Origin of the sequence: Ureibacillus manganicus DSM 26584, from assembly GCF_000772945.1 — a bacterium.
Taxonomy (GTDB): domain Bacteria; phylum Bacillota; class Bacilli; order Bacillales_A; family Planococcaceae; genus Ureibacillus; species Ureibacillus manganicus.
Map to the genome: position 1 here is coordinate 1 of NZ_JPVN01000001.1, position 57,671 is coordinate 57,671.

A 57,671-nucleotide genomic window follows, 5' to 3' on the forward strand; every position below is an offset into this window, starting at 1 on the left:
CAAGGACAGTTCTTCGATTTTTTTCGGTTTTTTGTCCTCGAGACTGCTTCTCAAGGATAGTTTTTCGATATTTTTCGGTTTTTTGTCCTCGAGACTGCTTCTCGAGGACAGTTCTTCGATTTTTTCTGAATTTTTGTACTCGAGAAACTACCCAAGCACAATTCATCAACGCTTTTCCCCAAACAAAAAGCCCGCCTGCATACAAATGATGCAGTAGCAGGCTTTTATTGGATATCGCTCGCTTTTTCGCAAATTAGAGCAATAACTTAATCTTTATTAATCGAGCGAAGAAGTTCTTCGATTTTATTTCCGTATTCGACGGATGCGTCAAATTCAAATGTGATTTCAGGAGTTCGGCGTAAGCGAATGCGTTGGCCAATTTCAGAACGAATGAAGCCAGTCGCCTTTACTAACGCATTTAAAGTTTCCTGACGTTCTTTTTCGTTACCTAAAGATGTAATATAAACAGTCGCTTGTTGTAGGTCGCCCGTTACACGAACATCTGTTACTGTTACAAAACCAACACGTGGATCTTTAATTTTACGAGTAATGATTTCCCCAAGTTCTTTTTGAATTTGCTCTCCAATACGATTGGAACGTAATGACATGAATTGTCACCCCTAAACTAAAACTTATTAATGATATTTATCCCCTAAACGATTATAAATATTCTCGCCAAACATCGAGTTGGTCCCATGCGGGATTTGATTGTAAAAAATGCAATGCATGATTAATTTCACGTTCTGCGCTTTCCTTTGAAGATGAGACAGCGACAAGAGCTATTCTTGTTCGCTGCCACACATTTTGATGATCAATTTCAGCAATTGATACATTAAATTTCTGCTTAGTACGCGTAATCATTCTTTGCAAAACCGCACGTTTTTCTTTTAACGAATGGGCAGTTTGAATCATAAACTCAACTTCAGCGTAGACGATCATGCTCGTTTAATTTCTTCCATGATGAAGGCTTCTAAAATATCGCCTTCTTTAACGTCATTGAAGTTTTTAACAGTAATACCACATTCGTATCCTTTTGCAACTTCTTTTGCATCGTCTTTGAATCGTTTTAATGAATCAATTTCACCTTCAAAGATAACGATACCTTCTCGAATTACACGTAAACCTGAATCGCGTGTAATTTTACCTTCAGTTATATATGAACCAGCAATTGTACCAACTTTGGATACTTTAATTGTTTGACGAACTTCTGCTTGACCGATAATTTTTTCTTCAAATTCTGGGTCTAACATACCTTTCATCGCTGCTTCGATTTCTTCAATTACTTTATAGATTACGCGGTGTAAGCGAATTTCTACACCTTCTGCTTCAGCAGCACGTTTTGCATTTACATCGGGACGTACGTTGAACCCAATGACGATTGCGTTTGATGCAGCAGCTAATGAAATATCAGATTCTGTAATTGCGCCGGCACCTGTATGAATGATTTTCACGTTAACGCCTTCAACTTCAATTTTCATTAAAGATGCAGCCATCGCTTCCACTGTACCTTGTACGTCAGCTTTCACGATAACGTTTAATTCTTTCACTTCGCCTTGGCTCATTTGTTCAAAAAGATTATCAAGCGTGATACGTTGTTTTTCAGAGCGGCTAGCTTGAATAGCAGTCATCGCACGAGATTCACCAACTTGACGAGCTGATTTCTCATCTTCAAATACTACGAAACGGTCGCCCGCTTGAGGTACGTCATTTAGACCAGTAATTTCAACCGGTGTTGAAGGTCCAGCTTCTTTCACACGACGTCCAATATCATTTACCATTGCACGTACACGTCCGTAAGCATGACCAACTACGATTGGATCTCCAACTCGTAAAGTACCATCTTGCACTAATAGTGTTGCTACAGATCCGCGCCCTTTATCTAATTGCGCTTCAATAACAGTACCTAATGCAGTACGTTTCGGATTTGCTTTTAACTCCCCAACTTCAGCTACTAATAAAATCATTTCTAATAGCGTGTCAATTCCTTCGCCTTTTAATGCAGAAATTGGAACAAAGATTGTATCGCCGCCCCAATCTTCTGGAACTAATCCGTGTTCAGTTAGTTCTTGCATTACGCGGTCTGGATTTGCAGTAGGTTTATCCATTTTATTCACTGCTACGATGATTGGTACTTCTGCAGCTTTCGCGTGATTAATCGCTTCAACAGTTTGAGGCATTACACCATCATCTGCTGCTACAACGATAATTGCTAAGTCCGTAATTTTCGCACCACGAGCACGCATTGTTGTAAAGGCCGCGTGACCAGGTGTATCTAAAAACGTAATTTTCTTGCCGTTTTCAACTACTTGGTATGCACCAATGTGTTGTGTAATACCACCAGCTTCTCCAGCAGTAACTTTTGTATTACGAATTGAGTCTAATAAAGTTGTTTTACCATGGTCAACGTGCCCCATAATTGTAACAACAGGTGGACGTTCGCCTAGTTCTTCTTCAACCACTTCTGTTTGGTCAAAATAAACTTCTAAATCTGTTTTATCAATACGGATTTCTTCTTCAACTTCTACACCGTAATCAGTACAGATTAGCTCGATTGCATCTTTATCAAGGTCTTGGTTAATTGTTGCCATAACACCAAGCATGAATAATTTTTTAATAATTTCAGATGGTTCACGGTGTAATTTTTTTGCTAATTCTGCTACAGACAGTGATTCATAGAAAGTGATTTTTTCTGGTAATTCTTTTGGTACAACCGGAATTGTTGGTTGGTGTGTTTTTGGATGGCGACGTTTTCCACCGTGGATTCCCGGTTTCTTACGTTGGTTAAAGCCACCTCCACCTTTATTATTGTTATTATTTCTATTTCCACCGCTGTTTGAATTACCACCAAAGCGATCGTTGCTGTCGTTATTGCGGTTTTGATTGCCTTGATTGTTATTACGTTGGTTTGTTTTAGGCTTATCGTTATTTGATGCAGTTCTTGGTTTGTTTTGTGATGCATTATTATTTGATGCAGGTTTTGGTCTGTTTTGTGATGCATTGTTATTTGATGCATTGTTTGGTCTGTTTTGTGATGCATTGTTATTTGATGCATTGTTTGGTCTGTTTTGTGGTGCGTTATTTGAGCGCGTAGTTTTATTTTGTTCTGTCATTCTATCTTCTTTTCGTTTTTCGACTTTTTGTGTTTGACCTGTAGAAGCAGGTTTTGCTTGTTGATCTTGCTTCGGTGCAGATGTGTTTTGGTTACTTGCTCCACCTTTTTGGTTATATACTGTATCTAATTTAGACAAAGCATCACCTGTTAATGTGGACATATGATTTGACACAGTAATATTTAATTTATTTAGCTCTTCAATGACTTCTTTACTTGATTTATTCACTTTTTTTGCATATTCATGAACTCGAATTTTGGTCATCAGCTCACCCCCGATTATTTTTCGTTGAGTAGACTAGACATTTTTTTCGCAAAACCGCTATCGGTTATAGCAAGTGCGACACGGGCTTCTTTACCAGTAGCATGTCCTAGTTGGTAGCGATCACCTATCACATGATACTCAACATTGTAAAACGTACATTTGTCTTGAATTTTTTTGGAAGAATTCGGTGAAGCGTCGGAAGCTAAGAAGATAATCTTAGCATTGCCGCTTTGTATCGTTTTCACCACTTGTTCTTCACCTGAAATTACTTTACGAGCTCTCGCTGCTAATCCAAGTAATTGGAATAGCTTTTCGTTTGTCATAGAATCGACTCCCTGCGAATCAGCCTCAATAATTCTTCATAAACTTCTTCAGGAATTTTTACTTCTAACTGGCGTTCTAACTTATTTGTCTTACGGGCAGTCTCAACTGCTTCTTCGGTTTTCGAAATATAAGCACCTCGACCATTTTTCTTGCCAGTTGGGTCAACGGATACTTCACCCTCTTTTGAGCGAACGATCCGTATCATTGATTTTTTTGGAAGCATTTCACCCGTTACGACACATTTTCGTAAAGGCACTTTTCTCCCTGTCGACATGAGAATTCACCTACCTACTAGTTCCTTACAAATTATGAGTGAAACTTTACATAAGATTTCTAAGATGATTATTCTTCGTCGTCTTTATATAAATCGTATTCTACATTAGTATATGTTTCATTTTCATCTTCATCTTCGTTAATTTCGTTTAAATACGAACTAGATTCTGAAGGATAAATTCCTAACTCACGTGCATCAGTTTCACTTTTAATATCAATTTTCCAACCTGTTAATTTAGCAGCTAAACGAGCATTTTGGCCACGTTTACCAATTGCTAAAGATAATTGATAATCAGGTACGACTACTGTTGTAGATTTTTCTTCTTCATCCACCTGAACATCTAAAACTTTTGATGGACTTAATGCGTTTGCTACGAAAACAACAGGATCTTCAGACCATTCGACGATATCAATCTTTTCACCATTTAGTTCGTTAACGATTGTTTGAACACGTTGACCTTTTGCACCTACACAAGAACCAACTGGATCTACATCTTTGTCATGTGCGAAAACAGAGATTTTTGAGCGATCTCCTGCTTCACGGGCAATAGATTTAATTTCTACGATACCTTCATAAATTTCTGGAACTTCCATTTCGAATAGGCGACGTAAAAGACCTGGATGTGTTCTAGATACAATGACTTGTGGGCCTCTTGTTGTACGTTCTACTTTCGTGATATACACTTTGATACGACTTTGAGGTTTGTAGACTTCCCCTTGAATTTGCTCATTTACTGGTAAGGCTGCTTCGACTTTACCTAAGCTAACATAAATGTTGCGAGAATCCATTCTTTCAATCGTACCATTTACGATATCATCAGTTCGGTCAATAAATTCTTCATAGATGATGCCGCGTTCAGCTTCACGAACTCGTTGTGTTACAACTTGTTTTGCAGTTTGAGCAGCGATTCGACCGAAGTTTTTTGGAGTTACTTCTTGTTCTAAAATGTCACCAATTTCATAAGCGGGATTAATATCTTTGGCTTCATCTAAAGAGATTTGTAGTCGATCATCTTCCACTTCTTCTACAACATCTTTACGGGAATAGACTTTCATAGAACCATTCTCTAAATTTAAATCAACACGTACATTTTGTGCTTGATTAAAATTACGTTTATATGCAGTTACTAGAGCTGCCTCGATTGCTTCAACTAGTACATCTCTAGAAATCCCTTTTTGTTGCTCCAGAGCAGTTAAAGCATCTAGTAAATCACTACTCATTTCATTTTCACTCCTAATATTCTGTTGTTATGACGAAAAGTCAATTGCAAGCCTTGCTTTTGCAATTTTGTCTTTCTCAATAATAATCGTTAATTTACGTGTTTTAATACGAACTTCCATTTCTAGACTATCGGGAGTCAATGCTTTTAAATAGCCTTGGAATTCTTTCATATCTTTTATTGGTTCATATGTTTTCACATAAATAAATTTACCAACCGCTTTTTCAAAGTCTGATTCCTTTTTTAATGGACGCTCAGCACCTGGAGAAGAAACTTCTAAGTAATAGTTCTGTTCGATTGGATCCTTTTCATCGAGTTGTTCGCTTAGTCGTTCACTCACTAAAGCGCATTGTTCAATATCGATCCCCCCACTCGGTGTATCGATATAAACTCGAAGAAACCAATTACGTCCTTCTTTGATGAATTCGATATCAACAAGTTCAAGGTTTAGCTCTTCTAAAATTGGTGTGACAAGCTCTTCAATGACTGTTGTTACTTTGCTCATAAGGTCCTCCCAACGTACTCGTTCTTGTTCTTTAAGCTTATATTTCCAAGTTGTAGTAGATATATACAAAGAACATACGGAAAAAGAAATGTTGCGTTTCTTTTAACAACATTTAGCTAAAATAAGAAAATCCACCAACTGACTGGTGAAATTTTTGTAAAGGTCGTCTACGAAATTTGAGGTAACCATAACAACAGAAAAGAGCGGGAGAAAAACCCACTCTTTTGCTGCAAGACTATCAACAAATTATTACTACTACAATAGCATAAAACATAATTGAATGCAAATTTACGCAAATCTGACACATGTTTCTTGTTGATTTTTTTAGAATTTGATTACTCAATCAATTAAAACAACGACAACTGATTCGCATCCGGCATGCCTTCTAGGCAACCCATTTGATCCATATACTCTATCAGCGTTTTTGAAACGCGACCGCGCATCTGTAAATCCTCTTTCGATAAGAATTCCCCGTCTTCACGGCTAGCTACAATTGCCTTTGCAACGTTTGTTCCTAAGCCTGGAATTGCATCAAACGGAGGAATTAATGAATTCCCCTCAATGATCCATTGGCTTGCCTGAGATTTATATAGATCCACTTTTTTAATATTCATCCCACGCTCTGCCATTTCAAGGGAAATTTCTAATACCGTCAATAAATCTTTTTCTTTCTTTGAAGCATCTAAGCCCTTTGCATTTATTTCTTCAATTTTCGAACGAATCATTGAAGCACCTTGTGACATGGCAATTAAGTCAAAATCACTCGCACGAACCGTAAAGTAAGTTGCGTAATAAATGATTGGGTGATGCACTTTAAACCAAGCAATACGTACCGCATTTAATACATATGCAGTTGCGTGCGCTTTAGGGAACATGTACTTTATTTTCTTACATGAGTCGATATACCAGTTTGGTACATTTTGCGCTCTCATTGCCGCTTCCATATCATCAGATAACCCTTTACCTTTACGAACTGATTCCATTATTTTAAAGGCTAATCCTGGCTCTAAACCTCGGTAGATTAAATACACCATAATATCATCACGACAACCTATTACTTCAGCAAGTACACAAGTTCCGTTTTGAATAAGCTCTTGTGCATTCCCTAGCCAAACATCCGTACCGTGAGACAGCCCTGAAATTTGTAATAGCTCACTAAAGGTAGATGGTTTTGTCTCCTCTAACATTTGACGAACAAATCGTGTACCAAATTCAGGAATCCCTAACGTACCTGTTTTACACATAATTTGTTCTTCAGTGACACCTAAAGATTCTGGCCCTGAAAAGATTTTCATTACTTCTGGATCATCCGTTGGAATTGACTTTGGATCGATGCCCGTTAAATCTTGAAGCATACGGAGCACCGTCGGATCATCGTGTCCAAGAATATCGAGTTTCAAAATATTATCATGGATAGAATGGAAGTCGAAATGCGTTGTTTTCCATTCAGAATCTTGTGCATCGGCTGGGAATTGAACAGGTGTAAAATCGTAAATATCCATATAATCAGGTACTACTAGAATACCCCCTGGATGCTGTCCTGTTGTCCTTTTAACTCCAGTACAGCCTTGAACAAGTCGGTCAACCTCCGCGCCGCGGAATGATTTCCCATGATCCGTTGAGTACCCTTTTACGTAACCATAAGCTGTCTTCTCAGCAACAGTACCTATTGTTCCAGCACGAAAAACATAATCCTCACCGAACAACACCTTCGTATAGTCATGTGCCTTCGCCTGATATTCACCCGAGAAGTTTAAATCGATATCGGGTACTTTATCTCCGTTAAATCCAAGGAACGTTTCGAACGGAATATCATGTCCATCTTTCTTCAAGTTTGTACCACATTCAGGACATTCCTTATTCGGTAAGTCAAACCCTGAACCTACTGATCCATCTGTAAAGAATTCACTATAATGACATTTTGGACAAATATAATGAGGTGCTAATGGATTTACTTCCGTAATTTCCATCATTGTCGCTACAAAGGACGAACCAACCGATCCACGGGAACCTACTAAATAACCATCCGAAAGAGATTTTTTAACTAGTTGCGCTGAAATTAAATAAACTACTCCGAAACCATGTCCTAAAATAGAGTCCAATTCCTTTTCGATTCGCTTTTCAACGATTTCCGGCAGTTTTTCCCCATATATCTGATGTGCCATTTCATAGGTCATATTCGTAATTTGTTCGTTTGAGCCTTCAATATTCGGTGTATACAGCTTGTCCTTAATCGGCACAACTTCACCAATCATATCCGCAATTTTTTGCGAGTTTGTCACTACAACTTCTTTCGCTAAATCTGGCCCAAGGAAATCAAATTCCTTAAGCATTTCATTCGTTGTACGGAAATGAACTTTTGGTAATGGATAACGGTTTAAAGGATTTGCACCACCTTGAGAACTTACTAATATTTCTCTAAAAATACCGTCGTTTTCATGTAAATAATGCACATTCCCCGTTGCAACTACAGGCTTGTCCATTTTCTTACCGAGTTTTACAAGCTTTCGAAGGATGTCTTCTAAGTTCCACTCATCATGAACAATTCCACCATCAATTAACTGAGAATATACTGGCTTTGGATGAACTTCAATATAATCATAAAATCGCGCTACTTTTTCAGCTTCTTCAGGAGATTTGTTCATCATTGTTTCAAATAATTCACCGTTGTTACAACCAGAACCAATCAACAAGCCTTTGCGAAGTTTTATTAAATCAGAGCGTCTAATCCTAGGAACCCGGTGGTAGGTCTGAGTATGAGCAATGGTAATGAGTTTAAACATATTTTTCAAACCATCATTATCAACGGCTAAAATCGTACAATGATACGGTCTTCCTTGTTTAAAACTTTCATCACCATTTATATGTTTATTGAAATCATCATGGAAATTAATGCCCTTTTCCTTTGCTTCTTTTAGCAAATGCAACATCAATTCACCTGTTGCTTCTGTATCGTAAATGGCACGGTGATGTTGTGTTAACTCGATTCCATATCTTTTACTTAATGTGTTCAAACGGTGACTTTTCAAAGTCGGATTCAACATTCTTGAAAGTTCCAACGTATCAATGACAGGATGGGTTACACCTTGGATGCCCGCTTTCTCATATGCAGTATATAAGAATCCCATATCAAAGGATGCATTATGAGCAACGACAATTGCATCACCAATAAATTCGCGGAATTCTGTTACAACCCCATCTACTTCTGGTGCATTAACAAGCATGTCATCTGTAATATGAGTTAATTCAATAATTTTCGCTGTTAATGGTTTATGTGGATTGGCAAATCGCTCAAACTTATCAATTACTTTTCCTTCTTGAATTTTTACAGCAGCTAATTCAATAATCGTGTCATAAGCAGTTGATAACCCTGTTGTTTCCACGTCAAATACTACATATGTCGCTTTATCTAAATCAATATGCTGTTCATCATAAGCAATTGGTGAACCATCATCGACTAAATTAGCCTCAATACCAAAGATCATTTTAATACCATGTTTTTTCCCTGCAGCATAAGCATCAGGGAAACCTTGTGCAACGGCATGATCTGTTATTGCAATGGCTGTATGTCCCCATTTAGCCGCTTGACCAACAAGCTGGTCAATTGGTGTCACAGCGTCCATTGTACTCATTGGTGTATGTAAATGAAGCTCGACCCGTTTTTCCCCCGCAGGTGCAGTATCTTTTCGTGATTCTTTAAAAATTTCTTGGATACCTTGAGCCATAATGACTAAATCACGAACAAAGGTATCGTTTTGAACAGATCCACGTACCTTAACCCACATACCTTTTTTCAATTGGGACATTTTTTCTGCTTCTTCATCGTTACGTGAAAACATTTTAACTAAAATAGAATCTGTATAATCCGTCATTTTCAACTCTAGTAATGAACGTCCACTTTTCAATACTTTTACATCAACAGCAAACACAAAACCTTCAATGACAACACTACGTTCTTCATCTTGAATACTTCTAATGTCTACCATCTCTTGTTCTTTAATTTGAGTTCCTAATTGGAATGGTCCACTAGATTCAGCAACAGCAGAAGAACTATCACTTTTCTTCGTTTCACTGCTTTGGAAATCTATCATTGCCTGTCTAGCTAGTTCCGCTTCTTCCAATTGACGTCGTTCAATATACTCCTCTTGGGCAAGACGAGCTTCCTCCGTCAATTCTGCTAATTTAAAGTCAATCACTATATTTTGAAACCCGAGATTACTATATGCTTTTGAAATTTTATCGGCATATTTTGACTTTAATGTCAGCTGCTCCACTTCGACAACACAATCTATGACAAGTTTATTACCCGAACATTTTGGTATTTGAGAAATTAAAATATTTCTTAAAGGTGGCGCCATTTGATCGATTTGATTGACCGCTGTTAACCAGTAATCTGTAATCAGTTGATCATTTAACTCAGGAGAATCAACTTCAATTGAAATATTCGTTTGGGCAATTTCTGAAAATTCTTCTGCCATTCTAGTCGTTAATAATTGGTACAAAGGAAATGGTAAGATATTTTTTAGTTTAATAGAGAAATTCCAAACACGATCCTTTTTATGAACCGTTACACGAGTGAGTTCACCTTGTTCAAAAAATGACATATAGACATCTTCAGTTAGTTTTAACTGCTGTAAAAGTGTTAAAAATAATTGACGCTCTTTTTGTTTGTCCGACAAAAGACTCACCTACTTTCTTAAGCTTTCAAATGAGGCCAGCACATAAGTAAAAAAGTAAAATTCACTATTCTATTCGGTTTGTACCTTTTTGATTTACGTTCGTTCGTTTCCGATGCAGGCCTCGCTTTCCGCGGGGAAGCCTTGAGCCTCCTCGAGCTAAAGCTCTGCGGGGTCTCAAGACTGCTTCTACATCCCGCAGGAGTCTCAACCTGCCTCTCCAACGAACGACTTTCTAATCGAGAATAAGCAAATATTTATTGATACAATGACAATCTTTTTGCTTAAAACTAGTTTATGTCCCAGCCTCACTTAAATAAATTCATCTTGCACAATTGCAATAATCGTACGTCTCTAAATGAAATTAATAAACTCTGAAAAATTCATTCAGACGGTCGATTAATTCTTCTTTTGCACATTCATAAGATTGACCTGTACGTCGATCTACTACTGTTACAATTCCTTCACTTGCTTTCTTTCCTACAATAACTTGGACTGGTAATCCAATTAAATTCGCATCTTTATATTTTACATCAATTGAAAGTTGTCGGTCATCAAACAACACCTCAAATTGATATGTTAATAAAATGTTATAAAGCTGTTCTGATAGTAACCATCCTTCTTCATGATCAACACACTCAGTTATTAAATGCACATCAAACGGAGCTAGTGAATTCGGCCATATAAAGCCTTTTTCATCCTGATACATTTCTGCAGCAACCGCGAACAATCGAGAGACCCCAAAACCATAAGTACCCATAAGGATCGGTTTAGAAACCCCTTGTTCATCGAGAAAAGATGCATTCCATTGCTCTGAATAAGCAGCACCTAATTTGAAAATGTGCGCCACTTCATGCCCTTTTGCAAATTGAATAATACCATTTCCATCAGGCGAAGGTTCTCCTTCTTGAATATATCTTAAATCTGCATATTCATTAATAGCAAAATCTCGTTCAGGATTGACATTTACATAATAAGAACCTTCCTCATTACCAAAAGAAATCCCATTGCAAATGGATTTTATTCCAAAATCAGCAATTACTTTTACATGAACAGGTAACTTTATAGGACCTACATATTTTGTAGTACATCCAAACAGTTCGCTAACCAATTTTTCATCTGCTAGTTTTAAACTCTGCACATTCAAAACGTTTTTTAATTTAACCTCATTTAATATGTGGTCACCTCTATATAGGACGACAATGAGTTCTCCATTAAGTTGATAGACATTTGTTTTGATGATTCTATCAGCTGGAATGTCGATGTGAGTTTGAAAATCATCAGCAGAAACACCTGTATCGCTAATTTTTTCCTTTATTAATTCTTTCATTTCACAATGAGGTATTGTAGTTTGTAACGTTACTTTTGCTACATCAAAGTTTACTGCAAAATCCGATTGGTTCGATTGGGCTATAGTCACTTCACCGTTTTCTGATAAAACTACATATTCATGTGACAATTCACCACAGTAACTCCCTAAGTCTGCTAAAACCTTTTTATAAGGCAAGCCTAATCTTCGAAATATTGCGGAATAGACTTGATCGATTTTTTCATAAAACTCTTCAAGATTTTCCGTCGTATGGTGAAAAGAATAAACATCCAGTGTTAAAAATTCTCGGTTTTTGAACATTCCATTGATGTTTAGTTCATCACGATATTTCGTTTGTATTTGATAGAGTACAAAAGGTAATTGTTTGTAAGATGTTATTTTTTCTTTCACAATTAATGAGAGGATTTCTAAATGGGAAGGTGTTAGGTAAAGTTCATCCTTGTTCCGATTGTTTAATTGAAAGAGTTCTGCACTGTATGCTTGCCTTTCATTTGAATCCAACGATTGTAATGAATTCAAAGTTGGTAAGGATACTTCATTTGCTGTAAGTACATTCATTTCTTCCCGAATTATTTTTTCTATCTTTTGTAATACACGTTTACCTAAAGGTAATAGGGAAATAAACTTGTCATTTTGTGAGTGTATATAACCAGCGCGTATTAATCGTTCGTTTGGATCCAAAGGTTTAATAGAAGGCATTTCATGGTTTGTTCTTATAAATGCTAAACTTTGTTTCACCTTGCGCGCTCCTTTATGAAAAATTAGTCCTCTCATTAGCATAGCACAAGAAATAATAGTTAAGAAGTTACAATCCGAATTCAAATGTTACATGTAATGTTAAATTCGCCCAATAACAAATTAACCTTACCCAGTTTTTAAATACTGAATAAGGCTAATGTATAAGACATTTTAAGTTGTATCACAGTTATTTATTAAAAGAAGAATCGTTGGATGTCGTTCCAAGTTACGACGACCATTAAAACCATTAATAGTACGATTCCAACAAAATGTACCATACCTTCTTTTTGGCGGTCGACTGGTTTTCCACGCAATGCTTCTAAACCAAAGAACAGTAAACGTCCTCCATCTAACGCTGGTAGTGGTAGTAGGTTCATAATTCCAAGGTTAATACTTAACAGAGCAGCCCAGTTCATTAAATTAAAAATTCCATGCTGAGCAACTGTTTCTGTCGCTTTATAAATTCCAACAGGTCCAGAGAGAGCATCTATAGAGAATTGACCAGTTACAAGCTTTCCTAATAGTTCAATGATGAGGACCGTATAATCCCAAGTTTGGGTTGCACCAAATACAACTGCTTTGATTGGGTTTTGTTCAAGAGGTCTTAAAATACCTATTTGACCATACTCCCCTGCCTCATCTTTAACAGTAGCCGGTGTAATCATTAAAACAACATTTTGGCCATCTCTATCTACTATGAAAGATAAATCTTCCCCTGGATTTTGCTGAACCGTACCTGATAGTTCGTTCCAACTATCTATAGGTTGTCCATTTATGGATGTCACAATGTCTCCAGGTATCATTCCTGCTTGTGCTGCTGGAGAATTTGGCATGACATCGTCAATGATAGGTTCCGCTACAGGAACACCTCTCATTAATCCTAATGCCGCTAAAACTATAAAAGCTAAAATAAAGTTAAATAGAGGACCTGCAAAAATCGCCATTGCACGTTGTCCAACCGTTTTCGAATTAAATTGACGATCGACTGGTGCAATCATTAATTCATTACCATTTTCAACGAGTATGGCATTTCTAGATACTTTGTAGCGAACTAATCGTTCTTCTTCATCGTACCCTTCAATAAATAAGTCCTTTTCTAAATCAGCACGTTCTACTTCTAAAAAAACGATATTTGGATGTGTCACACTTTGATTCAGATAGATTTTTACAGCTTCTTCATTTTCGTTTAGGATAATTCCTACACGATAACCTGCTTGAAGCTCTACTGCATCCATGTCATCTCCAGCCATTCGAACATATCCACCAAGTGGTAATAATCGAATAGTATAGAGTGTTTCACCTTTCGTCATGCCAAAGATTTTTGGACCCATACCAATTGCAAATTCACGAACCATTATACCCGCACGTTTTGCGAATAGAAAATGTCCTAGTTCGTGAAAGAACACGAGAGAACCAAATATGATAATAAACGCGATTACCGTTTGCATTCTTTCCCCACCTTTGAAACGCAAATTTTCTCGTCTTTGCTCAAACAAAACGCTTTTTTATCCGTAAGACTATTCGTTTGAACCAAATATGAATAGTTTCTATTTTACCATGCCAAGAACAGTTTTTCTCGTTTGACTATCTACGTGTAAAATTGTTTCTAAATCTGGCATTAAAATATTGTTATGATCGTTCATAATTTGCTCTATTATTTCATCGATTTGCAAGAATGAAATTTTCTCTTGTAAGAATAGAGAGACTGCTGCTTCGTTTGCTGCATTCATTGCTGTTAAGATTGTCCCACCAGTTCTTCCAGCTTCATAAGCTAGTTTAACTGCACGGTAACGGTCAAAATCTACTTCTGTAAAGTGAAGTTGTCCAATTTGTGCTAAGTTAAGTCGAGCACTATCTTTCACTGGATATCGATCTGGGAAACTAAGTGCATATTGTATTGGAACTCTCATATCAGGTGTACCTAGTTGAGCAATGACACTAGTATCATCATACTCTACGAGAGAGTGAATAATACTTTCTTTATGCAATAAAACATCAATTTGATCATATGGAAGATCAAACAACACATGAGCTTCTATTACTTCTAAACCTTTATTCATCATTGTGGCAGAATCTATTGTAATTTTTGCTCCCATTGACCAGTTCGGATGATTTAAGGCTTCCTTTACTGTCACATGTTTTAATTCTTCACGAGTTTTATCTCGGAACGAGCCACCTGAAGCAGTAATAATAATCCGGTTTACCTGTTTTCTATTTTCTCCATTCATTGATTGGAAGATTGCTGAATGTTCGCTATCTACTGGTAATATTGTGGCATTATATTTTTTCGCTTCCGCCATCACTATATGTCCTGCAGTTACTAATGTCTCTTTGTTTGCAATAGCAATCGTTTTTCCCATACGAATAGCTGCTAATGTAGATTCCAATCCTACACTACCTAATACCGCATTAAGTAAAACGCTAGAATCTGGGTGTGTTGCTACTTCAACTAAACCTTTATTTCCATAGGTAAAGTGAATGTTAGGGAACTGTTGTTGCAAATCGATTGCTGCTTGTTCTTCTTGAACCGAAACAAGTTCAGGTTGTAGCTGGTTAATAATTTCTATTGTTTTTTCTATATTTTTCCCTGATGAAAAAGCTACAAGTTTAAACTTTTCTGGATACGCAAGTAGTATGTCGATTGTTTGCATTCCGATTGAACCAGTTGCACCTAAAAGACTTATTTTTTTCAAAACGACAACTTCCTTTCACTAATTCACAAAGTACAGTAAATTTAATAACGGTAAAACAAAAAGTAAACTATCGAAACGATCTAATATTCCACCATGTCCTGGTAAAATCCAACCCGAATCTTTCACATCATAGTGACGTTTAATAGCAGATTCCACTAGGTCACCTAATTGTCCAAAGATTGAACTAAAAATAGTAACGATTATAAAGTATGTCCATGACATATTAAAAGGTGTAATTAAATTCATAATCGACGCAAGAATTACAGCAATAACAATCCCACCTACAAATCCTTCGACTGTCTTATTCGGTGATATTTCTGGCCAAAGTTTATGTTTGCCAAATTTTCTTCCAGTAAAATAAGCTCCAGAGTCCGTAGACCAAACAACTAGTAAAGCATAAATAATATATGTAAGTCCTGCTTCACGCGTTGTAATTAAATAGTAAAATCCAATACCAATGTATAATGTACTTAGTAAGATAAATCCAATTTCATCAAATGTGAAATGGTTTTTTACTAAAACCGAATATGCTAGTAGCAAAATCGTTGCAATAATTAGCAACTCATACTTTGTATAGGTTGTAAATTCTTGTACATGTACTGCCCAATGGTCAGGCATTAGTAATGAGAATAAAATCAAAACTCCTATGATCCCTGGAATAGAATAGATTTTTATCCCCTTCATACGAAGTAGTTCATATAACGCAACAAGTGCTAAACCATATACTCCTAATGTAAAGGGTAATTTTCCATATACAACAAACGGGATGAAAATTGCTGCTGCAATTAGCCCCGTTATAATTCGTTGCTTCAAGCTTTTCCTTCTCCTTTCAACCCTCCGTACCTTCGATTTCTGTTTTGATATTCATGAATTGCTTCTAAAAATGTTTGTTCATCAAAATCAGGCCAAAGAGTTTCCGTAAACCAAAATTCTGTATACGCAAGTTGCCATAACATAAAATTACTTAATCGTACTTCACCACTTGTACGAATTAATAAATCAGGTTCTGGTAATTCTTTTGTCATTAAATAATCATTTACTATTGACTCATCTATATCATCAACTTTTAGTTGACCACTTTCAACTTTACTTAGTATTGCCTTCATAGCATTTACTATTTCATTCCTACTACCGTAGTTCATAGCAAAATTTAAAATAAGTCCTGTATTATTTTTTGTCTTTTCCATCGCATCATTTAATACTTTTTGTGTATGTTTTGGTAGTTCTTCTTTATTTCCCATCATTGTTACTTTAATATTACGTTCCATTAACTCAGGAAGAAAGGAGCTTAGAAACTTTTCTGGTAAACTCATTAGATATTCTACTTCTGATTTAGGACGTTTCCAGTTTTCAGTGGAGAATGCATAGAGGGTTAAAACTTTTATACCGCCTAAATCATCAGCTATTCGTGCAACCTTGCGTACAATTTTCATTCCTTCATGATGCCCAGCAATACGTGGTAAAGCTCGTTTTTTTGCCCAACGTCCGTTTCCGTCCATAATAATTGCAATGTGCTTTGGAAGTAATTCTTTGTTTGATAAAATCGTATCTTGATTTTTTAAAGATTTCTGTTTGTTATGCTTTTTTCCAAATATTTTAGAAATCATTTTTATTCCCCCATTTGACATTAAATCGGACGTTATTCTTACTTACATAATCATATCAAAAAACAAAATTTGTGTCCTTTTTAAAGAAAAACATTAATTATTTGTACCGTCGTTTATTACTAGGATATGTAAAAGTTCTCAATTTGTATGCAATATGAAAAAGACGTCCTTTATGGCAGGACGTCTCATTTGGCATAAAGTGAAACTTCCATCAGTGGGGGTGTACCTTCATCCCCCAATGATGGTTAGTTGAACCAATCGGACCTTTACGGGCAGTTGGATCTCCCACCGAATTTTATTACATTTTCATTGCTATTGTTATGTGGGAGTCCTAGTGCCCGTTAAGGCGGGATAAAGTTCATTTACTATTTTAAACTGCTAGAATTTCTTTTTCTTTTTCTTTTGCAAGATCATCGATTTTTACAATCGATTGGTCTGTTAATTTTTGAATATCATCGTTATAACTACGTAATTCATCTTCTGTAATTTCACCGTTTTTCTCTAGCTTTTTAAGATCATCATTTGCATCACGGCGAACATTACGAACAGCAATTTTAGCTTCTTCGGCTTCTTTTTTCACGACTTTCACTAATTCTTTACGGCGATCTTCAGTAAGTTGAGGGATCATTAAACGAATTACATTTCCGTCATTTGTTGGTGTAATCCCGATATCTGATTTCATAATCGCTTTTTCGATGTCACCTAGAATAGATTTGTCGTAAGGAGTGATTACTAAAAGACGAGCTTCAGGAACAGAAACACCACCAAGTTGATTTACTGGAGTTGGTGCACCATAGTAGTCAACAGTGATACGATCAAGTAATGAAGCACTCGCACGACCAGCGCGAATCGATGCTAATTCTCTTGAATAAGCAGAAATTGATTTTTCCATTTTTTCTTTTGCTTGAGCTAATACTTGTTTAGCCATTATAGATTCCTCCTAACGATTGTGCCAATTTTTTCACCTTGAACGGCGCGTTTAATATTTCCTTTATCCATAATAGAGAATACTATTAATGGGATATCGTTGTCCATACATAATGTGGAAGCAGTAGAATCCATTACTTGAAGTCCTTTTTGAATAACGTCTAAATATGTAAGTTCGTCATATTTAACCGCTGTAGCGTCTGTTTTAGGATCTGCTGTATAAACACCATCTACATTATTTTTCGCCATTAAAATAGCTTCTGCTTCGATTTCTGCAGCGCGTAATGCCGCTGTAGTATCTGTTGAGAAGAAAGGATTTCCTGTACCAGCTGCAAATATTACGACACGTTTTTTCTCTAAATGACGAACAGCTTTACGGCGAATGTATGGTTCTGCCACTTGCGTCATAACAATAGAAGATTGAACACGAGTTTCGATTTCTAGTTTTTCTAAAGCGTCTTGTAGGGCTAGTGAATTCATGACAGTTGCTAGCATCCCCATGTAATCGGCTGAAGCACGGTCCATTCCCATTTCACTTCCAACTTTCCCACGCCAAATATTTCCTCCACCAACAACTACTGCTACTTCAACTCCAAGAGCAACAACTTCTTTAATTTCCTCAGCAACAGATTTTATAATTTTTGGTGATAATCCGAAGCCCGCTTCACCTGCTAATGCTTCACCGCTTAATTTTATAACAACACGTTTATAATGTGGCACACTCATAGTAAACCTCCGTAACTCTAGATTTAAGGATGCATCAAGTTGATTTCATACGCTTGTTTTGTATTAATCAATGAATGCGTATGTATTGTTGTAATCTGTAAAAAAGGGAACACGGTAATGTGCTCCCTATTTTTTCAATGTGCATATTACACAATTATTTAACTTTATTTAGTAAAGTTAGCCTCCGGCAGAAGCTGCCGCGTTTTGAGCAAGCTCGAAACAAACTGGGCTTAAGTATATCTAATTTAAATTAGTTATTACCTTTAACTTGGTTCATAACTTCTTCAGCAAAGTTATCTTCGCGTTTTTCGATACCTTCACCAACAGCATAACGAACGAATGAAGTTACGTTACCACCTGTTGTTTTTACGAAGTCACGTACTTTTTGATCTGAGTTTTTAACGAATGTTTGGTCAAGTAAGCAAATATCTTCGAAGAATTTACCAAGACGACCTTCAACCATTTTCGCAACGATGTTTTCTGGTTTACCTTCGTTTAATGCTTGTTCAGTTAATACTTTACGCTCACGCTCGATTTCATCTTGAGAAACTTGGTCACGAGATACATATTGAGGGTTAATTGCTGCGATGTGCATAGCTACGTCTTTAGCAGCTTCTTCACTAGTAGAACCTTCAAGTACTACTAATACACCAATTCTTCCGCCCATGTGTAAGTAAGAGCCAAATGCATCAGCATCTGTTTTTGTTTTAATTTCGAAACGACGTAAAGTGATTTTTTCACCAATTGTTGCAACAGCTGTTGAAATTTGGTCAGCAACTTTAACGCCCTCAGCATTTACTAACTCTAGAGCAGCTTCTACAGATTCAGGTTTAACAGTTAATAATGTTTGTGCAAGGCTTGACACTAGTACTTGGAATTTGTCATTTTTCGCTACGAAGTCAGTTTCTGCGTTCACTTCAAGGATTACAGCTTCGTTTCCTTCAGCTAAAATGTAAGTTGTACCTTCCGCAGCGATACGGTCAGCTTTTTTAGCAGCTGAAGATAAACCTTTTTCGCGTAAGAAATCGATTGCTGCGTCAATGTCTCCGTTTGTTTCTACTAGTGCTTTTTTGCAGTCCATCATTCCTGCGCCTGTTTTTTCACGTAGTTCTTTTACTAATTGTGCAGTAATTGCCATAGGGGTGTTTCCTCCTTAAGATTATCAATAGGTTTAACTATTTATATATTGTTCAATTTAGACTTAGGATTCGTACATTAGACAATTTCAGTAGAAAAAGTCAAATATACTAAATATAAGTCTAAAATGTTCTTAAAAAAAGGTGATAAGGGGAACATCCACTTATCACCTTAATAGTGAATTACTCAGCTACTACTGCTTCTTCAGCTACTGGAGCTTCAGATTCACCTTGTTTTGACTCGATTAGAGCGTCAGCCATTTTAGCAGTTAATAATTTAACAGCGCGGATAGCATCATCGTTAGCAGGGATTACATAGTCGATTTCATCTGGATCACAGTTTGTATCAACAATCCCTACGATAGGAATATTTAATTTACGAGCTTCTGCAACAGCAATACGCTCTTTACGTGGGTCAACAACAAACATTACGTCCGGAATTGCTTTCATATCGCGAATTCCGCCTAAGAATTTAACAAGACGTTCGTGTTCTTTTTTAAGTTGAACAACTTCTTTTTTAGGAAGTACGTCAAATGTACCGTCTTCTTCCATTTTTTCAATCGCTTTTAAACGCGCAACACGTTTTTGGATTGTACCGAAGTTTGTTAAAGTACCACCTAACCAACGTTGGTTGATGAAGTAGTTACCAGAACGAATTGCTTCTTCTTCAATAGCTTCTTGAGCTTGTTTTTTCGTACCAACGAAAAGAACTTTACCGCCATCTTGACCTACTTGGCGCATGAAGTCGTAAGCTTCTTCTAATTTTTTAACTGTTTTTTGTAAATCGATAATATAAATACCGTTACGTTCTACAAAAATGTATTTTTTCATTTTTGGGTTCCAACGGCGAGTTTGGTGACCGAAATGTACACCAGCTTCAAGTAATTGTTTCATTGAAATTACTGACATGATTTTTTCCTCCTAATGGTTTGGTTTTTTCCCTCCGCATTTTTCATTTGTAACAAGCAACTTTTAGGTCTAAAAGCACCACTTACTACATCAAAATGCGTGTGTTTTATTAAAATAATTTAACACCAATTGATAATATATCATATTCTATTTTTCACTGCAACATTTTTAAGCTTGAAATTTAAGTAATAATTCGATTTCTGTCTTACCTTTATTCGTTAATTTCGCAATCTCTTCAATGTTTTTTCCTTCATTATTTAATTTAATGACTTGTTGTTCAAAAGAAAGCTGTTCATGTTTATCTTCAGATTTTGAAGTATTTTCATGATCTTCACTTGCGGCTTTAGTTGTTTGGTTTTTATATTGGTTATAGGCATTGCGGGCAATGACTTTCGGAACAAAGACTTTTTGTTCAATAGCTGGCTCGTTAGCATCTGTGCTTTCTTTTTTAACAATAATTTTTTGTTCTTCTACATCATTTATAGCCAAACTTTCATTTTTTCTTACATGATTACTTGTTTTATTTTCAGAAAGTTCTTTGATTAAACGGTCATTTTCTTCACGAATTTCAACTAAATATAGACTAATCGATTCTTCCATTTCCCGCATTAATTGTTCTTGGTGAATTTCTAAATCTTTAAATTTAGCAACCTTTGCATTCAATAAGGCTATTATATAAAAACAAAGTAATTGTGAAAGAATTAGTAAGATAATAAATATGGTGGTTAACATGGTTTTCTCCTATCCACTAAAATCGATAAAATTGCCTTTAAATGGATGCGTTGCTTCTTTTGCTTTATTTTCCTTTTTGGATTGTTTATTTTTTGAATGTTGATCGTTCCCGCTACTGTTGTTTTCGTCTTTAACGGTTTTCTCTGTCGGTTCAGTATCATTAACAGTCATTTGCTTTTTCTCCAACTCTTTTTTTAATGCTTCGTTCGCATTATGTTGGTGTTGAAGTACATTGTGCTGATGTTGCTCAGCCAATTTCCCAGCATCGAAAGTTTTAGGTATGGCAATTTGTAATTCCACGCCCTTTAAACTCATGAGTGAACCTCCAATCTCTTTTACACAAATAATACTACTCATTCAATTACCTTAAACTTCTGTCACACCAAACATATTAAACATTTAACACTTCAGAAGACAAAAGTTTACGTAATTTAAATAGTGCTCTTGAGTGAATTTGTGATATACGTGATGTCGAAAGATTGAGCATTTCACCTATTTCAGTGAGCGTCATTTCCTCAGTATAGAAAAGACTCAAAACTAATTGTTCTTTTTCATTTAAGTTTTGGATATTTTTCACTAAATCGTCAATTAGCTCCGAGTGGATGGCGGTTTGTTCAGGCGTCATCGTACGGTCGTCACGAATAACGAATTCTTTTCCATCGGTTTCATCTTGATCTTGTTGCTCATTGATTGAAAGTAAGTTTGAAAAGAAATGTTCTTGAACTGTTTGATATACATCATCAACAGATACTTTCATGTAGTCTGCCAATTCTTCAGGCGTTGCATGTCTCATTAACTTTTGTTCAAGTTTTTCAACTTGAGATTCCATTTTTTTTGCTTTTTCCCTTGCTGAACGTGGAAGCCAATCCTCTTTCCTTAGCCCATCTAGTATAGCTCCCCTAATTCGGAACGAAGCATATGTATCAAATTTCAAATCTCTATTAATGTCAAATTTATTTAGCGCGTCAAATAATCCAATCATACCTAAACTAATGATTTCGTCTTTTGAGACATTTTTAGGTAATCCCGCACTGATTCTCTGTGCATGGTAATTCACTAATGATTTATATTTTTTAATGAGTAAATCACCAGCTTCGGGATCTCGATTTTCTATCCAGCTAGTCCAAATTTTTTGTTCATCTAAAGTTGGTTGTACCATCGAATCACCTTTCTTTAGGCTGTGCACAAATTCTATTGTTATTATATCAAATACAGACAAAAAAACACATTGTTCGATAAATAACTTAATTGGTTGAATGTACTAGTTCTTTTAAACTTTCAAAAACGTAAATGTTATCAACTTTGATTAAAATCAATTTTTAAAAGTACCCTCGGATATTCGGTCGCGGAATGTCTATCATTATCTGCATGAAGACAATTTTGTAATAATTTTCCATATCAAAAGGGCTTTATTCAAACCATAAATACCTTTTCTGCACAGATTTCCGTATCAAATGATCTTCGTTTGATCTATGAGACAAAATGTTAAAAAATTCAAGAGGAACTGTCTCATTGAGGCGTTCTACTAGACAAAACGGTATTGAATTCAGGTGGAATTGTCCCATTGAAGCGTTCTATTAGACAAATCGGTAATGAATTCAGGCAGAATTGTCCCATTGAGGCGTTCTATTAGACAAATCGGTATTGAATTCAGGCGGAACTGTCCCATAGAGGCGTTCTATTTGACAAAACGGTAAAATATTCAGGCAGAACTGTCTCATAGAGGCGTTCTATTTGACAAATCGATAATGAATTCAGGCGGAATTGTCCCATAGATGCGTTCTACTAGACAAATCGATAAGATATTCATGCAGAATTGTCCCATAGAGGCGTTCTATTAGACAATACGATAGAATATTCAGGCGGAACTGTCCCATTGAGGCGTTCTACTAGACAAAACGATAAAATATTCATGCGGAACTGTCCCATTGAGGCGTTCTATTAGACAAATCGGTATTGAATTCAGGCGGAACTGTCCCATTGAGGCGTTCTACTAGACAAATCTGTAATGAATTCAGGCGGAATTGTCCCATAGAGGCGTTCTACTAGACAAATCGGTATTGAATTCAGGCGGAACTGTCCCATAGAGGCGTTCTACTAGACAAAACGATAATGGACTCAGGCGGAATTGTCCCATAGAGGTGTTCTATTAGACAAAATGGTAACGAATCCAGCTGCAATTGTCCCATTGAGGCGTTCTACTAGACAAAACGGTAATGGATTAAGGCGGAACTGTCCCATTGAGGCGTTCTATTAGACATAACCGTCTCTTGATGAACTTTTCTGCACCGAAATTTCTTCTTAAATGACTTTCATAATCTCCCCTATGAACGTCATTTCCTGGGGATTTCACTCCCCATAGTTCTTCCTGAAGATGATGTCATTAAAGAAAAAAGAGCCGCTATTTCACGACTCTTAAAATATAGTTAACTATTCATCATTGTTTTTACTACTTTAGCAATTTCCTCTGGATCTTCAATCGCCTTAGTGGAAGATGACTTCTGTTGAACAGTAGGTTGAAGTTCGTCATGCGGATGAGGCTTATCATTTTCTTCTGAATCAGCCTCTAATGCAATTTCTTCAGGTGTATATAGTATGTATCCGATTAAGTATCTTAGTAAGAACGTGATGACGAACCCGAAGATAGCAGAAATAAATGAACCTAATAGAATGTTGAAAGGGGTTTCTGGTTTTTGGAACATTATAAGAAAGTAAATCGTAAAAGTACCTAATGCTACCCAAAAATTCGATATAATGCTTCCGATCATCATATATCACACACCCCTTGATTGACTGTGCGAATATTTAACTTACTTGTATCAGGGTTAAATTCAATCGTTCGACCACTATTTCCACCTGTATCTTCTGCAACAAGTGGGATTCCATATTTTTTCAGCTCTAATTTGACTGCTTCTACATTCCGTGGCCCTATACGCATCGTGTCTTTGTCTGTTGTGAATTGAAACATTTGTGCGCCACCAGCAATTTTCGCTTTTAAACGAAAAGGTTGGACGCCTTCTGATTTTAGTTTATTAATCAATGCTTCTATGCCAGTATCTGCAAATTTTGCGACGTTTAATGTGCTTGTTTTTCCTAGGCTTGAATCTGGTAGCATGACATGGACTAATCCAGCAATTCTTTTCGTTTCGTCATATAAGACTACTCCGACACATGATCCAAGGCCAGAAGTACGAATAGTGTCAGGTGATTTTACTATATCCAATTGGGCGATTCCTACTTTTACTACTTGTTTAGAAGAAATCATTTTAAACAACACCTAGTGCTTTAAAAATTGTTTCAAAAGATTCTGGATCAGGAAGTAGAAAAAAATGCCCTTGAACTTCTTCAGAATCACCATAATCGTCTTCAAATATGGAAGTATTAATCACTATGACATGGTCACTAACTTGTGATATTTCAACTAAACCACTACTAATGATCGCTCCAAACATATCTACCGCAAGCCCAGGAACGGTCGGATATAGTTTTAATCTTGTAAAATCAGATAAAGCTGATAAATAGGAACCCGATAAAATGTTGCCTAGTTCTTGTGTTGCTGATAAACCTAGTTCAGAAACAGGATTATTGGAAAAATCAAACGTCTCATCATGGATTAATCGTTTAATGAATCGGTTTGCTTGTCCAATTGGTAATATGAAGAACATACTACCTTCCACATCACCTTCGATTCGCAAATAGATACCAACTACTACTGTTTCTGAACCTCCAGCTAATTCCATCATTTCAGTAAAGCTAACCATATTTACATTTGGTACTCTCATATCTATTTTTCTTCCAAGTAAATTCGATAAAGATGTTGCAGCATGAGCAGCACCAATATTACCAATCTCTTTTAGAATATCTAAATGTAATGAAGTAATTTTCATGCTAATCCCTACTTTTCTTTAACAAGCATTGTTATCAATTATTTTCTGAAACTAATACCTTATCTAAATGTAAAAGGATTAATAGTCGATTTTCAATTTTTGCAACACCTGAAATAAAATCAACTTCCGCTGATCCTACAACGTTTGGTTGGTTTTCAATAGAAATTACAGGTATGTCAATCACATCATTAGCGGAATCTACAACAAATCCAACTTCCATATTATTAAGTGTACAAATAATAATTCTTGTAGAATCGATATATTCCGCTTTAGGTAATCCAAATCTTTCTCTTAGGTCAATAATTGGTGTGACAACACCTCTAAGATTTATTACGCCTTTTACATAGTTAAGCGTCTTTGGTACACGTGTAATATGCATTAGCTTTTCAATTCCTTGTACGTTTGACACAGGAATTGCGTATTCCTTATCTGCTAATTGAAAAACGATCATTTTAATATAATCTTGATCAACTAAACTAGTCATATTTTCCACCTCTTCCATACGTTATTTCACTAAAGCGTTACAATCTACGATTAATGCGACTTTACCATTTCCTAATATTGTTGCACCTGAGATAGCAAAAATGTTTGTTAAGTAATTTCCTAATGATTTTAAAACGATTTCCTGTTGTCCAATGAATGAATCTACTACAAGACCTGCTAGTTTTTCACCTTTTCGAACAATAACAACAGACTGGTACTCGTCATCAATTTCATTATCGCGAGGAACTTCAAAAATTTCTTCTAAGTAGATTAACGGTACTACTTTGCCTCTAAAATCAATCACTTTTTGATTATGAGCATTTAATACATCTGTCTTTTTAATAATTGCTGTCTCAATAATAGAAGACAATGGAATTGCATAAATTTCTTGTTCAATTTCAACTAACATAACCGAAATGATTGATAACGTTAATGGAAGTTGAATAGAGAAAGTAGATCCAACATCCTCAGTCGATTCAATTGAAATATTTCCACCTAAAGATTCAATTGTAGTTTTTACTACATCTAATCCTACTCCACGCCCTGATATATCTGAAATTACTTCTGCAGTTGAAAAACCAGATGCAAGAATTAATTCATTAATTTGTTTATCAGTTAAAGTAAGTGCGCTTTCTTTAGTTACGATTCCTCTAGATATCGCTTTTTTCAATACTCGGTCTTTGTTAATTCCTGCACCATCATCTTCAATTTCGATGAACACATAGTTCCCACTGTGATATGCACGTAGAACAACCGTACCTTCTTCTGGTTTTCCTTTTGCTTTACGTATTTCTGGGCTTTCAATACCATGGTCAAGGGAGTTACGGATTAAGTGAACGAGTGGATCACCGATTTCATCGATCACCGTACGATCAAGTTCTGTTTCAGCACCAATAATTTCAAGATTAATCTTTTTATTAAGATCGCGAGATAAAGTACGTACCATTTTAGGGAAACGGTTAAATACTGTATCTACAGGAACCATTCGCATAGTTAACACGATATTCTGTAAATCACCCATAGTACGGCTCATTCGTTCTACCGTTTCATTTAATTCCGAGTGGTTAACCTCTGTCGAAATGGATTGTAGTCGTCCTCTATCAATCACTAATTCTTCAAATAGATTCATCAAGATATCTAAACGCTCAATACTAACGCGAATTGTCTTACTCGACGAAGTATGAGTTGTTGATTTGGTTGAAGTTGATGACTTTTGTTTCGTTTCAATTTCTTTCGTATCATTTGTATTATTTTCAATCGTTTCAATAACTACAGGTGTATCAACTTGTGTAACTTCCGTAGCTGAAGTTGTGAATAGTTCTTGGGTTAATGGTGTGACGATCACTTTATCAACCTCTGAAACTTTCATTATTTTTTTCTGAATTACATCAGCTGCGTCTTTAGTTATAAATGCTACTTGGAATTGTTGGTCGAATTTTTCTTCTTCTAATTGGTCCGCAGATGGGACTGATTTAATGACATCCCCATTTTTCTCCAAGATATCAAATACCATGAAAACGCGTGCTGCTTTTAATAAGCAATCTTCCCGAAGAACTACAGTGATTTCATATGCATTGTAATCCTGTTCAGATGATTGTTGTAATACCGTTTTTTCATAGTCATCATATTGTAAATGAGGTGTTGCAGTACTCTCTTCGATCAGTACTTCTATAGCTGTAGCCGCCACTTCGTCTATAGCTTGCGCTTGGCTAGCAATAGGTTGTCCCGATTCAATTGCTTTTAGTTTTTCAACCGTCTCTTTTACATCACGTTTTCCATCTCCACCATCAGCAATATCCATAATCATTTCTTCTAGATGATCTACAGACTCAAATACAACGTCTAATATTTCCGAATCGACGTTAATTTTATGGTTTCGAATAGCATCTAATACATTTTCCATTTTATGAGTTAAGTCCGCCAAATCCTCATATCCCATAGTGGCAGACATCCCTTTTAATGTGTGGGCAGAGCGGAAAATTTCATTTACTATACTAATATCTTCTGGATTTTTTTCTAACTCTAGTAAATTATCACTGCAAGATTGTAGATGTTCTTTACTTTCTTCTATGAACATTTCTAAATATTGGTTCATATCCATCCAAAGCCACTCTCCTTAAATTCAAATTCACCACTATATCTATATTTACGTGACATTTATACCTATGTAGTTATAAATATCTCACGATTCTTTCTGCAATATCTTCAACAACGACTACATCATCAACAAGGTTAGTCTCAACTGCAGCTTTTGGCATTCCATAAACAATACAAGATTGCTGTGATTCAGCTATTGCAACGGTATTTCCAAATTCTTTTAATGCAGATAAGCCCTTGGATCCATCAGATCCCATACCAGTCATAATTACTGCAATTTTGTCAAAATCGTTAAAACGACTAACGGATTCGAACAAGACATCTACTGAAGGTCTATGTCCTGAACGTGGTGGTTCTATTTGATCTAATACAATCTCAAAATTGCTTCCGGTTTTCTGTAATTTTAAGTGCAATCCACCCGGTGCGATGTACGCTACTCCATTTTTTAAAACATCACCATTTTCTGCTTCTTTAACAGTGATTTTACTCAAATGATTTAACCGCTCTGCTAGTGATTTTGTGAATCCTTTAGGCATATGTTGCACAATTAATATAGGCGCAGGAATTTCTTGTGGTAATTTCGTAATCACTTCTTGTAGAGCACGAGGTCCACCGGTAGAAGTACCGATTAATACAACTTTTTTAGAAACCTTGCTCCAGTCATTATGTTTATTCATTGAAAAAGAAATGGAAGTATTTTGTTCTTTCTGATTCAATGTTTGGTTTACTGAGTTTGTTTGAGTTAGGTTTTGTTTAGCAGGTGGATTGATTTTAGGTTGAACACTTAATGGTTTCTTCAGTTTCAACACTGAAACACCTGCAGCCGATTGAACCTTATGAATCAATTCTTCCTTAACTTTATGTAAATCAAGGGAAATCGGTCCACTCGGTTTTGCTATGAAGTCTACAGCGCCATATTCCATTGCTGTTAATGTTGTATCTGCCCCATTTCTTGTTTCGCTCGACAACATAATGACTGGAACAGGGCAAAGTTCCATAATTTCTTTTAATGCATCTAAGCCATTCAGTTCAGGCATTTCAACATCCATCGTTACAACATCTGGTTGTAACTGCTGAATTTTCTTGATGGCATCTTTTCCATTACGAGCAGTTCCAATTACTTCTATACTAGGATGGTCATGAAAAAAATCTGATATCAGTTTTCTCATAAAGGCAGAATCATCGACGATTAATAATTTGCTTTTTGTTAAAAAGCTCATTATTAAACACGTCCTTTCGAAAAAATATTCTTAAGCTTTTTCAAGAAGGTAGTAGTTTGATCTTGTGCGTATACGGCTTCCCCTTCATAATTCATAAACTTGTTTACCATCGCATCTAAGGTTTTTGAAATAGGCGAATCTGGATATGAAATAGAAAATGGAATCTGGTCAATTACAGCTTTTCTTACAGTTGGATCTTCGGGTAAAGACCCTAATATGTTGATCTCTTTCTGTAAGAATTTCAACATTGTATTTTTTAACCGGATACAAGTTTCCCTACCTTCCTCATTGGAATAAGCTCTATTAACAACTAAATAAAATTTCTTATTTTGATCTCTAAAGTGAATATATTTCATCATTGAATATGCATCTGTCACTGATGTTGGCTCTGTTGTTGAAATAACAATGATTTCTTCAATCGACGTTAATATATCTAGTGACCAATTTGTTGCACCTGCACCCATATCAAACAAAATATAGTCAAAATTTCTTTGTAAAGTTTCAAAAGCATTCACTAGTGAGTTAAACATAGGTGGAGACCATTGAATTACAGAAGACAAACCGGAACCTCCCGATATATACTTCAGATTATTCGGACCATCTAAAATCACTTGTGATAATGTAGCTTCTCCAACTAAGTAGTCTTTTAAATTATATTGGGCATTTCTCCCTATCAAAATATTGACATTTCCCATACCAATATCCATATCTAGGACAACCACTTTTTTCCCAAGTTTTGCGAGCATGAGAGCAAAGTTTGTTGTGAAATTACTTTTCCCAACGCCACCTTTTCCGCTTACTACAGCTATTGATCTTCCTAAGACGCCAAGATTTCCAGACATTTTCATTCGTAATTGTTCAGCTTGATCTCTCATTTAAATTCACCTTGGAAAAATAAGTCTAACAAATTATTAAGATTTGCTTCTTTTATATCTTCTGGTACTTCTTGACCATCCGTGTAGTAAGCAAGTCCTTTATTATATTTAATCATTAAATTATACATAGTGCCAATAGTATTTGTTTCATCGATCTTAGTAAAAATGAATTTGTCTATAGAGATATCCTTAAATTGTTCAATAATTCGTTCCATATCTTTTTCTTTCGAGGTAAGAGATAAGACTAGGAATGATTCTACTTCTTCATCAAAATTTATCATTTGCTTTAAATCGTCGACATATTTTTCTTCTTTATAGTTTCGACCAGCAGTATCGATAAAAACTAAATCCAAATGTGACAATTTTTCAATGGCATTTTTATAATCATTTGAATTGTAAACAATTTCAATTGGTGCTTGTAATAGATTCGCATAAGTCTTTAATTGCTCTATTGCAGCAATACGATAAGTGTCTGTCGTGATAAACCCAATTTTCTTCTTCTTTTCAAGAACTGACCTTGCAGCTATTTTTGCAATCGTCGTAGTCTTCCCTACTCCTGTTGGACCTACTACATTAATAAATTTTTTATCATAAGATAGTCCTCCTATAGGAAGATCATCCAATTTGGATTTTAAGAAATGCTCAACCTTTTGCCATAAATCTTTTTGTGATACATCCCCATCAAATTTTTTATAATGTGCAAAAAGCTCATCACTAATCTCGGTGATGAGCTCATCAGAAAGCTCTTGTTCCTTAACAAATTCAATAATTGCTACTATTTGTTCCGGATAATTTGTTTCGACTGATTGTCTTTGAATTGACTTTACCATGGATTTTAAATCCGCTAACTCTTTTTTTAGTTCTTCACTAGAATCAACTTGTGGTTCAGATAGCTTTGGAGTCATTTCTTTTCTTTTAACTTCAAAACTTAAATCTGGTAAATGTTCACTTTTAGGTTGAATCTCAATTTGGTCAATTCCTGCAAGGACTTCAAAATGCTTTTGTTTGATTAATCCAAAAAACTTTTTTGATTCGACTACTTTTGAATTGATAATGACAGCATCCTCACCTAATTCAGCTCGAATGCTTTTCATCGCTTCAGCAATGGAAGGAGCTATATACTTTTTCATTTTCATTCTACATTCACCACTCCAACACTTTGGATTTCAATGTTTGCATCTAACTCGTTATAGGAAAGAACTGGTATTTGCGGGAAATAGTTTTGCGTTAATTGTCTCAAATACATTCGAATTGCAGGAGAGCAAAGAATAATTGGAGATTGCTCCATGTAAGATACCCTTTCCACTTCTTGTGCAATTGATTCTAAGACACTTTGAGAATCTTGTGGATTCATCGCTAAATAATTTCCGTGATCTGTTTGTTGAATGCTATCTGCAATTAGTTTTTCTAATTTTGCAGGTACTGTAATTACTTTTAAAATTGGACCGCCGCTAGCGTATTGTGCAGTAATTTGGCGTGCTAAGGCTTGTCTTGCGTATTCGGTTAATATATCTGGATCACTTGTTAGTTTTGAATAATCGGCAAGTGTTTCAAATATGATAGGTAGATTTCGAATTGACACATTTTCTTTTAATAGTTTTGCCAAAACTTTTTGAATTTCTCCAATTGCAAGTGGCGTTGGTGTTAATTCTTCTACTAAAATCGGGTAAGACTCACGTAAGTGATCAATTAATTGTTTCGTTTCTTGTCGTCCTAATAATTCGTGTGCATTTGCCCGGATGATTTCTGCTAAATGGGTTGAAACTACACTTGGTGGATCCACTACAGTATATCCAAGCATTTCTGCATCTTCTTTTGTTTTTTCAGTAATCCACTTAGCAGGTAATCCAAAGGAAGGTTCGATCGTATCAATCCCTTCGATGGAGTTATCATCTCCTGGACTCATAGCTAAGTAATGATCGAGCAATAGTTCTCCTCTTGCCATTTCATTGCCCTTTATTTTAATACGGTATTCGTTTGGTTGTAGCTGAATATTATCGCGAATACGGACTACAGGAATAACAAGTCCAAGTTCAAGGGCTAATTGTCTACGAATCATCACAACTCGGTCCAATAAGTCTCCACCTTGGGCTGTATCAACGAGTGGGATTAATCCATAACCAAATTCAAACTCAATAGGGTCAACGTTGAGTAGGTTGATAACATTCTCTTGACTTTTCATAGTATCCGTTGCGACTTCTTCTTCAATTTCAAGTATTTCTTCAGGAGAATCTTCTTTCTTACGGTCCATTAGAAATGCACCAATAGCTAGAACCGCAGAAATTGGAATGGTAATCCAAAATGGGATTGGCGTGAATAATCCAAGTAAGAAGATTGTGCCCCCGGCAATATATAATAATTTAGATTGGGCAAATAATTGACTTGTAATATCTGAGCCTAAGTTTCCATCTGATGCAGCACGTGTTACAACTAAACCTGTAGCAGTTGAAACAAGTAGTGCTGGAATTTGTGCTACTAATCCATCCCCAACAGTAAGCTTAGAGAAATGGGCAGCGGCTTCAGCCATTGGATAGCCTAGTTGAGTCATCCCAATTATCATCCCGAATAGAAGGTTGATAAAAACCATAATAATCGAGGCAATTGCGTCCCCTTTTACGAACTTTGTCGCCCCGTCCATCGCACCATAAAAGTCTGACTCTCTAGATACTTTCTCACGGCGTTCTCGTGCTTCTCTTTCTGAAATCATCCCTGCATTTAGGTCCGCATCGATACTCATTTGTTTCCCAGGCATCGCATCTAATGTAAAACGAGCTGCTACTTCAGCAACACGTTCAGATCCCTTCGTAATAACGATGAAGTTAACAATAACGAGTAGTAAGAAAATTACTAAACCAACTAAAATATTTCCACCGGTTACGAACTCACCAAAGGTTTCAACAACATCTCCAGCATCCCCGTTTGCTAAAATGGCACGGGTTGTGGAAATACTTAATCCTAATCGGAATAATGTAACTAATAAAATAACAGATGGGAATATAGAGAAGTCTAAAGCTTCCTTCATATTCATAGCTGTTAATAATATAAGTAATGAAATTGTAATGTTAATAATAATTAAAAAACTTAGTAACCATGTAGGAAGTGGAATAACTAGCATCGCGACAATTAAAATAACTACCGCTAATACGCCAAGATCGCGAAATTTCAATTGATTCCCTCCTTTGATCTACTAAGTCGTCTAGATTTTACGTTTAATTCTATATACATAAGCAAGTACTTCTGCAACAGCTTTAAAAAACTCCTCTGGTACAAAATCTCCTATTTCTACTTTGTCATACATTGCTCTAGCTAGTGGTCGATTTTCCACCATAATCACATTATTTTCTTTTGCAATCAATTTAATTTTTTGTGCAACGAAATCCGTTCCTTTAGCTACAACTTTTGGTGCTTCCATATTTGATTCGTCGTATTTCAGAACAATTGCATAATGGGTTGGATTTGTAATAACCACATCTGCATCTGGAATTTCTTGCATCATACGTCGCATCGCCATTTCTCGTTGGCGCTGCTTTATTTTAGATTTAATTTTGGGGTCACCTTCAGCATTCTTATACTCATCTTTAATATCTTGCTTTGACATTTTTAATTTTTTTTCATATTCATACTTTTCGTACACATAATCCAAAACAGCAATTAGTATAAGAACAAGTGAAGCAGCAATACCCATTAAACCTGTTAATCTTGCAACAGTTGTTAGTATTTCCCAAGGACTATGTAATGAAAGAGAAAGTACTTCCTCTAAATTAACCCAAATAATTACCGCAGTTACCGTTCCTATGAAAGCTACCTTCAACAATGATTTGATTAAATTAATAATTGCTCGAACCGAAATAATCTTTTTAATTCCTTTAATAGGGTCCATTTTCTTTAAATCAAGTTTCAATTGTTCTGTTGTAAATAAAAACCCAAACTGCGCAACGTTCGATGCAACGCCAATAACCATTGTTATTAAAAGTACAGGCAATACAATCTTTCCCATTTCCATCAAAGACTGTGAATAGATTTCCATCACAGTATCCTGGTTAAGTGATTCAATCAACATATTCTTTTCGATTGACTGATGGAAAAATGAAAATAGCCCTTCTAACATGGACGGAGCCCAAAAATATAACAGAAGGAATACTGATAATAATAAAAATGCAGCAGAGACGTCTTGGCTTTTTACGACTTGTCCTTTTTTACGAGAATCTTGACGCTTTTTAGGTGTGGCTTTTTCAGTTTTTTCTCCAGCAAAAAATTGTATATCTAATGGAAGTAGTAGTCTCACAGTAAAGCACCACCTAAAAGACTCATTAAGTCCCGCATTGCATAAATCATAAATTCTACTAAGTACTTCATCACTTGAATCATCACTGCTAAAACGATAAATAACACGATAAAACCAATTGCAATCTTAATTGGAAAGCCTACAACAAAAATATTTAATTGAGGTACGGTTTTCCCAGTAATCCCTAAGGCAACCGTTACTAAAAATAACGTTGCTACAATTGGTGCTGCCATTTGAAATGCAATTGTAAATACGGCTGCAAATAATCTCATTATAAACTCCGGTGTTCCTACATTACCGAAATCGGGAAACACTTGATTGATCGGTAAAAACTGATAGCTATAAAAGATACCATCTAAAATGAGATGGTGCGCATTCGTCGCTAATAAAACAAAGGTTAAAAGAATATTTAAAAATTGACCCATCAAAGGGCTTTGCGTACCTGTTTGTGGATCAATGATGTTTGCCATAGCAAACCCCATCTCAAAATCAATAAATCCTCCGGCAATTTGAACAGCCGAAAAAACAATATAGGCGCAAACACCGAGCATTAAGCCGATAATAGCTTCCTTAAGAATTAATAATATGTAATTTCCATCAATCGCAATTGCTTCAATTGTAAACGTATAGTACATCATCCAAGAAAGGATCAAGGCTAAAGCAATTTTTAATTGGGGTGGAATCGTACGATATGAAAATAAAGGGATTGATACGAAAAACGCAGAAATTCTAACAAAAATTAAGAGCAATACAGATAAACTTGGGATTATTTCTGTCATTTAATCACCCGATGTACCGATCTAAGTTATTCAAAATATCGTATACATAAGATGTCATTTGAGATATCATCCAAGGGCCAAAAAAGATAATAGCTACAAGTACAGCTATAATTTTTGGAACAAATGCTAATGTTTGTTCTTGTATGGAAGTTGTTGCTTGAAAAATACTTACCATTAACCCAACAACTAATGCGATTAATAGTAATGGACCTGAAACAATCAGCACAATCCATATCGCTTGTTCTGCAATTGCAATGACCATTTCTTGAGTCATAAGTATCAACCCCTAAAAACTTTGAAGTAAGGATTTGACGACCAAATACCATCCATCCACTAAAACAAATAGTAATATTTTAAATGGTAGTGAAATCATAACTGGCGGTAACATCATCATCCCCATAGACATCAGGACACTTGCAACAACCATGTCAATCACTAAAAATGGAATAAAAATCATAAATCCTATTTGGAATGCAGTCTTTATTTCACTTAACGCAAAGGCAGGTACGAGCATTGTTAACGGAATATCTTGAATCGACTCCGGACGCTCAGCCTGACTGTAATTTAAAAATAATTCAAGGTCTTCCTGCCTTGTATGCTTGGCCATAAACTCTTTAAATGGAGCAGATGCCCGGTCGTAAGCCTCATCAATTCCAATTTCTTCGTTAAACAATGGTTGTAATGCCTGATCATTCACCTGTTGAAATGTAGGTGCCATAACAAAAAAAGTTAAAAATAATGCAAGCCCAATTAATACTTGGTTTGGGGGCATTGTGTTTGTAGCTAAAGCCGTCCTAGTAAAGGATAAAACAATAATAATCCTAGTAAAAGACGTCATTAAAATTAAAATACTTGGTGCTAGTGAAAGCACTGTCAAAAGAAGTAATAACTTTACTGAAGTAGAGACATTGGTTGGATCGCTATCGCCAAAGAACGAGATAAAATCTTGCATTATTTATCGCGCTCCTTTTCTTTCCAATTGTCCAAATCATTTTGACGCTTCTTTTTAATATCAGTCAGTTTGTTATTAAAAATTTCACCAAAAGATTGTTGCTTTTGTTCTACTTCATCCGTTTTTTTCAGTTTATTAATTAATTTTTTTGAAAGCTCCGTTATATATGGTGAAGTACCAACAATTGTTTGTCTCTCGTTAAAATTAGTAATAATTTGTTCAATTTCTTCAGGATTTTCAATTTCTTTTATTAATTGAACATCTTCACCCACACCAACTATATATATGGATTTTCCTATTTGTATCAATTGAACAGATTTTTGCGAACCTAAGTTAACTCCACCAATATTACGAACTAAACTATTTTGACCGTAATTTTGACTTTTCTTATTAATAAATTTCAGGACAAACAACAGTAATGCTAGAACAAACAGAAGGGCAAAAAGCATTTTAAGGTAGTCCCAAATAGTTAACCCTTGTCCACTTGTAAGCTGTTTACCTTCACTGTTTTCCTCATTTGTTTGAGTAGGTTCGTCCTGACAATTTTCTGGATTTTGTAAACATTCGTTTGTAACCATTTTATTAGTTGAAGTTGCATAAGCTGTGCTTTGACTTGGAACAACAAATGTGATTATGACAAGAACTAATAGTAGAAACTGCCATTTCATCTTTGAGAAAACATACATTTTATCAACCTAATGCTTTTTGAATTGCTTCAATTACACGATCAGCTTGGAATGGTTTTACGATAAAGTCTTTTGCACCCGCTTGAATAGCATCAATAACCATCGCTTGTTGCCCCATCGCTGAACACATAATTACAACCGCACCTGGATCATTACCTTTAATTGCCTTTAATGCTGCAATACCATCCATCTCAGGCATTGTAATATCCATCGTTACTAAATCTGGTTTTAAGTCATTATACTTTTCAACAGCTTGTGCACCATCTGCTGCTTCTCCAACTACTTCATATCCATTTTTTGTTAAGATATCTTTAATCATCATACGCATGAATGCAGCATCATCCACGATTAGTATTCTTTTTGACATAAAACGTATTCCTCCAATTATTTTAAATTATTCAACCGCGCAGCTTGACTAACGATGTCAGTAATTCGCACACCGAAGTTTTCATCGATTACGACAACTTCCCCTTTAGCAATTAAGCGATTGTTTACTAAAATATCTACTGGCTCACCTGCAAGCTTGTCTAATTCTATAATCGAACCTGTAGCCAATTGTAATATATCTTTCACTGAATGCTTTGTTCTTCCAAGCTCTACAGTCACTTGTAAAGGAATATCTAATAACATATTCAAATTACGAGCTTCAGATTGTGTAATACTTGGCTCATTGAACGATGCAAATTGTGCTTGTTGAACATTCACATGTTGTTGCTGTTGTTGATAACGAGGCTGAGAGAAAATTGGCGGCTCGTCATAATAGGTTGCAGCAACTTGTTGTTGTTGTTGTTGTACAGGTTCTTGATACTTAGGTTGCCCGTACGCTGGTTGAACCGGCGCTTGTGCATGTTGTGTATACTGTTGTTCATAGCTAGGCTGAGCCTGTTGCAAAGACACTGGTTGTTGAAAATTTGGTTCAGGAATAGGTGTCGGACTTGGTTCACCTAGTAATGTTTTTACAATATCCTTACTAAAATCTAATGGTAGTAATTGCATGATAGAAGAATCGATTAAGCTTCCAATTTTCAATCTAAAAGAAACTTTTACCATTAAATCTTCGTTTGGTATAGAATTTGTGCCCTCGTTATTAGAAAAGTTTAGTAAATCAATTGATGGTGGAGAGATGTCCACTTTCTTATTAAAGATTGTTGACATAGAAGTAGCAGCAGACCCCATCATTTGATTCATCGCTTCTTGAACAGCACTTAATTGAATATCGCCAAGATCAGGATTAGGATTTAACCCGTCGCCACCTAACATTAAATCAGCAATAATTGCTGCATCGGATTGTTTAATGACAAGTAAGTTCATTCCAATTAATCCGGTTGTGTATTGTACTTGAATAGCTACATATGGATGTGGAAATTCCTCTTCTAGACGACTACGATGAATCATTGATACAACAGGAGTTGTAATATCAACCTTTTGCCCTAACAGAGTAGATAGAGCCGTTGCAGAGCTTCCAAAAGAAATATTACCAATTTCTCCTAATGCATCTTGCTCCATTGGGTTTAAATAATCCTCAACATTTAGTTCCTCTTTTATTGAACCTTTTTGGTCATCAAGTCGATCCTCTAAGGTTTCACCTCTAAGAAGAGCTTCGATTTCTTCTTGGGAGAGCATACCGTCATTCATCGTCGTCTTCTCCTTTCACTGTGTCTAAAATTTGTACAGCCATTTTTTTATTTCGCTTACCTGGTTGTACAGTAAATTTAGGTAAATTGCCTACCTTTAGTACAAGAGGTTCTTCTACTTTTTTATCTAGCTGAAGAACGTCCCCAATAGTCATATAAAGAAAATCTTCAATAGTAATATTTGCTGAACCTAATTCCGCAATGATATCTAATTCAGCTTGTTTCACCTTATTTTCTAATATTTTCGCTTGTTCAGGTGAAGTAGCTTTTACATTCGATTGCATCCAATATTGAACGGACAGATTTTGAATAATTGGTTCTAAAACAACATGTGGGATACAGATGTTAATCATTCCAGTTGTTTCACCAATAATCGTATTTAAAGAAATGACAATTACCGTCTCATTTGGTGATATCATTTGAATAAATTGTGGATTTACCTCTAATTCAATTAACATAGGATCGATTTCTGTTATATCATCCCATGCTTCTCTTAAATTATCGAATGATCGTTCAAACAAGCTCATCATTATTTTTTGTTCAATTTCTGTTAGATTATCAACATTGTTATAGCTAGAACCAGCTCCACCTAGCAGTCGATCCATCATGGAATATGCGATGTTCGGATTGATTTCCATTAAAATATTACCATCTAATGGTGGCACTTCAAATATATTTATTAATGTCATATTTGGAATTGATCGCACAAACTCTTCAAAAGGAATTTGGTCAACGGAAGCTACATTAATTTGAACATAAGTTCTCAGCTGAGCAGAGAAAAAAGTTGTCAGAAGTCGTGCAAAGTTTTCATGGATTCTTGTTAAGCTTCGAATTTGATCTTTTGAAAAACGAAGCGCCCGTTTAAAATCATAAACTTTAACTTTTTTCGTTTCTTCTTCTTTTTTCATTTCATCTGCTGACATTTCCCCAGTAGATATCGCAGAGAGTAACGCATCAATCTCTGATTGGGATAATACATCGCCTGCCATTTGACCACCTCCATTCCCAAAACTTTTTCTTTGTTCTAAAATTGATATTGCTATAGATATAAATTGTTTTACGTATATTAGTGCTTCTTAGGTGGTCACATTGAAAAAATGTCACCCTCCTCAGGGCTCAATATGTCGTATTAAAATGTCTTTACACACTACCTCTTTATTGAATAATGTAAGAGGTAATATAAACCTCTACTACTTCACCTTTTTGCATCAATTCATTTAATTTTGATTTAACAGTTGATTGTAAAATAATTTTACCTTGTTTCCCTTGTAAGTCTTCTTCTGTTAACTCTGAAAGTTCTTCAATTAGAAGATTATTAATTTGGAAATCACGTTTTGATAATTCAGCAGCTGCTTCTTGACTATCTGTAGTAATTTTTAGTTTTAATCGAACGAAACTGTTATCAGCCAAGTTGGTTGTTAGTTCCGGAACATCTACACTTGCAGCAAGTATATCATCTATAGTAGGTTCTCCAGTTGCAGCTGGTTTATTAAATTGGGTTAATAAGACAAAAATAACAACCCCAAGCAATGTAATGGTTACTAGGATTATTAACATAATTGTTAAAAGCTTATTGCTACCTTTATTCTTCATCTTCATCACCTCGTAAATGCGGGTTCGATAATACTTGTATATTTCGATAAAAGTCTGTTACTTTTTTTCGTACCTCTTGAGGACTTTCTTTGACGATAAATTTACGTCCAGTCGTAAGCGTAATTGTTGTGTCTGGAAACGCTTCGACCGTTTCTATGTATATTGCATTTAATGACAATGGTTTTCCGTTTAAACGGGTTAGTTCGATCATTGAAGTAGGGCCGGGTCACAAGAAAAGTGAAGGCGGCTCGTTCAGGCTCGAAATGCGCTGGAACTTCCTCTTTGAAGACATCTTTCCAGTCTTCCAAGAGGAAGTGAAGCGACACGAGAGCCTAGCCGCCGTAACTAGACAATATAACGTATAACTAAAGAGATTATTGTATAGTATTGAAATCTAATTTGCCGGCCCACCCCTCCTTTGCAATGAAGTTATGTTATTACATAAATAGATTAATAGATTAACGTTTTAGGTTTACTAGCTCTTGTAAAATTTCATCCGAAGTAGTAATAATACGTGAGTTAGCTTGGAAACCACGTTGTGTAACAATCATTTCAGTAAATTCTTCTGAAAGGTCTACGTTAGACATTTCTAAAAATCCTGATTGAATTGAACCAAGACCTTCCTCAGTTGCGGTACCTAAAACTGGTAAACCTGAGTTTGGAGTTTGTTGGTAGTAGTTACTTCCCGCTTTCTCAAGACCGCTTGTATTTGGGAATTTTGCTAATTGTAATTGCCCTGCCCATTGTAGAATACCATTAGCATCAACAAAGTTAATTGTTCCATCTTGTCCAACAGACATACTTTGGGCTGTAGTTGGGATTCTGATTGGGCGTAATTGAGCGTTTGTGTCGCTAAAAGTGTCGATAGTTCCATCTTGAATCATCGAGTTGTTGATTGCTGTAAAAATAGAATTTACTCCGTTAACGAAAGTCTGTGTAGTACCATTAGCATCTAAATACTGATTGTTACTTATTACTTCAAATTGACTTGTTCCATTATCTAAATAGATCTTGCCATCCGTTGCATTAAATACATAATCATAAGTGCTAGATACACCACCTGAAATTATAGTTGCATTTAATGGTGTATTTGTAGCACCTGCATATAATTTTCCTGTGCCATCAAATCTTAGACCGTTTATTCTAGTTGCCTCATTTGCACCAGTAGCTGTTAATCTACCATTAGTTCCTGTATTACTAACGAAATAAGAATACCCGGGGAAGTTATTTGCATCTTGAGTAGCTACAGGTTCAGTAATTTGAACAACCATGTTCGGTACTGAAGTTACACTCGCTGCGTTACCAACTAAAAATTTACCATCTGAGTTTACTACATAACCATCTCTATCCATGTAAAAGTTACCAGCGCGTGTATATTGAATATTATTAAATCCAAAATTACCTGCAACACTATCTGCTACTTGGAAGAAACCATCTCCTGAAATCGCTAAGTCCAGAGTTCGGGAAGTTGTTTGTAAAGATCCTGTCCCATGAATTGTATCAATTGCTGCAATTTGAGATCCAAGTCCTACTTGTTTCGGATTGACCCCCCCACGTGTTTCAGTTGGAGCAGAGGCACCTGCTGTAGTTTGTGAGATTAAATCTTTGAATACAACTCGACCTTTTTTGAATCCGTATGTGTTAACGTTTGAGATATTATTCCCAATAACATCTAATTTTGTTTGGAAGTTCTTAAGACCTGAAATACCAGAATACATTGAACGTAACATAATTGTCGTTCTCCTTTCGTTTTTAGAAATGCTACATCTTTCAGTCAGTAGCACAAGGCATCCAATAAGGTCCTGCCTTATAGCACAATCGTGCCATCAATGTTTGTGAAAATTTGCTCTTTCGCTTCCGTGCGTTCCATCGCAGTGATTACCGTTGCATTTTTAGCACTTACAATCAACGCAGCTTGGTCCATCAATACTAACGGTTGATTGACTCCTTTTTGATGTGCCTCAAATACTTTATCTGTTACAACTTTCCATTCTTGTTCTGAAATTTTAATATTCCGTGCGATCAACCTCTCATTAGCGTGTTTACTAATTTTTAACTCTTGGGATTGTGTCGCCTTTTGCAAATGTTCAAGAAATGTGTTATTTGTTGTAACTTTTGTATTCAGTTTTTGTTGTGCATGGTATGACGGTTGCAATGGCACGTGCTGAATATGTATCCTACGCATGTGCGTCACCAACCTTATTTAGGTATTACTTCAAATTGGTCTTTTGTCAAAAGTGTATTATTTTCTAATAAGTACTCAATTGTACGGTTATTAGTTTTTACTGATTGAATGATTGAGTTAACCCATTCACCATTTGATTCATAGCGGATTGTTTTTCCAATTAATTTACTAGCTTCAACTAATGGATTTTCCGGTACATTATTTCCTGAATGAGAATTGTTAAAGACTGAAGATATATTTCCAGAAGATATTTCTTTCCCATCTTCTAATATAAATACAGGATCTCCATCAACAAACTTCATTTGTTCAATAACGCCTTTTCCATTATTCACAATGAAATTCCCTTCATCATCAACTTCATCTGTGATTTCATGCCACTCTACTTCTTTTCCTATAAAAGTTGTATAATTCATGAGCTGTGTTTGTTGTTGCGAAATTAGTAAGTTTTCAATTGCTTTAGTCATATTTTGCGTTTGTTCTAAAGAACTGAATTGCGCTAATTGGGATATATACTCAGTATTATCCATAGGTGCTGTTGGATCTTGATGTTGAAGTTGTGTTACTAATAACTGTAAGAATGCATCCTTTCCTAGAGCACTATTGCCAGTTTCTTTTACTGTTTGTTTTTTGTTAGTTATAAAATAATCATTTGTGATAGGTGTTGTTATATTCGTCACAGATTACACCTCCTCATTCATTAAATAATCTTGGAAGCTCATTTGTTCTTCTTCGTCATCATTGTGTTCATCTTCGTTCTTTTGTTCTTCTTCTTGTTGGCTAAATAAATTTCCAAAAAGGTTTTGATCACGAAGATTACGATCAGCATCTTGTAAACTTTGTGCAATATCAATTCGATCCATTTGAATATTCGCTTGAGCAAAGGATGTCTTTAACTGTTGTAACTGTCCATCAAGCAATTCTTTTGCTTGAACTGTCGATGCTAATAATCTCAATGTAAGTACACCATCTTTTTGCATCACTTCAATTCGAATCGATCCTAAATTCTCTGGGTACAGTTTAAGTAATAGCTTCATAGTCCCCTGTACATTCGAAAACTGACCTCGGCCGATTAATTGTTGAACTTCTTTAACAAGGGCCTCTCCTTGTGCACTTTTTTCGACTGGCAATGTAATAGTTATCGTTTTTGGTGTTGTAACTATCGTCTGCTGACCTGAAATTGTTTGTTGTGTTTCAGTCGTCGTTTCAATTTGTTTTACAACCTGTTGGAAACCTTGATTGGCAACTTTAGCTAAGCTAGTATCTTTTGATGTAGTTATTAATAATGTTTGTTGAGCTTTCAAGTCAGTTGAAATTTCTTTAAGTACATCTTTTAAATTTGCCAATTGAATTTGCTGATCTTGCCCTAAATCTGCCTTCTTACCAATAGCTCCGGCTAGTTTTAAAAGCTGAAGCAATTGCTCTGCTCCTTTTGGTGATACTTTATGTTCACCTTGTAAGGCGGTAATAATTTGGTCAACAATGGTTGGTCCATGTTCATTTACTAATTGAATCAGTTCCCAAATGTTACCCTGCTCAACGTTTATTTGCTCACTGTTTATCAATTGTTCTAACAAGTTTTGTAGCTGAGATTGATCCATATTTAATAGGGATAACAAATCTTCTAAATTCATCAATTCATCAATTGACCTTAACTCTTGGTTATCCATATTTTGAATCATTAATAATCCATCACTATTTTGAATACCAAGTAGGTCTAGTACATCTTCTACGGATTCTAAATCGATTAATTCATTTAGTTTGTTTGCATCTACATCACTATTAGTAGTTGAAGGGATTGAATCATTTCTGCTATTTTGTTTGTTAACAACTTCATTCAATACTGTACCAAATTTAGTATCCACTTCACTGGAATTGTTAGTTGTTGGACTTTGAAATGAATCACGCAACTTCGTTTTTGAAACTGCATTCAAGCTGACATTTGATAGTTGCATTATTCCTAAATTCACAATTTCACCTCCTTTCAATTTGGAAGGTATTTGGTTATCGTGTTAAATGTTCAGTAAATTTTGCTGCATCTTGAGGATTCATTTTTGAAAGTATGTCAGATAGTTTATCTGGTTTTAGTTGCATTAAGATTTTCAATGCCTCATTTAAATTCATCTCAACTAAGATTGGAGCAGCTTCTTTGGCAGACATTTTCTCAAAAGCAGTAATTATCTCGGTAATTTCCTTTTGTGCTGCAGTTTGGTTGTTCTTTAGTTTTTGAATTTCATATTCAAGTTCTTCTTGCAAAATTTTAGCTTCTTCGTTTTTACCGTTCGCTACTTCAAGTTGTGTTTGAAGTTGTGAAATCTGAGCTTCTTTTTCTGCAATTTCTGCCTGTAACTCAACTATTTTTTCACTATTAATAGGCTCTTGGACTTTTGCATCTTCTTGCGAAGAAACAAATGGTAGGTTCTCAGTTAGTTCCTTTGCTTTTTCAAACACATTGGTTCCTGTAAAGGACGCGATAACTAATAACACCGCAATCGCAAATAGTAGAGGGATTAACACCAAATAGAAAAACTTTTGAAAAAAGTTCGGTGATTTTACATCATCCATATTTTTGTTTTCAATTGTAGGTTTTGACATAGTTATCACCTGACTTCTTTTTTGGAATACATGATAGATGAAAGCTCGTCCATCATAAGCATTTCTGCTTTGTTTTGTTCTTCCTTAAATCGTTCTAAATCTTTTTCACGCATTTTTTCAAATTTCCGTACTTCTAGGCTTTTTTCAACTAACTTTTGCTCATGCCAGTTCATTTTTGTCCTAGCTTGCATGACTTTTTGTTGTACATCCGTAATAGATTTCTCCAAGCTATCAATAAAAGATGCAAAATGATGAATTTCATTGATCGTTGAGCCAGCCTTTAGCTTTTCAGTTTGAAAGCTAATTAAATCTTCTTTTTTCTTTAACAGTTCGTATAATTTTGAAGCAACTTCCTCGAATGCTTGAACTGATTCCTTATAGGCCATCTCAGTTTGTTGTTTCTCTTGTTCCCTAATTGTTAAAACTTTTTCAAATCGATATTTATACTGAAGCATTATTTTCCACCACCATTAGATAAAGCAATCAACTCGTTAACTGTATCCTCTAATGTAACTTTTGCTTTATAACTTTGCTTTAAGAAATTTGTGATCAGTGGTTCGTATTGGATGGCTTCATCAATTTCTTTTGAAGTCCCTCTTTTGTATGCACCAATATTGATTAAATCCTCTGACTTAGAGTATGTATAGTAAAGTTCTCGAAGGCGACTAGCTGCTTTTACATGCTCATCATCTGAAATATGGTTCATTAATCGACTAACACTTTTAAGAACGTTAATAGCTGGATATTGCCCCTTGTTAGCAAGTGTTCGATCCAACACAATGTGTCCATCTAAAATCCCACGAACAGCATCTGCTATAGGTTCGTTCATATCATCACCATCAACAAGTACGGTATAGAATGCAGTAATACTACCGTGCTTATTTGTCCCTGTTCGTTCTAACAATCTTGGTAAAATGGCGAATACTGATGGTGTATATCCTTTCTGCGCAGGTGGTTCCCCTGTTGCAAGACCTATTTCACGTTGAGCCATTGCCACACGTGTTACTGAGTCCATCATGAGCATAACGTTTAAGCCACGGTCTCTGAAATATTCTGCAATAGCTGTTGCAGTGAATGCCCCTTTAATACGCATTAGAGCTGGCTGATCTCCAGTTGCAGCAATAACAATAGAACGTTTCAACCCTTCTTTTCCTAGATCTCGTTCTATAAATTCTAATACTTCCCTACCACGTTCTCCAATTAAGGCGATTACGTTTAAATCAGCATTAGTATTTCGAGCAATCATTCCTAATAACGTACTCTTACCAACACCAGACCCTGCAAAAATACCAACCCTTTGTCCCATGCCTACAGTTAACATCCCGTCGATTGCTTTTACACCAACTTCAAGCTGGTCATTAATTGGTGGTCTACTTAATGGATTAGGAGGATCTTGTTCAGTCTGTACAGTTACTAACCCTCTTGGTAAAGATGAACCATCAAAGGGATTCCCCATTGAATCTAATACTTTACCAATCAGTTCTGGACCCACTTTCACCTCAAGAGGCGAGCCTGTTCCTTCAACTAAACAACCTATTGAAATTTCTCTAATAGATGTATAAGGCATAAGCATTACTAGTTCATCATTAAAGCCTACTACTTCAGCTAAAATCACTTGGTGTCCATGCTTAGAAGATTGAACATGTATTTTACATACATCCCCAATTGAGCTTTCAGGACCTTGTGATTCAATCATTAGTCCTACTACTCTAGTAATTTTCCCAAACTTTTTAAAGGTTGATAGATTCGGTATTTGGTCTATTAGCCCCGACGCACGCATACAATCATCCTTTATCCTAGTATTTCACTTAGCTTTAAACGTAGTTCGTTTAATTGATCATCGATGGATACAACGATTCTTCCACGGTTTGTTTCAATATAACAGTCTGTATCATTTAAATCTTCATTTACAAAGATGAAAAATGGTATATCTGTAGGGAACATTTCAGCTAATTCATCACGGTTTTTCGTTACAATCCCATGGTATTTAGGTGAAACATAGAGTTTGATTTCTTTCATTTCCCTTGCCTCTTTTAATCCTCGTTTGATGATGGAAATAAATACATCCTCATCTCTGTCTAATGAAGCTCCTATGATTCTTTCAGCTGCCGTTAGCGCAAGTTCTAAAATTACATGCTCTTGGTCTTCAATATATTTTCTAGCATTTTCTTTTGAATTTTCGATTGTTTGATTTGCTAGTTTAAGGGAGTCAATCATATCCGAGTTTGCTTTTTGGATTCCCTCTTCATAGCCCTGCCCGAAACCTTCTTCATAAGCACCTTTTTGTAAGACAATTTTTTCTTCTTCCCAAAGTTGCTTTAAATTCGCTAATTCTTCTAGCTGATGATTTCTATATCGTTCAAATTCTTCACGTTCTGATAGTAATAAATTTCTTTCTTCATCCAATCGCTTTTGTTTTTCTTGAAAAAGCTGCTCCATTGAGGGTTCGTTTGGTTCATCGACCATTTCATCAAACTGTTCTGTAAATAGATCACGAATATGAATTTCATAAGTTTTTTCTTCCTGTTGTGGCGAATACACGGAACGTATTATTCTAGACAATGACGTCATCCCCTCCACCACGAGCAATAATGATTTCGCCTGCATCTTCTAATCTTCGAATAACTGCTACAATTCTTGATTGAGCTTCTTCAACATCTCGTAGACGAACAGGACCCATAAATTCCATTTCTTCTCTAAATGTATCTGACATACGACTAGACATATTTCTGAAAATAATCTCTTTTACTTCATCGCTACTTACTTTCATTGAAAGAAGTAAATCGCTATTATCACAATCTCTAATAACACGTTGGATTGAACGGTTATCCAATGTAACAATATCTTCAAACACAAACATACGCTTTTTAATTTCTTCTGCTAGTTCTGGATCCTGTATTTCAAGTGCATCTAGAATTGTTTTTTCTGTTTGTCGGTCAACACCATTTAACACTTCAACAACAGCGTCAATTCCACCAGTTTCTGTATAATCTTGTGTTACGGTAGATGATAATTTTCGTTCTAATACAGACTCAATTTCACTAATTACCTCTGGCGACGTTGAATCCATAATTGCAATTCTTTTTGCAATATCAGCTTGTACTTCTTGTGGTAATGAAGATAATATGACTCCAGCCTGCCCAGGATCTAAATAAGAAAGTATTAATGCAATTGTTTGAGGATGCTCATTTTGAATAAAGTTAAAGATCTGTGATGGATCTGCTTTTCTAGCAAAGTCAAATGGACGTACTTGCAAAGAAGAAGTTAACCTATTAATAATCGCTTGAGCTTGTTCAGCACCTAACGCTGCCTCTAATACTGTTTTTGCATACCCTATACCACCTTGAGAAATATAATCTTGAGCTAGGGCAATATTATGAAATTCTTCTATTATATCTTCTTTTACATTTGGTTCTACCTTTTTAACTCCTGAAATTTCTAAAGTTAAACGTTCTATTTCTTCTTCATTTAAATGTTTATATACTGAAGCAGAAACCTCTGGTCCGAGGGAGATTAATAAAAGGGCAGCCTTTTGTTTGCCTGTTAACTCTTTATCTCTTCTAGACATACAATACCTCCACTTTAATCCTCAGTAATCCAACTTCGTAGCAATTTTGCAAAGTCTTCTGGTTTTTCTTTCGCCATTTTTTCAAGTTGTTTGCGGCGAACAGTGCTTTCTGTTTCTTTTTCTTCATTTATATCATCAACAAATAACTCTCTTTGTTCTTCAATTGCTTCTAAGTTCTCTGCCTCTGCCTTACGTTTTTTCGTAAATAACAGAGATACAACTAATAGAATAATTACTACGACTAATATTCCGCCAATCACCCAAATCCACCATGGAATTACTGGTGTATTGTCATCAATAGAAGTGGCATCATTACCATAGAATGGTTGAACAGATACGACAATTTTTTCGCCAATTTGCTGTTCTGTTAAATCTCCAGCAGCTTCTTTATCGATTGATGTTCGAACAATAGTTGCAAGTATTTGTTCGATATCTGAACGTACACCATCAGAAAGTGATGTTGCATCATCTCGAACTGGAGGTTCTACAACTACTTGAATTCCAATATCACGAATTTTATAAGGGCTTTCTTGAATTTCCTTTGTAATACGACTTACGTCATGATTGATTGTTTCTTCAATTCGCTCGTAGTCACCATCACCTGTACCTGTTCCAGCATCAAGGTAATTATCAGTAGCTTGACCACCTTGAGGTGTACCGATAGCAGCATCGGGATTTGAGCCTGTATATGTTTCAGTAATTCGTTGTGCACTTATTTCAATTCCAGCCATATTTTCTTCATCAACTGGTTGCACTAAATTCTCCTGACGATTTTCTTTTTTAAAGTCGATGTCAGTTGTTACAGATACAACTACTTTATCTTGTCCCATTAGCGTACCTAGCATTTGTTGTACTTGACGTTGGAGGTCACGTTCAATTGTTTTTTTCACTTCCATTTGACCTTGAACGGTATCAGTAGAACCAGAACCAGTTGATGCGGATTCTAAGTCGAAATATTCGGAATACTGATTTGTAATCACAATATTATCGGTACTTAAATTGGGAATACTTTTAGATACTAAGTTATATAAAGTTGCAATTTGTTCACTACTAAATTGATGTCCAGGTTCAGTATCGAGTGTAATCGCTGCACTCGCCTCTTGACTCATATCATTGACAAAAACGCCTTTTTTAGGAAGGGAAATCATGACATTTGCGTTTTTAATTCCATCAATGGTTTTGATCAAGTTTTCTAATTCAGTTTGAGTAGCAGCAAGTCTAATTACTTCAAATTCGTTATCTGTCATACCGAATCCAGCATTTGTTGTGAAAAAGGAATTATTAATCTCCCCAGATTCAGGGTAACCTTGTGCTGCTAAAGAAACTTTTAAAGTATCCACTTCACCTTCAGGTACTAAAATATTTGTACCACCCGGACCGATTTCATAAGTAGTTCCCTGTGCTGTTAATACCTCTGAAATTTCTCCTACTTCCTTGATTGATAGTTCAGTGAAAAGAGGTACCATTGTTGTTCTTGTAAGTATGTATGTTAGGACACTTGCTATGAGAATCACACCTAATACTGTCCCAATTATTGAACCTTTTTGTTTCTTTGTTCTACTTTTCCAGAATTGTGTGGAGTCTGTTTTCACTTTTGTAAGTCGCTCGTTCATTAATGAGACCTCCGGTTATATTGAATACATTAATAACAATTAATATTCGCAATAACCGTTAGATTGACATACGCATTATCTCCTGGTATGCATCAATCACTTTATTACGAACTTCCATTGTAGCACTTAATGTAATACTTGCTTTTTGAGATGCGATCATCACTTCGTGTAGGTCAACATCTTGTCCAGTAATCAATTTTTGAGTAAATGTATCTGATTGTATTTGTTGATTATTGACAGATTCAATGGCGTTGCTTAAATAGTTGGAAAAATTCTTTCCAGCCTCATAGGGCGTAGCTTGTACTCCCAATTTATCTGTTTGGTTTGTAATTTGTGTTGGAGTAATTAAAGAAATCGAATTAATTGCCATTATTCATCACCATTTCTAGGTTATTTCCCTATTTCTAATGCTTTCGTAAGCATTGATTTATTCGCATTAAAGACCGTAATATTTGCTTCATAAGAACGAGTAGCAGATATTAAATCTACCATTTCTCTTAATAAATCAACATTCGGCATTTCCACATAGCCATCTTCATTTGCGTCAGGGTGTGTTGGATCGTACACTAATTTAAATGGAGTTTCAGTATCATCACTAATTTTTGTAACTTTCACACCATTACCAACTTCGTTATTACCCATAGCTTTATTTAGGAAGTTTGAAAAACGCCCTTCGTTTGATGCTAATGTTACTGTTTTTCTTCGATATGGTTCCCATTGTCCATCAACTTGTTTAGCACGAGTTGTATCGATATTAGCGATGTTGGATGAAATAACATCCATTCTTAAACGCTGCGAAGTCAAAGCAGAGGATGTAATATTCATGCTTTTAAAAATAGACATAATTAACGGCCTCCTTTTATCACAGTGTTTAATGTATTTAACTTCCCGTTAATACGATCTACTAAAGCGTTATAATAGATAGTATTCTCAGCCAATTTCGCTTGCTCGGCGTCCATATCAACACCATTACCATCGTTTCTATATTTAAAAATCTCGTAACTCATTACGCCAGAATTTCTGTTTGTAATCTCAAAATTATAATGTCTCACATTAGTTCTATTTGCAGAAAAAATAGTAGTTTGTGTTTCATTTAATATATTTTTAAAACTAACATCTTTCGCTTTATAATTTGGCGTGTCAACATTTGCTATATTTTGCGCTATCGCTTTGTTTTTTAAGGTCGAATATTGCAAACCCTTTTCTAAACTGTGAATAGTCCCTCCAAATAAGCTCAAACGTTTCACCTCTTTTAAAAAAATTACTATTCCATAACATTCTCATCTAATTTTAATGAAGTTAATGAAATGTGTCTATCGCCTTTTGTCGTATTTTAATAGGCTAATAGAACTATTTTTGACATCATTTTTCGAGAATTTTTCACTTCTTTCTCTTTTGTTCATCGAAATTCGACAGGGGATTATTAACTAATTTTGAAGTTTTTAGTGCATTTGAACATTTTTTATAAGTAATTAGATATACATTTCTATAAAATTATGTATATTAAATAGTCTAATGGACCTAAACATGTAAAAAAGGATTTCATCATGAAGATGAAACCCTTTATTTGACATAATTATTTCATTTTTATTTCAGCTAATGCATTTAAGAATTTATCATTTAATACTTTTATATACGTACCTTTCATTCCTAGAGAACGTGATTCGATTACACCAGCAGATTCTAATTTACGAAGAGCATTTACGATAACAGATCTTGTAATTCCTACACGATCAGCAATTTTAGAAGCAACTAAAAGACCTTCATAACCATCAAGTTCTTCAAAGATATGCTCAATTGCTTCTAATTCACTATATGATAAAGAATTAATCGCCATTTGAACTACTGCTTTACTACGAGCTTCTTCTTCGATTTCTTCTGATTTTTCACGTAAAATTTCCATACCAACTACCGTTGCACCGTATTCAGCTAAGATTAAATCATCATCTTCGAATTGGTCGTGTAAGCGAGCTACTATTAGTGTCCCTAGACGTTCGCCTCCACCATTAATAGGAACAATCGTTGTTAAACCATTTTGGAATAGATCTTTGTTTTCAATTGGGAAAACTGTATGTTCGCTATTAATATCAAGGTTTGTTGAAGTTTCAGTTAATGTAAATAAGTTTGTTGTATATTCTTCCGGGAATTGACGCTCTTCAAACATTTTTTTCATGCGCTCATTCTCAATTTTGTGGTGAATAGAAATACCAAGTAATTTTCCCTTACGACTTACAATAAAAACGTTACAATCAATTATATCGCCAAGTGTGTCTGCCATTTCTTTAAAATTAACAGGTTTACCAGCAGATGCTTGTAGCATCGAGTTAATTTTACGTGTTTTACTTAATAAATTCATTTGTATATATCCTCCTAAAGGCTTTCGTACCCTTATTTTAAACATTACTATTAGTTTTATCCTGAATTATTGGAAAAATGTTAATACGGTCTTTGTTTTGATCAAGCCAAGAACTGGTACACTAACTATTAAAAGATTACTCTCTATAGAATAAACTGAGATAAGTCTTTATTTTTTGAAATTTCCCCTAGTTTTCGATCGACATATGCCGGCGTTATTTCAATATGGCTTGGAGCAATTTCAGAAGCTTCAAAAGATAATTCTTCGAGCAAACGCTCTAAAATTGTATGCAATCTCCTAGCACCAATATTGTCAGTGTCTTGGTTTACCTGTGTTGCAATTTCTGCAATGCGATCAATTGCATCATCTGTGAAATTGATCGTTACACCTTCTGTTTCTAGTAAAGCTTTATATTGTAATATTAATGACTGATCCGGCTCTTTTAAAATACGAATAAAATCATCTTTTGTTAATTTTTCAAGCTCTACACGAATTGGGAAACGCCCTTGCAGTTCTGGTATTAAATCACTTGGTTTAGACATATGAAAAGCACCAGCTGCAATAAATAATATGAAGTCAGTTTTTACAGGGCCGTATTTTGTAGTAACTGTTGACCCTTCCACAATTGGTAGAATGTCTCGTTGAACACCTTCTCTTGAAACATCTGCAGATTGAGATGATCCACGACTAGCAATCTTATCAATTTCGTCTATAAAGATAATCCCCGATTGTTCTGCTCTATCAATTGCTTCTTGAGCTAATTCATCAGAATCAATTAATTTATTTGCCTCTTCAATGACCAAAACTCTACGTGCGTCTTTTACTTTCATTTTTCTTTTCTTTTTCTTTTTAGGCATTAAGTTTGAAAGCATATCTTGCATGCCTGATGAACCCATATCCATGCCCATTCCCGGCATCATATCAAACATAGCAGTATTTTGTTCAGTTACTTCGACTGTTACAATCGATTCTTCAAGCTTACCTGCTTTTAAGTCAGCTGCAATTTGAGAACGTTTTGAACGAACTTCTGTTTCCTCTTGTGAAGAATCATCATTTGGCTTGTCGTTCTTTTGACCACCGAATAACATTTCAAAAGGATTTTGTGCCACATTATCTTTTTTCCTTGAAGGAACTAATAATTTTACAATGGCTTCATTTGCAAGAGCTTCTGCTTGTTCCTTCACATTATTCATCATTTCATCTTTAACTAATCTTCTTGAAGCTTCTACTAAATCACGTACCATCGACTCAACATCTCTTCCAACATAGCCGACCTCAGTAAACTTAGTTGCTTCCACTTTTATGAATGGAGCATTTGTTAGTTTTGCTATTCGTCTTGCAATTTCTGTTTTACCAACACCAGTTGGACCAATCATTAAAATGTTTTTTGGTATAATTTCGTTTTTTAAGTCTTCACTTAACATTGAGCGTCGAAAACGATTACGAAGTGCAATTGCTACAGCTCTTTTCGCTTGCGTTTGTCCAACAATATGTCTGTTCAAATGTTCTGTAATTTGTCTAGGCGTTAAATTTAGTCCTGTCATTCTTCAAGCGCCTCCACGATTATATTATGGTTTGTATACACACAAATATCTGCTGCTACAGTTAAAGCAGCCTCTGCAATTTCTTTAGCAGTTAAATGTTCACCTGCATGTCTTTTTAAAGCCCTACCAGCAGATAATGCATAATTACCTCCCGAACCAATGGCTAATATTCCATCGTCTGGCTCAATTACTTCTCCAGTACCTGAAATAAGAAGTAGAGTATTTTTATCCATAACTAATAACAAAGCTTCCAGTTGACGTAGCATTTTATCACCACGCCATTGTTTTGCCACTTCTACCGCTGCTCTTTGTAAGTTACCATTGTATTCGTTTAACTTTGCTTCAAACATTTCGAATAATGTAAAAGCATCTGCAACGGATCCTGCAAATCCTGCTAAAACCTTACCTTGATACAGTCTTCTTACTTTCCTTGCAGTATGTTTCATTACAACAGCATTACCTAGTGTTACTTGACCATCACCAGCCATCGCACATTTTCCATTATGGTGAATTGCAAATATAGTAGTTGCATGAAATTGTCCCATAATCATTCTCCCTTAATCAAATTCGCCTTGACATTTCTAACGATAAATGACTTTCACTAGTCTTAGATCATTTTTTGCGTAGATGTGTCTCACAAAATTACAAACCTTATGCTGACACAAACTATATATCGATGCGTAATCCTTTGCTTTTCGAAGTTAAGCCCTTGGATGTGCTTTCATATAAGTATTTCGAAGATGCTCTTTTGTTACGTGTGTATATACTTGTGTAGATGACAAAGTTGCATGTCCTAATAGTTCTTGAACAGTTCTTAAATCAGCACCATTGTTTAGTAGATGCGTTGCAAAAGTATGTCTGAGCATATGTGGATAAATTTTAGTTTTCAAAGATGCGTTTTCAATCATTTCATTTAATATATAACGCACTCCACCGGCAGTAAGTTCGTTTCCTCGCATATTTACAAATAAACGATTATGTTTTGTATGCTTCATCATTTTCGGCCGAGCTTCATGAATATATTTTATTAATGCATCTTGTGCAAAATGCCCGAAAGGTACGATTCGTTCCTTTCTTCCTTTACCCATGACTCTTAAAATAGAATAATTTAGATCTATATCATCTAACTCAATAGATACACACTCACTAACACGGATCCCTGAAGCATAAAGCAACTCAAGTAGAGCAATATTGCGTATAGATTTTATATCTTCACCAATATTTTCTTCAAATAATTTCGAGAGTTCTTCCTCATAAAAAAAGTTTGGTAATCTTTTTTCTTTTTTGGGATGGTAGAGTGAAGAAAAAGGCGCGTCATCCAATTGATATTCCCGATTTAAAAAGCGGAAAAATGAACGAATGGAGGAAATTTTTCTTGATATTGAAGTTCTAGCTTTTTTTTCATCATATAATTTAGTTACATACAACCTCGCATGGAGATACTCTACATCATTTAAATCTGCGATTCCTTCACGCTTACAAAATTCTAAGAAATCATTCAAATCATATTGGTATTCTTTTACAGTATGTATCGAAAAGTTTCTTTCTAACTGTATATATCGAATAAATTGTCCTAAGCTATCTTCTATATTTATCGACATACAAACACCTCCAATACAAATCCTTCGGCTGTATGGATACAATTCCATATAGACAATGCTAAAACTATATGAGAATAGATTGGAACATTATTACCCATTTACTATTTATGTGTTAAACCACCATATGGAGTTATCTTAAAACTCCAAATATGACACTAAACTTATCTCAATAAATAATCAAGTGAAAAATACATAATAATTGTTAAGAATGAGTAAACGTTAACAATTTAGTAAAGAATAGCTAATCCATATAAATGTATACAATATGAAAGCCTCTAAAATTATAACAACTTTTAGAGGCAAAAATCAAATATATTGTTTGAGAATTCATAAAATTTAGAATCGTGTTTACAATTTGTTCAATATTAGTGTGAAGTTATTTATCGCGAGTGTTTTCCGCTTTTCACAGAAAGTGGCGCTTTTTTGTCGCCGACGCGGAGCTGGGCGAGCGTTCTTCGCTTTTCTTATTGTCTAGCTCCGAACGCTAGCTCCTCGGCAACTTCAAAACCGTCTGCAAGAGCAAAGAGCGCTCTTTTGTCGGTTTCTCCGAAGTACATGGATGTACGAGTGCCGGGAGTGCGACAGGATGTCGCGTTTACGAACGGCCAGTTGCGGTCGGAGCTGGGCGAGCGTTCTTCGCTTTTCTTATTGAACGGCAGCTTCCTCATAATCACATTTCGTACATTGGATTTGTACACCTTTTTTCAATTTCTTCTCTATTAATAATGAACTACATTTTGGACAAGGTCTACTAATTGGCTTATCCCAAGATACAAATTCACATTCTGGATAATTGTTGCAACCATAAAACGTTCGTCTCGTTTTACTTTTTCTTTCAACGATTTCGCCAGTCTCACAAGAAGGACATTTTACCCCAATCAGTTTTAAAATCGCTTTTGTGTTACGACAATCTGGAAAGTTTGAACACGCCATAAATTTGCCGTAACGCCCTAATTTATAAACCATTGGGGCTCCACAGTTTTCACAATCTTCACCTGCTGGTTCATCTTTTATCTCAATTTTTTCCATCGTTTCTTCTGCATGTTTTAAATATTTTTCAAAATCACGGTAAAATTCATCGATTATTTCTACCCAATTCGATTGACCATCTTCAACCTTGTCGAGATCTTGTTCCATTTTTGCAGTAAATTCAATATTGATAATTTCTGGGAAAAATTCACTCATCAATTGATGGACAATTTCACCAAGCTCCGTTGGAACAAATCGTTTTGCGTCTAATTGTACGTAACCTCTTTTTTGGATAACATCAAGAGTTGGAGCATAAGTTGATGGTCGACCAATTCCTAATTCCTCAAGCTCTTTTACTAATCTCGCCTCAGTATAACGTGGTGGCGGCTGAGTAAAATGTTGGTTAGGAATAATCTCTAATGAATTTACCTTATCTCCTATTTCCATTTCAGGTAAAAGCTTAGTTGTTTCTTCTGTTTGATCATCTGTACCTTCAATATAAAGTTTCATAAACCCAGGGAACTTCACTTGAGATCCATTGGCACGGAAGTATACTCCGGAATTTTCCAAATCGACTGAAACAGTATCTAATACAGCAGGTGCCATTTGACTCGCCACAAAGCGGTCCCAAATAAGTCGATATAATCTCAATTGGTCACGACTTAGGACATCCTTAAGGGACTCAGGTGTTCTTAGTACACTTGTAGGTCGGATTGCTTCGTGAGCGTCTTGGGCATTTGTTGATTTTTTAGCCTTTTTACCCTCTCCGACAACATAATCCGCACCATATTTTTCTTTAATATACTCGTAGCTTTCAGTTTTTGCTGTTTCGGAAATACGTGTAGAATCCGTACGCATATACGTAATTAACCCGACAGTTCCTTCTTTTTTCCCTACATCAATACCTTCATAGAGTTGTTGTGCTAGCATCATGGTTTTCTTTGCACGGAAATTTAGTTTTCTAGCAGCTTCTTGTTGCAAGGATGAAGTAGTAAATGCCGGTGAAGCATTTCTTTTTCGTTCTTTTTTAACCACATTTGTAACAACGAACTCATCACCATTTAAGCTTTTTAATATTTCATTTACTTGAGCTTCATTTGTTAATTTGACTTTTTCTTTGTCAGTTCCATAGAAAAAAGACTCAAATGGCTTTTTGCCTTTTTCAAAAGTGGCTTCAATTGACCAATATTCTTCTGGAACGAAATTTTTAATCTCGTTTTCACGGTCAATAATTAGACGCATTGTTACAGACTGTACTCTACCAGCCGATAATCCTTTTTTCACCTTTTTCCATAAAAGTGGACTGATGTTATATCCAACTAGGCGGTCTAAAATCCGGCGAGCTTGTTGTGCATCTACTAAATCCATATTAATTGCTCTTGGGTTTTTAAAAGATTCTAATATTGCATCTTTTGTAATTTCATTGAATACAACTCGACAGTCAGAATTTGTATCAATATTTAATGCTTGGGCTAGATGCCAAGCAATCGCTTCACCTTCGCGATCCGGGTCGGCTGCAAGATATACTTTTTTAGCTTTTTTTGCAGCAGTTTTTAAATCCTGTAATACCGGACCCTTCCCA

General features: G+C 35.6%; 57 protein-coding genes (1 of these 57 running past the window's edge). All 57 read right to left on the reverse strand.

The genetic code is table 11. The annotated features are described in order from the left end of the window. Positions 1-266: 266 nt before the first annotated feature. Positions 267-608 (reverse strand): 30S ribosome-binding factor RbfA, encoded by a 342-nt coding sequence (rbfA, locus tag CD29_RS00005; protein ID WP_036181459.1) that lies wholly within the window; start codon positions 606-608, stop codon positions 267-269. A gap of 52 nt (positions 609-660) precedes the next feature. After that, positions 661-939, reverse strand: coding sequence for a DUF503 domain-containing protein (locus tag CD29_RS00010; RefSeq protein ID WP_036181460.1), 279 nt, complete (start codon positions 937-939; stop codon positions 661-663). After that, the gene (infB, locus tag CD29_RS00015) at positions 936-3,374 is read right to left on the reverse strand and encodes a translation initiation factor IF-2 (protein WP_036181462.1); all 2,439 of its coding nucleotides are present in this window, start codon (positions 3,372-3,374) and stop codon (positions 936-938) included. The genes CD29_RS00010 and infB overlap by 4 nt, the downstream gene beginning before the upstream one ends. A 14-nt stretch (positions 3,375-3,388) precedes the next feature. Then, positions 3,389-3,697, reverse strand: coding sequence for a YlxQ family RNA-binding protein (locus CD29_RS00020; protein WP_036181471.1), 309 nt, complete (start codon positions 3,695-3,697; stop codon positions 3,389-3,391). Further along, positions 3,694-3,972: an RNase P modulator RnpM gene (rnpM, locus tag CD29_RS00025; protein ID WP_036181474.1), complete on the reverse strand. Its 279-nt coding sequence runs from the start codon at positions 3,970-3,972 to the stop codon at positions 3,694-3,696. The genes CD29_RS00020 and rnpM overlap by 4 nt, the downstream gene beginning before the upstream one ends. Before the next feature lie 68 nt (positions 3,973-4,040). Beyond that, complete coding sequence (gene nusA / locus CD29_RS00030; protein WP_036181475.1) at positions 4,041-5,192, reverse strand: transcription termination factor NusA; 1,152 nt, start codon at positions 5,190-5,192, stop codon at positions 4,041-4,043. A 27-nt stretch (positions 5,193-5,219) separates the two neighbouring features. Next, positions 5,220-5,696 carry a ribosome maturation factor RimP gene (gene rimP, locus CD29_RS00035; protein ID WP_036181476.1) on the reverse strand — a complete coding sequence of 159 codons (477 nt, stop codon included), beginning with the start codon at positions 5,694-5,696 and terminating at the stop codon, positions 5,220-5,222. A 347-nt stretch (positions 5,697-6,043) separates the two neighbouring features. Next, complete coding sequence (locus CD29_RS00040; RefSeq protein WP_036181480.1) at positions 6,044-10,375, reverse strand: PolC-type DNA polymerase III; 4,332 nt, start codon at positions 10,373-10,375, stop codon at positions 6,044-6,046. Positions 10,376-10,736: 361 nt separating this feature from the next. Continuing rightward, positions 10,737-12,440 (reverse strand): proline--tRNA ligase, encoded by a 1,704-nt coding sequence (gene proS / locus CD29_RS00045; RefSeq protein ID WP_036181482.1) that lies wholly within the window; start codon positions 12,438-12,440, stop codon positions 10,737-10,739. Between the two features lie 194 nt (positions 12,441-12,634). Further along, complete coding sequence (rseP, locus tag CD29_RS00050; RefSeq protein WP_036181484.1) at positions 12,635-13,888, reverse strand: RIP metalloprotease RseP; 1,254 nt, start codon at positions 13,886-13,888, stop codon at positions 12,635-12,637. A 99-nt stretch (positions 13,889-13,987) separates the two neighbouring features. Continuing rightward, positions 13,988-15,133 (reverse strand): 1-deoxy-D-xylulose-5-phosphate reductoisomerase, encoded by a 1,146-nt coding sequence (gene dxr / locus CD29_RS00055; protein ID WP_036181488.1) that lies wholly within the window; start codon positions 15,131-15,133, stop codon positions 13,988-13,990. A gap of 18 nt (positions 15,134-15,151) precedes the next feature. Then, entirely contained in the window at positions 15,152-15,946 is a 795-nt protein-coding gene (locus CD29_RS00060) for a phosphatidate cytidylyltransferase (RefSeq protein WP_036181497.1), read from the reverse strand. Beyond that, positions 15,943-16,740 carry an isoprenyl transferase gene (locus CD29_RS00065; RefSeq protein ID WP_036181500.1) on the reverse strand — a complete coding sequence of 266 codons (798 nt, stop codon included), beginning with the start codon at positions 16,738-16,740 and terminating at the stop codon, positions 15,943-15,945. The genes CD29_RS00060 and CD29_RS00065 overlap by 4 nt, the downstream gene beginning before the upstream one ends. Before the next feature lie 370 nt (positions 16,741-17,110). Beyond that, positions 17,111-17,668, reverse strand: a complete 558-nt coding sequence (frr, locus tag CD29_RS00070) for a ribosome recycling factor (RefSeq protein WP_036181509.1) — start codon at positions 17,666-17,668, stop codon at positions 17,111-17,113. Next, positions 17,668-18,393 carry a UMP kinase gene (gene pyrH / locus CD29_RS00075; RefSeq protein ID WP_036181510.1) on the reverse strand — a complete coding sequence of 242 codons (726 nt, stop codon included), beginning with the start codon at positions 18,391-18,393 and terminating at the stop codon, positions 17,668-17,670. Before pyrH ends, frr begins: the two co-directional genes overlap by 1 nt. A gap of 250 nt (positions 18,394-18,643) precedes the next feature. Continuing rightward, entirely contained in the window at positions 18,644-19,531 is an 888-nt protein-coding gene (tsf, locus tag CD29_RS00080) for a translation elongation factor Ts (protein WP_036181512.1), read from the reverse strand. A gap of 181 nt (positions 19,532-19,712) precedes the next feature. Beyond that, positions 19,713-20,438, reverse strand: a complete 726-nt coding sequence (rpsB, locus tag CD29_RS00085) for a 30S ribosomal protein S2 (RefSeq protein WP_036181514.1) — start codon at positions 20,436-20,438, stop codon at positions 19,713-19,715. 168 nt (positions 20,439-20,606) lie between these two features. Beyond that, the gene (locus tag CD29_RS00090; protein WP_036181518.1) at positions 20,607-21,170 is read right to left on the reverse strand and encodes a hypothetical protein; all 564 of its coding nucleotides are present in this window, start codon (positions 21,168-21,170) and stop codon (positions 20,607-20,609) included. A 9-nt stretch (positions 21,171-21,179) separates the two neighbouring features. Then, the gene (locus tag CD29_RS00095; protein WP_036181522.1) at positions 21,180-21,485 is read right to left on the reverse strand and encodes a hypothetical protein; all 306 of its coding nucleotides are present in this window, start codon (positions 21,483-21,485) and stop codon (positions 21,180-21,182) included. A 76-nt stretch (positions 21,486-21,561) separates the two neighbouring features. After that, entirely contained in the window at positions 21,562-22,329 is a 768-nt protein-coding gene (locus CD29_RS00100; protein ID WP_036181525.1) for a FliA/WhiG family RNA polymerase sigma factor, read from the reverse strand. Positions 22,330-23,596: 1,267 nt separating this feature from the next. Then, positions 23,597-23,941 carry a hypothetical protein gene (locus CD29_RS00105; protein ID WP_081976094.1) on the reverse strand — a complete coding sequence of 115 codons (345 nt, stop codon included), beginning with the start codon at positions 23,939-23,941 and terminating at the stop codon, positions 23,597-23,599. Beyond that, positions 23,938-24,435 carry a chemotaxis protein CheD gene (locus CD29_RS00110; protein WP_036181528.1) on the reverse strand — a complete coding sequence of 166 codons (498 nt, stop codon included), beginning with the start codon at positions 24,433-24,435 and terminating at the stop codon, positions 23,938-23,940. Before CD29_RS00110 ends, CD29_RS00105 begins: the two co-directional genes overlap by 4 nt. 1 nt (position 24,436) lies before the next feature. Next, a complete protein-coding gene (locus CD29_RS00115; protein ID WP_036181531.1) occupies positions 24,437-25,057 on the reverse strand; it encodes a chemotaxis protein CheC in 621 nt (206 codons plus the stop codon). Between the two features lie 34 nt (positions 25,058-25,091). After that, positions 25,092-25,541, reverse strand: coding sequence for a chemotaxis protein CheW (locus CD29_RS00120; RefSeq protein ID WP_036181532.1), 450 nt, complete (start codon positions 25,539-25,541; stop codon positions 25,092-25,094). A 21-nt stretch (positions 25,542-25,562) separates the two neighbouring features. Then, the gene (locus tag CD29_RS00125; protein WP_036181533.1) at positions 25,563-27,641 is read right to left on the reverse strand and encodes a chemotaxis protein CheA; all 2,079 of its coding nucleotides are present in this window, start codon (positions 27,639-27,641) and stop codon (positions 25,563-25,565) included. Positions 27,642-27,711: 70 nt separating this feature from the next. Continuing rightward, entirely contained in the window at positions 27,712-28,857 is a 1,146-nt protein-coding gene (locus CD29_RS00130) for a protein-glutamate methylesterase/protein-glutamine glutaminase (RefSeq protein ID WP_036181535.1), read from the reverse strand. A 2-nt stretch (positions 28,858-28,859) separates the two neighbouring features. Next, positions 28,860-29,732, reverse strand: coding sequence for a MinD/ParA family protein (locus CD29_RS00135; protein ID WP_036181537.1), 873 nt, complete (start codon positions 29,730-29,732; stop codon positions 28,860-28,862). Further along, positions 29,729-30,868, reverse strand: coding sequence for a flagellar biosynthesis protein FlhF (gene flhF / locus CD29_RS00140; RefSeq protein WP_036181538.1), 1,140 nt, complete (start codon positions 30,866-30,868; stop codon positions 29,729-29,731). The genes CD29_RS00135 and flhF overlap by 4 nt, the downstream gene beginning before the upstream one ends. Continuing rightward, positions 30,865-32,898 (reverse strand): flagellar biosynthesis protein FlhA, encoded by a 2,034-nt coding sequence (gene flhA, locus CD29_RS00145; RefSeq protein ID WP_036181543.1) that lies wholly within the window; start codon positions 32,896-32,898, stop codon positions 30,865-30,867. Before flhA ends, flhF begins: the two co-directional genes overlap by 4 nt. 30 nt (positions 32,899-32,928) lie before the next feature. Then, positions 32,929-34,017, reverse strand: a complete 1,089-nt coding sequence (gene flhB / locus CD29_RS00150; RefSeq protein WP_036181546.1) for a flagellar biosynthesis protein FlhB — start codon at positions 34,015-34,017, stop codon at positions 32,929-32,931. Continuing rightward, entirely contained in the window at positions 34,014-34,796 is a 783-nt protein-coding gene (gene fliR, locus CD29_RS00155) for a flagellar biosynthetic protein FliR (protein ID WP_036181548.1), read from the reverse strand. Before fliR ends, flhB begins: the two co-directional genes overlap by 4 nt. Positions 34,797-34,800: 4 nt before the next feature. Next, on the reverse strand, positions 34,801-35,070 hold the full coding sequence (fliQ, locus tag CD29_RS00160; protein WP_036181549.1) for a flagellar biosynthesis protein FliQ: 270 nt from the start codon (positions 35,068-35,070) through the stop codon (positions 34,801-34,803). Between the two features lie 12 nt (positions 35,071-35,082). Beyond that, the gene (fliP, locus tag CD29_RS00165) at positions 35,083-35,748 is read right to left on the reverse strand and encodes a flagellar type III secretion system pore protein FliP (protein WP_036181551.1); all 666 of its coding nucleotides are present in this window, start codon (positions 35,746-35,748) and stop codon (positions 35,083-35,085) included. After that, positions 35,748-36,416 (reverse strand): flagellar biosynthetic protein FliO, encoded by a 669-nt coding sequence (locus CD29_RS00170; RefSeq protein WP_169716137.1) that lies wholly within the window; start codon positions 36,414-36,416, stop codon positions 35,748-35,750. Before CD29_RS00170 ends, fliP begins: the two co-directional genes overlap by 1 nt. A gap of 22 nt (positions 36,417-36,438) precedes the next feature. Then, positions 36,439-36,801 (reverse strand): response regulator, encoded by a 363-nt coding sequence (locus CD29_RS00175; RefSeq protein ID WP_036181561.1) that lies wholly within the window; start codon positions 36,799-36,801, stop codon positions 36,439-36,441. 17 nt (positions 36,802-36,818) lie between these two features. Then, positions 36,819-38,069 (reverse strand): flagellar motor switch phosphatase FliY, encoded by a 1,251-nt coding sequence (gene fliY / locus CD29_RS00180; RefSeq protein WP_036181562.1) that lies wholly within the window; start codon positions 38,067-38,069, stop codon positions 36,819-36,821. Then, entirely contained in the window at positions 38,062-39,057 is a 996-nt protein-coding gene (gene fliM / locus CD29_RS00185) for a flagellar motor switch protein FliM (RefSeq protein WP_036181563.1), read from the reverse strand. Before fliM ends, fliY begins: the two co-directional genes overlap by 8 nt. A 166-nt stretch (positions 39,058-39,223) precedes the next feature. After that, on the reverse strand, positions 39,224-39,661 hold the full coding sequence (gene fliL, locus CD29_RS00190) for a flagellar basal body-associated protein FliL (protein ID WP_036181564.1): 438 nt from the start codon (positions 39,659-39,661) through the stop codon (positions 39,224-39,226). Beyond that, positions 39,651-39,872 (reverse strand): flagellar FlbD family protein, encoded by a 222-nt coding sequence (locus tag CD29_RS00195; RefSeq protein WP_036181566.1) that lies wholly within the window; start codon positions 39,870-39,872, stop codon positions 39,651-39,653. The genes fliL and CD29_RS00195 overlap by 11 nt, the downstream gene beginning before the upstream one ends. A gap of 247 nt (positions 39,873-40,119) precedes the next feature. Continuing rightward, positions 40,120-41,391 (reverse strand): flagellar hook-basal body complex protein, encoded by a 1,272-nt coding sequence (locus CD29_RS00200; RefSeq protein ID WP_036181568.1) that lies wholly within the window; start codon positions 41,389-41,391, stop codon positions 40,120-40,122. A gap of 77 nt (positions 41,392-41,468) precedes the next feature. Beyond that, entirely contained in the window at positions 41,469-41,846 is a 378-nt protein-coding gene (locus CD29_RS00205) for a TIGR02530 family flagellar biosynthesis protein (RefSeq protein WP_036181571.1), read from the reverse strand. 14 nt (positions 41,847-41,860) lie between these two features. Next, a complete protein-coding gene (locus tag CD29_RS20110) occupies positions 41,861-42,523 on the reverse strand; it encodes a flagellar hook capping FlgD N-terminal domain-containing protein (RefSeq protein WP_088322063.1) in 663 nt (220 codons plus the stop codon). Between the two features lie 3 nt (positions 42,524-42,526). Continuing rightward, on the reverse strand, positions 42,527-43,813 hold the full coding sequence (locus CD29_RS20115) for a flagellar hook-length control protein FliK (protein WP_052123923.1): 1,287 nt from the start codon (positions 43,811-43,813) through the stop codon (positions 42,527-42,529). 34 nt (positions 43,814-43,847) lie between these two features. After that, positions 43,848-44,438: a MotE family protein gene (locus tag CD29_RS00220; protein ID WP_036181574.1), complete on the reverse strand. Its 591-nt coding sequence runs from the start codon at positions 44,436-44,438 to the stop codon at positions 43,848-43,850. A 5-nt stretch (positions 44,439-44,443) separates the two neighbouring features. Beyond that, positions 44,444-44,893, reverse strand: a complete 450-nt coding sequence (gene fliJ, locus CD29_RS00225) for a flagellar export protein FliJ (RefSeq protein WP_036181576.1) — start codon at positions 44,891-44,893, stop codon at positions 44,444-44,446. Next, positions 44,893-46,218, reverse strand: coding sequence for a flagellar protein export ATPase FliI (gene fliI / locus CD29_RS00230; RefSeq protein ID WP_036181578.1), 1,326 nt, complete (start codon positions 46,216-46,218; stop codon positions 44,893-44,895). The genes fliJ and fliI overlap by 1 nt, the downstream gene beginning before the upstream one ends. Positions 46,219-46,229: 11 nt before the next feature. Continuing rightward, positions 46,230-47,009: a flagellar assembly protein FliH gene (fliH, locus tag CD29_RS00235; RefSeq protein WP_328286467.1), complete on the reverse strand. Its 780-nt coding sequence runs from the start codon at positions 47,007-47,009 to the stop codon at positions 46,230-46,232. Continuing rightward, positions 46,993-48,006, reverse strand: a complete 1,014-nt coding sequence (gene fliG, locus CD29_RS00240; RefSeq protein ID WP_036181582.1) for a flagellar motor switch protein FliG — start codon at positions 48,004-48,006, stop codon at positions 46,993-46,995. Before fliG ends, fliH begins: the two co-directional genes overlap by 17 nt. Before the next feature lie 14 nt (positions 48,007-48,020). Next, positions 48,021-49,619 carry a flagellar basal-body MS-ring/collar protein FliF gene (fliF, locus tag CD29_RS00245; RefSeq protein WP_036181584.1) on the reverse strand — a complete coding sequence of 533 codons (1,599 nt, stop codon included), beginning with the start codon at positions 49,617-49,619 and terminating at the stop codon, positions 48,021-48,023. Positions 49,620-49,677: 58 nt separating this feature from the next. Next, a complete protein-coding gene (gene fliE / locus CD29_RS00250) occupies positions 49,678-49,989 on the reverse strand; it encodes a flagellar hook-basal body complex protein FliE (RefSeq protein WP_036181587.1) in 312 nt (103 codons plus the stop codon). Between the two features lie 20 nt (positions 49,990-50,009). Then, positions 50,010-50,462 carry a flagellar basal body rod protein FlgC gene (flgC, locus tag CD29_RS00255; RefSeq protein WP_036181589.1) on the reverse strand — a complete coding sequence of 151 codons (453 nt, stop codon included), beginning with the start codon at positions 50,460-50,462 and terminating at the stop codon, positions 50,010-50,012. A 2-nt stretch (positions 50,463-50,464) separates the two neighbouring features. Continuing rightward, a complete protein-coding gene (flgB, locus tag CD29_RS00260) occupies positions 50,465-50,857 on the reverse strand; it encodes a flagellar basal body rod protein FlgB (protein ID WP_036181591.1) in 393 nt (130 codons plus the stop codon). Positions 50,858-51,195: 338 nt separating this feature from the next. Continuing rightward, entirely contained in the window at positions 51,196-51,975 is a 780-nt protein-coding gene (gene codY, locus CD29_RS00265; RefSeq protein ID WP_036181593.1) for a GTP-sensing pleiotropic transcriptional regulator CodY, read from the reverse strand. Positions 51,976-52,118: 143 nt separating this feature from the next. Next, the gene (hslU, locus tag CD29_RS00270) at positions 52,119-53,519 is read right to left on the reverse strand and encodes an ATP-dependent protease ATPase subunit HslU (RefSeq protein WP_036181595.1); all 1,401 of its coding nucleotides are present in this window, start codon (positions 53,517-53,519) and stop codon (positions 52,119-52,121) included. Continuing rightward, positions 53,516-54,064 (reverse strand): ATP-dependent protease subunit HslV, encoded by a 549-nt coding sequence (gene hslV, locus CD29_RS00275; RefSeq protein WP_036181598.1) that lies wholly within the window; start codon positions 54,062-54,064, stop codon positions 53,516-53,518. The genes hslU and hslV overlap by 4 nt, the downstream gene beginning before the upstream one ends. 156 nt (positions 54,065-54,220) lie before the next feature. Then, positions 54,221-55,120, reverse strand: coding sequence for a tyrosine recombinase XerC (gene xerC / locus CD29_RS00280; RefSeq protein WP_036181601.1), 900 nt, complete (start codon positions 55,118-55,120; stop codon positions 54,221-54,223). A 645-nt stretch (positions 55,121-55,765) separates the two neighbouring features. Beyond that, positions 55,766-57,671: the 3' portion of a type I DNA topoisomerase gene (gene topA / locus CD29_RS00285; RefSeq protein WP_036181603.1), read on the reverse strand. The gene runs 173 nt beyond the window's last position; the window shows 1,906 of its 2,079 coding nt (coding positions 174-2,079); its start codon lies off the right edge, out of view — the gene reads right to left on this strand; the stop codon is at positions 55,766-55,768.

Excerpts from the sequence above, each read along its gene's own strand:
- rbfA (WP_036181459.1), bottom strand. The coding sequence starts at position 608 with ATGTCATTACGTTCCAATCGTATTGGAGAGCAAATTCAAAAAGAACTT.
- CD29_RS00010 (WP_036181460.1), bottom strand. The coding sequence starts at position 939 with ATGATCGTCTACGCTGAAGTTGAGTTTATGATTCAAACTGCCCATTCG.
- infB (WP_036181462.1), bottom strand. The coding sequence starts at position 3,374 with ATGACCAAAATTCGAGTTCATGAATATGCAAAAAAAGTGAATAAATCA.
- CD29_RS00020 (WP_036181471.1), bottom strand. The coding sequence starts at position 3,697 with ATGACAAACGAAAAGCTATTCCAATTACTTGGATTAGCAGCGAGAGCT.
- rnpM (WP_036181474.1), bottom strand. The coding sequence starts at position 3,972 with ATGTCGACAGGGAGAAAAGTGCCTTTACGAAAATGTGTCGTAACGGGT.
- nusA (WP_036181475.1), bottom strand. The coding sequence starts at position 5,192 with ATGAGTAGTGATTTACTAGATGCTTTAACTGCTCTGGAGCAACAAAAA.
- rimP (WP_036181476.1), bottom strand. The coding sequence starts at position 5,696 with ATGAGCAAAGTAACAACAGTCATTGAAGAGCTTGTCACACCAATTTTA.
- rseP (WP_036181484.1), bottom strand. The coding sequence starts at position 13,888 with ATGCAAACGGTAATCGCGTTTATTATCATATTTGGTTCTCTCGTGTTC.
- CD29_RS00065 (WP_036181500.1), bottom strand. The coding sequence starts at position 16,740 with ATGATTTCTAAAATATTTGGAAAAAAGCATAACAAACAGAAATCTTTA.
- frr (WP_036181509.1), bottom strand. The coding sequence starts at position 17,668 with ATGGCTAAACAAGTATTAGCTCAAGCAAAAGAAAAAATGGAAAAATCA.
- pyrH (WP_036181510.1), bottom strand. The coding sequence starts at position 18,393 with ATGAGTGTGCCACATTATAAACGTGTTGTTATAAAATTAAGCGGTGAA.
- tsf (WP_036181512.1), bottom strand. The coding sequence starts at position 19,531 with ATGGCAATTACTGCACAATTAGTAAAAGAACTACGTGAAAAAACAGGC.
- rpsB (WP_036181514.1), bottom strand. The coding sequence starts at position 20,438 with ATGTCAGTAATTTCAATGAAACAATTACTTGAAGCTGGTGTACATTTC.
- CD29_RS00090 (WP_036181518.1), bottom strand. The coding sequence starts at position 21,170 with ATGTTAACCACCATATTTATTATCTTACTAATTCTTTCACAATTACTT.
- CD29_RS00095 (WP_036181522.1), bottom strand. The coding sequence starts at position 21,485 with ATGAGTTTAAAGGGCGTGGAATTACAAATTGCCATACCTAAAACTTTC.
- CD29_RS00100 (WP_036181525.1), bottom strand. The coding sequence starts at position 22,329 with ATGGTACAACCAACTTTAGATGAACAAAAAATTTGGACTAGCTGGATA.
- CD29_RS00105 (WP_081976094.1), bottom strand. The coding sequence starts at position 23,941 with ATGATGATCGGAAGCATTATATCGAATTTTTGGGTAGCATTAGGTACT.
- CD29_RS00110 (WP_036181528.1), bottom strand. The coding sequence starts at position 24,435 with ATGATTTCTTCTAAACAAGTAGTAAAAGTAGGAATCGCCCAATTGGAT.
- CD29_RS00115 (WP_036181531.1), bottom strand. The coding sequence starts at position 25,057 with ATGAAAATTACTTCATTACATTTAGATATTCTAAAAGAGATTGGTAAT.
- CD29_RS00120 (WP_036181532.1), bottom strand. The coding sequence starts at position 25,541 with ATGACTAGTTTAGTTGATCAAGATTATATTAAAATGATCGTTTTTCAA.
- CD29_RS00125 (WP_036181533.1), bottom strand. The coding sequence starts at position 27,641 with ATGGATATGAACCAATATTTAGAAATGTTCATAGAAGAAAGTAAAGAA.
- CD29_RS00130 (WP_036181535.1), bottom strand. The coding sequence starts at position 28,857 with ATGAGCTTTTTAACAAAAAGCAAATTATTAATCGTCGATGATTCTGCC.
- CD29_RS00135 (WP_036181537.1), bottom strand. The coding sequence starts at position 29,732 with ATGAGAGATCAAGCTGAACAATTACGAATGAAAATGTCTGGAAATCTT.
- flhF (WP_036181538.1), bottom strand. The coding sequence starts at position 30,868 with ATGAAAATGAAAAAGTATATAGCTCCTTCCATTGCTGAAGCGATGAAA.
- fliR (WP_036181548.1), bottom strand. The coding sequence starts at position 34,796 with ATGACAGAAATAATCCCAAGTTTATCTGTATTGCTCTTAATTTTTGTT.
- fliQ (WP_036181549.1), bottom strand. The coding sequence starts at position 35,070 with ATGACTCAAGAAATGGTCATTGCAATTGCAGAACAAGCGATATGGATT.
- fliP (WP_036181551.1), bottom strand. The coding sequence starts at position 35,748 with ATGCAAGATTTTATCTCGTTCTTTGGCGATAGCGATCCAACCAATGTC.
- CD29_RS00170 (WP_169716137.1), bottom strand. The coding sequence starts at position 36,416 with ATGAAATGGCAGTTTCTACTATTAGTTCTTGTCATAATCACATTTGTT.
- CD29_RS00175 (WP_036181561.1), bottom strand. The coding sequence starts at position 36,801 with ATGTCAAAAAGAATACTAATCGTGGATGATGCTGCATTCATGCGTATG.
- fliY (WP_036181562.1), bottom strand. The coding sequence starts at position 38,069 with ATGAATGACGGTATGCTCTCCCAAGAAGAAATCGAAGCTCTTCTTAGA.
- fliM (WP_036181563.1), bottom strand. The coding sequence starts at position 39,057 with ATGGCAGGCGATGTATTATCCCAATCAGAGATTGATGCGTTACTCTCT.
- fliL (WP_036181564.1), bottom strand. The coding sequence starts at position 39,661 with ATGAAGAATAAAGGTAGCAATAAGCTTTTAACAATTATGTTAATAATC.
- CD29_RS00195 (WP_036181566.1), bottom strand. The coding sequence starts at position 39,872 with ATGATCGAACTAACCCGTTTAAACGGAAAACCATTGTCATTAAATGCA.
- CD29_RS00200 (WP_036181568.1), bottom strand. The coding sequence starts at position 41,391 with ATGTTACGTTCAATGTATTCTGGTATTTCAGGTCTTAAGAACTTCCAA.
- CD29_RS00205 (WP_036181571.1), bottom strand. The coding sequence starts at position 41,846 with ATGCGTAGGATACATATTCAGCACGTGCCATTGCAACCGTCATACCAT.
- CD29_RS00220 (WP_036181574.1), bottom strand. The coding sequence starts at position 44,438 with ATGTCAAAACCTACAATTGAAAACAAAAATATGGATGATGTAAAATCA.
- fliJ (WP_036181576.1), bottom strand. The coding sequence starts at position 44,893 with ATGCTTCAGTATAAATATCGATTTGAAAAAGTTTTAACAATTAGGGAA.
- fliI (WP_036181578.1), bottom strand. The coding sequence starts at position 46,218 with ATGCGTGCGTCGGGGCTAATAGACCAAATACCGAATCTATCAACCTTT.
- fliH (WP_328286467.1), bottom strand. The coding sequence starts at position 47,009 with ATGACGTCATTGTCTAGAATAATACGTTCCGTGTATTCGCCACAACAG.
- fliG (WP_036181582.1), bottom strand. The coding sequence starts at position 48,006 with ATGTCTAGAAGAGATAAAGAGTTAACAGGCAAACAAAAGGCTGCCCTT.
- fliF (WP_036181584.1), bottom strand. The coding sequence starts at position 49,619 with ATGAACGAGCGACTTACAAAAGTGAAAACAGACTCCACACAATTCTGG.
- fliE (WP_036181587.1), bottom strand. The coding sequence starts at position 49,989 with ATGGCAATTAATTCGATTTCTTTAATTACTCCAACACAAATTACAAAC.
- flgC (WP_036181589.1), bottom strand. The coding sequence starts at position 50,462 with ATGTCTATTTTTAAAAGCATGAATATTACATCCTCTGCTTTGACTTCG.
- codY (WP_036181593.1), bottom strand. The coding sequence starts at position 51,975 with ATGAATTTATTAAGTAAAACACGTAAAATTAACTCGATGCTACAAGCA.
- hslU (WP_036181595.1), bottom strand. The coding sequence starts at position 53,519 with ATGACAGGACTAAATTTAACGCCTAGACAAATTACAGAACATTTGAAC.
- hslV (WP_036181598.1), bottom strand. The coding sequence starts at position 54,064 with ATGGGACAATTTCATGCAACTACTATATTTGCAATTCACCATAATGGA.
- xerC (WP_036181601.1), bottom strand. The coding sequence starts at position 55,120 with ATGTCGATAAATATAGAAGATAGCTTAGGACAATTTATTCGATATATA.